Origin of the sequence: Pigmentiphaga sp. YJ18, from assembly GCF_038066655.1 — a bacterium.
Lineage (GTDB): Bacteria > Pseudomonadota > Gammaproteobacteria > Burkholderiales > Burkholderiaceae_B > Pigmentiphaga.
The window spans coordinates 57,018-112,370 of record NZ_JBBUKU010000002.1 but is presented as its reverse complement, the minus strand read 5'-3'; the positions used below and the strand labels follow the sequence as shown (position 1 = coordinate 112,370).

Below are 55,353 nucleotides of genomic sequence, written 5' to 3'. Positions count from 1 at the left end.
ACCGGAAGGGAAGCCCACCCCACGCGGCCATGGCCGCGCCCCTCAAGGGGCGGCGCCGGCGGACCGGCAAAGCCGGATCCGCTGCGCCCTGATCCGATCGCGGATACAAGAGCGGCCTTGCATCATATGCAAGGCCGTTTTCATTGAGCCCAAGCGGCTGCCAGGCAGTATCGCCGTTCTCCGCCAGCCCGTTGTTACCCCAGGATGCGGTGGATCCGGCTCCGCCGGTCCACCCGCATCGCCCCCTGGGGGGCGCGCGTCAGCGCGTAGGGGGGATCAAAAACCCATGGCGAAGTTCAGCTGGACCTGGTTCAGGCCCTGGTTGGGCTTCTTCATGCCGCCATTGGAGAAGTGCGACACGCGCAGGCCCAGCCGCATGTTTTCAGCCAGCTTGAAGCCGGCGCCGATGTGGTCGCCGAACTGGAAGGTGGAGCTGATGTTCTTGTCGTGGAACTTGGTCTCGCTGACGGCCGTGGCGCCGATGCCGCCTTCGATGTAGAAGCGTTCGGTGGGCCACCAGCGGAACATGGGGATGGCGTTGAGCTGCCACATGTGGCGGGCGTAGCCCGGTAGCGCGCTCGAGGTCCACCAGTACGAACCGCCCAGTTCGCCCACCAGTTCCAGGCGGGTCGAGCCGAGCTTCATGTGCCAGAGCGGCGAGGTCTCGTAGTTGAGCGTGGCGCGATGATTGCCGTCGACCACGCCGTACTGGGCGCTCCAGCCGCCATTGGCGAAACCGCCGCTGGGATCGGCGCCGTGGGCCGAGAAGGAAGCAAGGGCGAAAAGCGCGGCGGCTAAGGCGGTTTTTTTCATCTAATCGGCTGCCTATGATGCTTCACGCGGGCGCCGTCAAGATCGTCTGCCCGCAGGGGGCAGGATGCGGTCCCCCGCGGAAAGAGGGAAGGAAACTTCGACTATAACAAACTCGTTACATCTGCATACGTCCGATGACGGCCGCGTTGCAGGCTAGCCGCAGTCCCCTTCCCCTCAGGCCACGGCGTCCGCCGGCTGCTGGGTCAGCAGGGCCAAGAGACGCGCGATCTCCTCGCGCATCTTGCGGCGGTCGACAATCATGTCGATGGCGCCTTTCTCGAGCAGGAACTCGGCACGCTGGAAGCCTTCGGGCAGTTTCTCGCGCACGGTCTGCTCGATCACGCGCGGGCCGGCGAAGCCGACCAGTGCCTTGGGCTCGGCGATCACGACGTCGCCCATGAACGCGAAGCTGGCCGACACGCCGCCCATGGTGGGATCGGACAGCACGCTGATGAACGGCAGCTTGCGCGAGGACAGCAGCGTCAGCGCGGCGGTGGTCTTGGCCATCTGCATCAGCGACAGCAGGCCTTCCTGCATGCGCGCGCCGCCCGAGGCGGTCACGCAGATGAACGGCACTTTCTGTTCGATGGCGGCCTGGGCGCCGCGCACGAAGCGCTCGCCCACGACCGAGCCCATGGAGCCCGCCATGAATTCGAACTCGAAGCAGGCCACCACCACCGGCAGGGTATGCATGGCACCGCCCATGACCACCAGCGCATCGGTCTCGCCGGTTTGCGCCATGGCGTCCTGCAGGCGGTCGGGATATTTCTTGGTGTCCTTGAACTTCAGGCTGTCCACCGGCAGCGTGCCGATGCCGATCTCGTAGCGGCCCTCGGCGTCCAGCAGCGCGTCGATGCGCTGGCGCGCGCCGATACGCATGTGGTGCTCGCATTTGGGACACACGTTCAGGTTCTTGACGAGATCGTCGCGGTACAGCACCGACTCGCACGATGGGCACTTGACCCACAGGCCCTCCGGCACGCGGCGGACGGAGCCGTCGGTGGTCTTGATACGGGGAGGGAGCAGTTTTTCTATCCAGCTCATGCGGATTTCCTTGATTCTTGGGAGGCCCCGTCCGGAGGCGGGGCATCTAGCGCCCCCCGGATTGTACGCAACCATGCCCCGGCTGCGCGAGCGCAGATTTCGGGCAGTTGTTCCTGCGGGATGCCTTGCGAGGCGGCGTCGATTTCCTGGATCAGCCGGGTGCCGATGACCACGGCGTCGGCCTCGGCGCCCAGCGCGCGGGCGCTCTGGCCATCGCGAATGCCGAAGCCCACGCCCACCGGCAGCGAGACGAACTGCCGGATGTGCGCCAGCCGGCGCGAGACGTCCTGGACGTCCAGGTGGCCGGCGCCGGTCACGCCCTTGAGCGAGACGTAGTAGACATAGCCGCGCGCAACCCGGGCCACGGCCTGGATGCGCTCGTCGGTGGTGGTCGGCGCCAGCAGGAAGATGGGGTCGACGCCATGCCCTTCGAGCAGGGCGCCGAACTCGCCGGCCTCCTCGGGCGGATAATCCACCACCAGGCAGCCGTCCACGCCCGCTTCCTGCGCGGCGGCGGCGAAGGCGGCCTGCCCCATGCGCTCGACGGGGTTGGCATAGCCCATCAGCACCACCGGCGTCTGGCTGTCGGTGCGGCGGAATTCCTTGACCATGGCCAGCACGTCGCGCAGGCCCACACCCTGCTCCAGCGCATGCTGGCTGGAGCGCTGGATGACCGGACCGTCGGCCATGGGATCGGAGAACGGCACGCCCAGCTCCAGCACGTCGGCGCCGGCGGCCACCAGCGCGTGCATGATGGGAACCGTGCTGGCCGGCGTGGGATAGCCGGCGGTGACGTAGGGGATCAGGGCGCAGGCGCCCGGGGCGGCGGCGCGGCGCGCGAACGCGGCCGCGATACGGGAGGATGACGACATGGAGACCGCCCTCAGAGCGCGATGCCCGAACGTTCGGCGACGGTATGCATGTCCTTGTCGCCACGTCCGGAAAGGTTGACCAGCAGGATCTTGTCCTTGGGCAGCGTGGGCGCCAGCCGGACCGCATGCGCGATGGCATGGGACGACTCCAGCGCCGGGATGATGCCCTCGATCCGGCAGCAGTGATGGAAGGCCGCCAGGGCCTCCTCGTCCGTGACGCCCACATAGGTCGCCCGGCCGCTGTCCATCAGCCACGCATGCTCGGGCCCCACGCCCGGATAGTCCAGGCCGGCCGAGATCGAATGGGTGTCGATCACCTGCCCGTTCGCGTCCTGCAGCACGTAGGTGCGGTTGCCGTGCAGCACGCCCGGCGCGCCGCCGGCCAGCGAGGCCGCGTGGCGGCCCGTGTCCATGCCTTCCCCGGCGGCCTCCACGCCCACCAGCGCCACGTCGTCGTACGGCAGATAGGGATGGAAGATGCCCATGGCGTTCGAGCCCCCGCCCACCGCCGCGATCACGACGTCGGGCTGGCGCCCCGCGGCCTTGGGCATCTGCTCCAGGCACTCGTTGCCGATGACGGTCTGGAAATCGCGCACCATCATCGGATACGGATGCGGGCCGGCCACGGTGCCGATGATGTAGAAGGTGTCCTCGACGTTGGTCACCCAGTCGCGCATGGCTTCGTTCAGCGCGTCCTTCAGCGTGCGCGAACCCGAATCCACAGGCACGACGGTCGCGCCCAGCAGCTTCATCCGGTAGACGTTGGCGGCCTGCCGCTTGACGTCCTCGCTGCCCATGTAGACCACACACTCCATGCCGTAGCGGGCCGCGACGGTGGCGGTCGCCACGCCGTGCTGGCCGGCGCCGGTCTCGGCGATCACGCGGCGCTTGCCCATGCGGCGGGCCAGCAGCGCCTGCCCGATGCAATTGTTCACCTTGTGCGCGCCGGTGTGGTTCAGGTCTTCCCGCTTGAACCAGATCTGCGCGCCGCCCAGCTCCTCGGACCAGCGCCTGGCGTGGTAGACGGGGCTGGGGCGGCCCACGAAGTGCTCGAGTTCGTAGTTGAATTCGGCGATGAAATCGGGATCGTGCTGGTAGCGCGCATAGGTCTGGCGCAGCTCGTCCAGCGCGTGCATGAGCGTCTCGGCGACGAACACGCCGCCATATGGGCCGAAATGGCCCCTCGCGTCGGGGAAATCGTAGGTTTTCACTGGGATGGTCCCGGCTATGAAGCCCGGCCCGCGCGCCTGGCGCGCGCCGGAAGGATTGCGGAATGCGGCGTCAGTTGCCGTCGGCCTGCCGTACCTGCGCCACGAACTGGGCGATCTTGTCGGCGGATTTGATGCCTGGCGACTCTTCCACGCCGCTGCTTACGTCAACAGCGAACGGGCGCACGGACTCAATGGCTGCCGCCACATTTGCGGCATGCAACCCACCAGACAAAACGACCGGACGCGCGCTTTCGCTGCTGACCAGAGACCAATCGAACACTCTCCCGCTGCCGCCGTAGCCATCGGAATGGCTGTCGAACAGCCAGCCTGCGGCGGAACCGTACTGTAGGCAGGATTTTAGCAAAGCCTGCGACGTTTCCATTCCCGGCCCGCCGACCCGGAAGGCGCGCAGGTAGCGCTGGCCGTGGCGTTCGCATTGCTGCGGCGTTTCGTCGCCATGGAACTGGAGCAGGTCGGGCCGGACCACCTCCAGCACCTCCTGGATCTGCGCGTCGGACGCATTGACGAACAGGGCCACCACGTCGACGAACGGCGGGACGAGGCGCCGCAGCTCGGCCGCGCGCGCCGGGGCCAGCGCGCGCCTGCTGGGGGGATAGAAGACCAGGCCGATGGCATCGGCGCCCGCGCCGACGGCGGCGGCGACGTCTTCTTCGCGGGTCAGGCCGCAGATCTTGATACGGGTACGGGACATCCCGCCATCATACCGCCCCGCGATTTTCCTTCTCCCACGCCTTGCCGGGCGGGCTAGGTACAAGCCCTAGATTGAGGAACCATGCATCAATATGCATGATTGCCGCACAAAAACAAGAACTATCCTGCATGAAAGCGTTTGTCGGCCTGCGGTTCCATCCACAAGAACAACGGCAGCCCGCCTGCCTACCGAGGAGATCACCATGGCACGCCCGAAGCAGCATCCCTTCCCCCGCCGTCACCCCCTTTCCAGCCTGCCGCCACGCGCCTGGGCCGCGGGCCTGCTGGCCGCCCTGGGCGCCTGTGGCGGCAGCGACGATCCCGCGCCGCCCGCCCCGCCGCCGCCGGCAGCCACGCTCAGCTGCGACGACAGCATGAAGGCCGCCTTCAAGCCGGACGCGAACACCCAGGTGGTCCTGGCCAAGGCCTTCAAGCAGGGCGACGCCCTGGCCCTGGCGGGTACGCCGGCATCGCCCGCGCCCGCCAAGGCCGGCCAGGACATGTGTCTGGTCAAGATGGTGGTCGGTCCGGGCAATCCGGGCACGGCGGATGCGCCGTCCACCTCGCCCGGCATCGGCATCGAGGTCTGGCTGCCCACGCCGGCCAATTGGAACCAGCGCATCCGCAACCTGGGCGGTGGCGGCTGGGCAGGCGGCAGCCAGGCCTCGGCCACGCTGGTCGGCAACGCCGGCGCCGCGGCCACCGCGGCATTGGGCTATGCCGTCGGCAGCACCGACACCGGCCACGCCATCGCGGGCAACGGGTCGTTCGCGATGAAGGAAGACGGCACGATCAACAGCGCGCTGTGGGGCGATTTTGCCGAACGCAGCCTGCACGAACTCGCGGTCAAGACCAAGGCGCTGGTCGAGGCCTACTACGGCAAGCCGCAGCAATACGCCTACTGGGAAGGCTGCTCCACCGGCGGCCGCCAGGGCTACAAGATCGCCCAGGAGCACCCCGACGACTACGACGGCTACCTGAACGGCGCCCCCGCCTTCAACTGGACCCGCTTCATCACCAACGAGCTGTATCCACAGGTGGCCATGCGGCGCGACCTGGGCGGCCCGATCGCCGCCGACAAGCTGCGCCGCGTCAGCGCGGCCGCGGTCAGCGCCTGCGACACCGTGGGCGGCCAGCACCTGGGCTTCATCGCCGATCCCGGCCAATGCCGCTACGACCCGACGCGCGACGCCTCGGCGCTGTGCGCGGGCGTGGCCGGCAACGGCGTGGTCGGCACCAGCACCGATGCCGCCTGTGTCTCGCTGGCCGAGGCCCGGACCATCAACAAGATCTGGTACGGCCAGACCGCCGACGGCAGCGCCCCCGACCCGCAAGCCGACAACGCCAGCGGCACCACGCTGGCCAGCAAGCAGCTCTGGTGGGGCCTGACGCGCGGCACCGACCTCGGCGGCCTGGCCGGATCGTCGGGCACGCCTCCGGTTGCCCGCCCGTTCACCATCGCCACCGACATGGTCGCCCTGGAGTTGCAGAACCCCTCGTACGCGACCCCGTCCTTCACCAACGCGACCGGCAACGGCGCGGACAAGTGGCAGGACATGAGCTACGCCGACCTGGCCAACGCCTATGACCGCGGCGTCGCGCTGCAGGCCGCCTTCGGCCACATCAACACCGACAACCCCGACCTGACCCGGCTGCGCGACGGCGGCGGCAAGGTCATCAGCTACCACGGGCTGGCCGACCAGTTGATCACGCCCGCCGGCTCGCTGAACTACCTGGCCCGCGTCGCCGACGAGATGGGCGGCATGGATGCGGTCCAGGCCTTCAACCGGCTGTACCTGGTCCCGGGCATGGGCCACTGCGCCGGCGTGGGCACCGTCAGCGGCAGCGCGGGGCCGGCCGCCACGGCCAACACCGTGCCGCTGCCCGCGGCCAACCAGTTCTTCGACGCGCTGGTAGCCTGGGTCGAGAAAGGCACGCAGCCCGGCCCGCTGATGTTGAAATCGGCCGACGCCAGCGTCAGCATGCCGATCTGTGTCCATCCGCAGAAGGCTACCTACAAGGGCGGCGGATCCATCTCCGACGGCGCGAACTACAGCTGCCGCTAGGACGCCGGCCGGACGGCCGACGGATCAGCGCCCCAGCCTGATCTCGTCGGTCGCGTCGGTGGACGGCAAGCCGTAGTCGCCGGGATAGCCCACGGCCGTCAGGTAGAGGCCATCGGGCGAGAACGTGGGCGCGGCCTTGGTCCGGTTGCGTTCGGCCAGCAGCGCGGGCATCCAGCCGGCGGGCTGCCTGCCCTGCCCCACGTACACCAGCGCCCCCACGATGTTGCGGACCATGTGGTGCAGGAAGGCATTGGCGCGCAGGGTGAAGACCACCAGCCGGCCGCGCCGTTCGATGCCGAGTTCGTGCATCGTGCGCACGGGCGAGGCCGCCTGGCACTCGGACGAACGGAAGCTGCTGAAGTCGTGCTCGCCCAACAGATGGGCCGCCCCCGTGCGCATCGCCTCCAGGTCCAGGGGCCGGAAACTCCAGCCCGCGCGGCCCGTCCACAGCGGCGAGCGAACGGGGTCGTCCAGCAGCAGGTAGACATAGGAGCGCGAACGCGCGGAGAAACGGGCGTGGAAGTCGGCGGGCACTTCGCGCGCCCAGCGCACCGCGATGCTGGGCGGCAGATGCGCGTTCACGCCGCGCACCCAGGCCTGCTCGGGACGCAAGACCTCGGTCTCCAGATGCACGATCTGCTGCGCGGCATGCACCCCGGTATCGGTGCGGCCGGCGCAGATGGTGGCCACCGGCTGGCCGACGAAGGCGGCCAGGGCCGATTCCAGCCGGTCCTGCACGGTTCGCCGGTGCGGCTGGGTCTGCCAGCCCAGCCAGGGGGCGCCGTCGTAGCTCAGCCCCAGGGCGATGCGTGGCATGCCGGGCGGTCCTACCAGGAAGCGAGCAGCGCCCGCGCCCGTTCGCGCTGGTCCGCGTCGCCGTCGCGCAGGACCTCTTCCAGCAGTTCGCGCGCGCCGGCGCGGTCGCCCAAGTCGGCATAGGCCTTGGCCAGGTCCAGCTTGGCGGCCATGCCGGCCGGCGCGTCCAGGTCCGTATCCAGGTCGATGCCCGGCGCGGCGGTGGGCCTGGGTTTGTCCTGGGCCGGCGCGGGAGCGTCCAGGCTCAGGTCCAGTCCGAAGGCCGCCACGGCGGCGGCCGGCGCAACGGCCGCGGGACGGCCGCTATCCTCGGGCTCGTCGTCGTCCGGATAGTCGTCGGGTTCGCCTTCCGCGCGCGGCGGCAGGGTATCGGGAATGGGGAACGGCGGGATGTCGTCCCAGTCGCGCAGGTGATTGACCGGAGCGCCCTCGGCCGGCGGCAGTGCGTCGGCCTCCTCATTGGCGTTCTCGTCCTCGACGCGGGCCGCCTCGCGCGCTTCTTCCCGCTCGGCGCGGACCGAGCGGCGGCGCAGCGCAAAGGCGCCGAGCAGGGCCGCCAGCACGGCAACGATGGCGCCCAGCACGGCCACGCTGTGCTCGCGGACCTTGCCGGCCACCGAGGCGGCCAGGGAAGGCCGTGCCTCGGGCTCACCGGCGGGCGCGGCCTCGGCGGTGGCCGGGGCGGCGGCGTTCGCGGACGGTTCGCCCGCCGTCGCCGGCGCTTGCGCCGGGGCCGCGGGCGCGGCGGCCTCCGGCTTGGCGGCCGCGTCACCAGCCGGCGTGGCCGGCTGGCCAGCCGCGGTATCGGCCGCGCGCTCGCGGGCCTGCTGCTCCATCTTCGCCAGCGTCTCGTTCTGCGCCTCGAGCAGGCCGCGCATGGCTTCGACGTTGCCCTGCAAAGCCTCGACCCGCTCCTGCGCCTCGTGCATGGCCTTCGCGGTGGCGTCCCGCTCTTCCTCCAGGCGGTCGCGCGTGGTCTGCTCGCCGCCGGCGGCCGTTTCCTTGCCGCCGCTGGAAAGCTTGAGGGCATCGCCCTCTTGCGCACCGGATTCCGCCTGCGATCCGGCCGAGGACGCGATGTCGCCCCGCGACTCGGCCCCGCCGGCCGCGCCGGCCGCGCCGGCCGGCACCTGCCTCGCGCCGCCCGCCACGCGCTGGCGGTAGGCCTCGAAAGCTTCGGCCTGGCTGGCGAACAAGGCCGCGGCCTGCGCTGAGTCGATCGCGCCCACGTCGTCCGCGCCGGGCACGGACAGCGACGCGCCGGCGCGCAGCCGGTTCATGTTGCCGTCGACAAAGGCCTGGGGGTTGGCGCGCAGCAGCGCAGCCAGGGTCTGGTAGATCGAAGCGCCTTCGGGCTTGAGGCGGCCCGCGATGCCGAACAGGGTATCGCCAGGCTTGACCTCCAGGGCGGCCGGCGTGGACTGCGTCTCGGCGGCCTGCGCCTTGGGCGTCGGCACATCCAGGATGAAGGTGTACTGGCGGATGAAGCGGCCCATGTTCCAGGTCAGCTCCACCAGCAGGTCCAGGACGTGGACGTCCAGCGGCGCCGCCGACGCGATGCTGACCACCTTGCGCCCGTCCGGACGGTCTTCGATGCGCAGCGTCAGGTTGGCCAGGGCTTCGCTGTATTCGAGCTGGGTCTGGCGGTAGACGTCCCGCGGCGCGATGGCCGCTTGGAGCGTGCCGGCTTCCTGGGGCGTCGCGGCATTGACGGTGATCTCGGCACGCAGGGGCTCGCCGGATGCGGACAGGACTTTCAGCGACCCCAGGTCGGCGGCCTGCGCCGCCGATACGGCCCCGGCCGCCAATCCCAGCGCCAGCAGCCCCGCCGATGGACCGCCCGCGCGCGGACGCTTGTGTATCAAGGCCGGACGGCCTGCCTCTCGATCGGAAAGTCCGTTCATCCTAATCCCATGCGCAAAAGCCCCCGCGAATAGCCTGGCGGTTGATCATCCCGGCAGGTCGGCACCTGCCGGGACTCCTTTTAGCATCAGAGACTTACCGTCGCAAGCTCAGGTACGTTCTGATGCAAGCCCGAGGATCAGAGCTCGCCCAGTGCGATGCGCAGCATGCGGCGCAGCGGCTCGGCCGCGCCCCACAGCAGCTGGTCGCCCACGGTGAAGGCGCTCAGGTACTCGGGGCCCATCGCCAGCTTGCGCATGCGGCCGACCGGGATGTCCAGCGTGCCGGTCACGGCCACCGGCGTGAGCGACTGCATCGACGCCTCGCGCGTGTTCGGGACGACCTTGGCCCACGGGTTGTTCTCGCGCAGCATGCCCTCGATCTCGTCCAGCGGCACGTCCTTCTTGAGCTTGATGGTCAGCGCCTGGCTGTGGCAGCGCATCGCGCCGATGCGCACGCACAGGCCGTCGATGGGGATGGGAGACACGCTGAAGCCCTCGCCGCGGCCCAGGATCTTGTTGGTCTCGGCGCCGCCCTTCCATTCCTCGCGCGAGGTGCCGTTGCCCAGGTCCTTGTCGATCCAGGGGATCAGGTTGCCGGCCAGCGGCACGCCGAAGTGTTCCTGCGGCAGCGACCCGTCCTGCTGCTTGGCCAGCACCGTGCGGTCGATTTCCAGGATGGCCGAGGCCGGGTCCGCCAACAGGCCGGACACCGTGGCGTTGAGCAGGCCGAACTGGGTCAGCAGCTCGCGCATGTGCTGCGCGCCGCCGCCGGAGGCGGCCTGGTAGGTCATGCTGGTCATCCAGTCGATCAGGTCGTGCTCGAACAGGCCGCCCAGGCCCATCAGCATGCAGCTGACCGTGCAGTTGCCGCCGATGTAGTTCCTGACGCCCTTCTTCAGCGCCTCGTCGATCACGTTGCGGTTGACCGGGTCGAGCACGATGATGGCATCGTCCTTCATCCGCAGCGTGCTGGCCGCGTCGATCCAGATGCCGTCCCAGCCGGCGGCGCGCAGCTTGGGATAGACCTCGGTGGTGTAGTCGCCGCCCTGCGCCGTGACGATGATGGGCAGCTTCTTCAGCGCCTCGATGTCGAACGCGTTCTGCAACGGGCCCGCGCCCTGCGCCCACGAGGGCGCCGCGCCGCCGGCGTTGCTGGTCGAGAAGAACACCGGCTCGATCAGCGAGAAATCGTTTTCGTCGCGCATGCGCTGCATGAGCACGGAACCGACCATGCCGCGCCAGCCGACCAGACCAACTGCTTTCATTTACACACCCCTAACAAGTAGTCCAGATTGAAACTGTTTGCCGGGCGCATCACACCCGGGGGGCGCGACACGCAGGCTGGTTACAGAGCTTTGATCACGGCACTGCCCATCTCGGCAGTGCCGACCTTAGTCGTGCCCGCTTCGTAGATGTCGGCCGTGCGCAAGCCCTGCTCCAGCACTTTCTTGACGGCTGCCTCGATCCGGTCGGCCTGGGCCGCCTTGTCGAGCGAATAGCGCAGCATCATCGCCGCCGAGAGAATGGTCGCCAGCGGGTTGGCGATGTCCTTGCCCGCGATGTCGGGCGCCGAGCCGTGGCTGGGTTCGTACAGGCCCTTGCCGGTCTCGTTCAGCGAGGCGGACGGCAGCATGCCGATGGAGCCCGTCAGCATCGAAGCCTGGTCGGAAAGGATGTCGCCGAACATGTTGCCGGTCACGATCACGTCGAATTGCTTGGGCGCGCGCACCAGTTGCATGGCGGCGTTGTCCACGTACATGTGGCTGAGCTCCACATCAGGATACTCCTTGCCGACCTCGGTGACGATGTCCTTCCAGAACTGGAAGGTCTCGAGCACGTTGGATTTGTCGACGCTGCACAACTTTCCGCGGCGCTTGCGGGCGGTCTGGAAGGCCACGTGCGCGATGCGGCGGATTTCCGGCTCGGCGTAGCGCATCGTGTCGAAGCCCTCGCGCTGGCCCGCGAAGGCGCCGTCCGGGGCCGTGCGCACGCCGCGCGGCTGGCCGAAATAGATGTCGCCGGTCAGCTCGCGGATGATCAGGATGTCCAGGCCCGACACCACCTCGGGCTTGAGCGACGAAGCATTGGCCAGTTCGGGATACAGGATGGCCGGGCGCAGGTTGGCGAACAGGCCCAGGTTCTTGCGCAGCCCCAGGATGGCCTGTTCGGGACGCAGCGCGCGCTCGAGCTTGTCGTACTTCCAGTCGCCCACCGAGCCGAACAGCACCGCATCGGCCTTCTTGGCCAGGTCCAGCGTGGCCGGAGGCAGCGGATGGCCCGCGGCCTCGTACGCAGCACCGCCCACCGGCTGGGTGTCGAGCGTGAACGACTCGCCCAGCGCGGTCAGCACGCGCACGGCTTGTTCGACGATTTCGGGACCGATGCCGTCTCCCGGCAGCACTGCGATATGTTGTGTCATTGTGGCTCTTGATTCAGGGTCGGGACCGGCCCGCAGGGGCCGGCGGATTACGGTGTCAGCGACTGGCCTGGGTACCGCGCAGCGCCTCCACGTCCAGCCAGGGCTGGGTGGCGAGCCGCTTCTGTTCGAAGGCCTTGATCTTGTCCGCATGGCGCAGCGTCAGGCCGATCTCGTCCAGGCCGTTCAGCATGCAGTATTTGCGGAAGCTGTCGACGCTGAACGACAGCTCGCGGCCGGACGGCGTCGCGACGACCTGGCGGTCCAGGTCGATGGTCAGCCGGTAGCCTTGCTTGCCTTCCACTTCCTGGAACAGGCTGTCCACGTCGACTTCCGACAGCACGATGGGCAGCACGCCGTTCTTGAAGCAGTTGTTGAAGAAGATGTCGGCGAACGACGGCGCGATCACCGCGCGGAAACCGTACTGGTCCAGCGCCCACGGCGCATGCTCGCGGCTCGAACCGCAGCCGAAGTTCTTGCGTGCCAGCAGGATGGAAGCGCCCTGGTAGCGCGGCTGGTTCAGCACGAAGTCCGGGTTCAGCGGCCGCTTGCTGTTGTCCATGCCGGGCTGGCCTTCGTCCAGGTAGCGCCAGGCGTCGAACAGGTTGGGGCCGAAGCCGCTGCGATGGATGGACTTCAGGAATTGCTTGGGGATGATCTGGTCCGTATCGACGTTCTCGCGGTCCAGCGGCGCCACCAGGCCTTCATGAGTGGTGAATGCTTGCATGATGCTCTACCTTAGTTGACCTTGCGGACATCGACGAAATGACCGGCCACGGCGGCGGCCGCCGCCATCGCGGGGCTCACCAGGTGGGTGCGGCCGCCCGCGCCCTGCCGGCCCTCGAAATTGCGGTTCGAGGTCGAGGCACAGCGTTCGCCCGGTTCCAGGCGGTCGTCGTTCATGGCCAGGCACATCGAGCAGCCGGGATCGCGCCACTCGAAGCCGGCCTCGATGAAGACCTTGTCCAGGCCTTCCTGCTCGGCCTGCGCCTTGACCAGGCCCGAACCGGGCACGGCCAGCGCCAGCTTGACGTTGGAGGCCACGCGCTTGCCGCGCAGTACCGCCGCGGCGGCACGGAAATCCTCGATGCGCGAATTGGTGCACGAACCGATGAAGACCTTGTCGATCTTGATGTCGGTGATCGGCATGTTCGCCGTCAGGCCCATGTACTCCAGCGCGCGCGCCACGCCCGAACGGCGGGTCTCGTCCTTCTCGCTGGCCGGATCCGGCACGTTGGCGCCCACCGGCAGCACCATCTCGGGCGAAGTGCCCCAGGTGACCTGCGGCTGGATCTCGGCCGCGTCGACCTCGACCACGCGGTCGAAATGCGCGCCTTCGTCCGAGTGCAGGGTGTTCCAGTACGCCACCGCCTGGTCCCAGGCCTGGCCCTTGGGCGCGTAGGGACGGCCGCGGAAATACTCGATGGTCTTCTCGTCCACCGCCACCAGCCCGACGCGCGCGCCGGCCTCGATGGCCATGTTGCAGATGGTCATGCGGCCTTCGACCGACAGGTCGCGGATCGTGCTGCCGGCGAACTCGATGGCATGCCCCGTCCCGCCCGCCGTGCCGATCTTGCCGATCACGTGCAGGACCAGGTCCTTGGCGGTGCAGCCGGCGGGCAGCTTGCCCTCGACCCGCACCTGCATGTTCTTGTTCTTCTTGACCAGCAGCGTCTGCGTGGCCAGCGCGTGCTCGACCTCGGAGGTACCGATGCCGAAGGCCATCGCGGCCACGGCACCGTGCGTGCTGGTGTGCGAATCGCCGCAAACCACGGTCATGCCCGGCAGCGTCGCGCCCTGCTCGGGCCCGATCACGTGCACGATGCCCTGGCGGCGATCGCCCATGTCGAACTCGACGATGCCGTAGTCCTGGCAGTTGGCATCCAGCGTATCAACCTGCAGGCGCGAGATCGGATCGGCAATGCCCTGGTCGCGGTTGTGCGTGGGCACGTTATGGTCGGCCACCGCCAGGTTGGCGCTGATGCGCCACACCGGGCGGCCGGCCAGCTTCAGCCCTTCGAACGCCTGCGGGCTGGTCACTTCGTGGACCAGATGGCGATCGATGTAGATCAGACAGGTACCGTCTTCTTCCTGATGGACGACGTGGGCGTCCCACAGCTTGTCGTAAAGGGTCTGAGGCATGAGATTCCGGCCAAAAAGTGAACGGGCTCATGAACAGCCGCACGGCTCGGCGCCTCTCGGCGTCGCTCAGGCGCGAGGACCAGCCTCGACGGACCCGCTCAGGGATAGGGAACTCTTGATTGTATATTAAGCCCCCCCTACGCGCTTGCGCGCGCCCAGCATGATGAGCCCCCAGCCGCTACGCGGCAGCCCCCCAAGGGGGCCGGGACCCACCTTGGGACGGCCCGGCGGCGGGCCCCCGGGGGCGATGCGCGTGGACCGGCGGAGCCGGATCCTCCGCATCCTGGGTAACAACTGGCTGGCGGCGATGGGGGGTTTTTACTCCCCGCCACGGCCGCTTTAAGGACTCTAGCGTCGAGCCTGCTGGTACAGCGGCAACACCTTCTCGGAAGCCTGCCGCAGGTCCGCGATACGGGACTCGGCCGACGGGTGGGTGGACAGGATCTCGGGCGGCGCGGAACCGCCGACCTGTCCCATCTTGGTCCACAACGTCACCGCCGCCCGCGGGTCATAGCCCGCCCGGGCTGCCAGTTCCACCCCCATCCGGTCGGCCTCCGTCTCATGCAAGCGGCTGTTCGGCAGCCCGAACATCACGTTGGCCAGCGCCCCGCCCAGGTCCGAACTCGCCTGCGACCCCGTGATCGCCGCCAGCACGCTCAAGCCCATGCTCGTCGCCATCTGTTCGGACGCCCGCTCGCGCGCGTGTTCGCGCAGCGCGTGCGCGATCTCGTGGCCCAGTACCGCCGCCAGCTCGTCGTCGGACGGCTTCACGGTATTGATCAACCCGGTATAGACCGCGATCTTGCCGCCCGGCATGCACCAGGCGTTCACTTCCTTGTCGTCGATGACGTTGACTTCCCACTTCCACTTCGTCGCATCGGGCCGGAACACCCCCACCTGCCCGATCAAGCGCTGGGAAATCGTCCGCACACGGGCGAGCTGGGAGGCGTTCGTGTTGAGCTGGCCCTTGCTGCGGGCCCCCGACAGCGTCTGCTGGTAGAGCTGGACCGCCTGCTGGTCGAGCTGCTGCTCGGATACCAGGCTGGACATGCGCTGCGTGCGGTCGATGCCTATCGTGCCGCCCTGGGTGGTATTGACCGACTCGCAGCCGGCCGCGGCCACCAGCGCCAGGGCCGCCGCGGCCATCGCGGCGCGGCGCAAGATAGGAGAACGTTTGGTCTTTTTCATGCTGCCCCCAAGACAAGAACGCCAAGGCGGCAATTTTGCCCCAAAACCCCTGTTACTTTCTTTATCCGCGCGCCAGACCCAGGCGCGGGGTCTCGACCGACACGTCGGCGCATTGCGCGCGATGGCGCAACGCGTGGTCCGCCAGCACCAGGGCCAGCAGGGCCTCGGCGATGGGCGTGGCGCGGATGCCCACGCAGGGATCGTGGCGCCCGTGGGTCTCGACCACCGTCGGGGCGCCCTGCTTGTCGATGGACCGGCGCGGGCTGCGGATGCTGGAGGTGGGCTTGATGCCCAGCGACACCGTGATCGGCTGTCCGGTGGCGATTCCGCCCAGGATGCCGCCGGCATTGTTCGACAGAAAGCCCTCCGGCGTGAGTTCGTCGCCATGCTCGGTGCCGCGCTGCTCGACGCTGTGGAAACCGGCCCCGATCTCCACCGCCTTCACCGCGTTCAGGCCCATCATGGCGTAGGCGATGTCGGCGTCCAGGCGTCCGTACACCGGCTCGCCCAGGCCCACCGGCACGTTCTCGGCCACCACCTCGATGCGCGCGCCCACCGAGTCGCCGTCGCGGCGCAACTGGTCCATGTAGGCCTCGAGTTCGGCCACGCGGCTGTTGCCGGCCGCGTAGAACGGGTTGGTATGGACAGCGTCCCAGTCCTCGAACGGAATGTCGATGTCGCCCAGCTGGCTCATATAGCCGCGCACGCGCACGCCGTAGCGCTCGGCCAGCCACTTCTTGGCCACCGCGCCGGCTGCCACCGTGGGTGCCGTCAGGCGGGCCGACGAACGGCCGCCGCCGCGCGGATCGCGAATGCCGAACTTGTGCCAGTAGGTGTAGTCGGCGTGGCCGGGGCGGAAGGTTTCCGCGATGTTGCTGTAATCCTTGCTGCGCGCGTCCTGGTTGCGGATCAGCAACGCGATCGGCGTACCGGTGGTCTTGCCCTCGTAGACGCCGGACAGGATCTCGACCTGATCGGGTTCCTGCCGCTGGGTGACGTGGCGCGACGTACCGGGACGCCGGCGGTCCAGCTCGACCTGGATATCGGCCTCGGTCAGCGACATCCCAGGCGGGCAGCCGTCGATCACACAGCCGACGGCGGGTCCGTGGGATTCACCGAAATTGGTGACGCAGAAGAGTTCTCCGAGGGTGCTGCCTGGCATGGAATCTGGGCTCCGGTAGGGATGAGCCATTGTAGCCGTAGTATCGAGCCCCCCTACGCGCTGACGCGCGCCCCCCAGGGGGCGAAACCGGCGGACCGGCAAAGCCGGATCCGCGGTTTCCTGGGTCTAGGGAAACCATCTTGGGTCGTGGCACGGTTGCTATCGCTGGCTGCCAGCGATAGCAACGCTGCCACAATCCAAGAAACCGGTATTAGGCCCAGGATGCGGTGGATCCGGCTTTGCCGGTCCACCCGCATCGCCCCCTTGAGGGGGAGCGGCCAAAGGCCGCCTGGGGGTGGGCTTCCCTTCCGGTCCACCCGCATCGCCCCCTGGGGGGCGCGCGTAAGCGCGTAGGGGGGGGAATCCCCCCCCCCCTACAGCGTCCCTTCGGTCTCGCGCTGTTCGCCGGGCCAGTCGCGGATGTAGGCCTTGAGCATGCGGTTCTCGAAACCCTGGGCCTCGAGCACGGCCCTGGCGACGTCGTAGAACGAGATCACCCCCAGCAGCATGCGGCCGTCCATGACGGGGATGTAGCGGGCGTGCTTGTCGAGCATCAGGCGCCGCACCTCGTTGACTTCGGTGTTGGGCGATACCGTGACCGGCGCGTCGTCCATGATCGACCGGATGGTGGTGGTACCCAGGGAGCCGCCGTTGGCCTGCAGGTGCCGGATGATTTCGCGGAAGGTGAGCATGCCCACCAGCTCGCCGAACTCCATGATGACCAGCGAGCCGATGTCTTGCAGGGCCATCGTATCGACGACCTGCCCGACCGGGGTATCGGGGCTGGCGGTATAAAGCGCGTCGCCCTTGACGCGCAGGATTTCACTGACTTTGATCATGACGGCCTCCTCAGCCACGCACGCCGGTTCTGTTTATGGGGTCGGATCTGGGGAATATATCGGCTCGTGCATGGCCATGTAGCTATCCTAGCGCGCCTCGAAACACGCTTCAACTCGCCGCCGCCACACCGCCCGCATCCAGCGCCGCCAGGATGTTTCGAGCTGTTCGCTCGATGTGCTCGGCCAGGATCTCCGCGGCCAGGTCTTCCTTGCGGTCCAGCGTCGCATCCACCAGCGAACGGTGTTCCTGGGCGACGTCGCGATCGAAGGGCTTGTAGGCCAGGAACAGGCGCCGGTAGCGCGCGCTGAAATGCTGGAGCGAATCGCACACCATCAGCGCCAGCGGCATGCGGCAGGCCGCCAGCAGCGCCAGGTGGAACTCGCGGTGATGCGCTTCCCACTCGTCGACGACGCCGCCGTCCTTCTGTTCCGGACGCTCGTAGCGCGACAGCCGGTGGTGGGTCAGGACGATGCCGTCCTCCCAGTCGCGGTTGCCGTGCCGGATGGACTCGCGCAGGGCCATGGGCTCGAGCGTGGACTGCAGTTTCGCGACCTCGAGCAGGTTCTCGCGCGATACCGGCGCGACCTTGAACCCTTTCTTGTCTTCGTTGACCACGAAGCCCTCGGTGGCCAGCCTGGCCAGGGCCTCGCGCAGCGGGGAAAGGCTGACGCCGAAGTCCCCCTTGAGTTCTTCGATGGAAAGCCTGGCACCTGGGGGACGCCTGCCGGAAACGATGTCGTTGCGTAACCGGGTCGCAATCGTGCTCGCGAAATTCTGTCCCGTGCTCGGAGCCGGCTGTCCAGCCGGCAACACCGATGCCAGTTTCATCATGCCCCTCGTCTTTTCATTCATCGTAACACGCAGCCCAAATCATCTTTCTATTGACAGATAATCGATTATTCCTAAAAATCACCTAAAAATCGAAAATAAAAAAATCATCGATTATGGAGAAGGAATTGAAAGCCGACGCCTATCGCGACTTATCGGATGCGCAGCCCCTCCTTTCCCTGGCCGCCCGAGTGGACGTTGCCCACACGGCCGTGCTGGTGATCGACATGCAGAACGATTTCTGCGCCCCCGGCGGCTATGTCGAGCGCGTCATCGGCAAGGACACCGCGGCGTGCTGCGCCATCGTGCCCCCGCTCCAGGCCCTGATCGACGCCGCGCGCGAACATGGCATCCCGGTCTTCTGGCTGCGCGCCTGCTACCGGCCCGACCTGCTGCCCGCGTCCATGCGCACCAAGCTGGCCGAGCAAGGCATCACCGACGTCTGCTGCGATCGCGATACGTGGGGCTACGACTGGTACGGCGTCCAGCCGCTGTCCGGCGAACCGGTGCTGGAGAAAAACAGCTACGACGGCTTCGTCGGCACGACCCTCGAACACGAACTGCGCGCCCGCGGCATCCGTACACTGGTTTTCGCGGGCGTCCAGACCAACATCTGCGTCGAAGCCACGCTGCGTCATGCGAACGCGCTGGGCTTCCACTGCGTCGTGCCCGAGGATTGCGTGGCATCGCACACGCAACCCGCGCACGAGGCCACGCTGAACAACGTCCGCTTCCTGCTGGGCGACGTCACCCGCCTGGACGCGCTCGCGTCCCACTGGCGGGCCTCGCCGCCGCGCGTCTACCTGAACTACACGCAGGAGGAGCTGGATCGCGCCTACGACCAGCGAGCCTGGGCCGACAACCGGGACGCCATGCTGGCCTGGTACGCGCAGGCCAGCGCCAGCGCCCGCGAGCAATACCCGCACCACCGGCACGTTCCCTATGGCCCGGGCCCCCACGAGACGCTGGACATCTTTCCGGCGCAGCGGCAAGGCGCGCCCATCCACGTCCACGTGCACGGCGGCGGCTGGCGCAATCTGAGCAAGGACGACGAGTCCTTCCTGGCGCGCACGCTCGTCCCCGCGGGCGGCGTGCTGGTGGTGCTGGATTTTTCGCTGATTCCCGAGGTGCGCCTGCCCGACATGATCGCCCAGACCCGCCGTGCGCTGGCCTGGGTCCACGCCAAGGCGTCGCGCTTCGGCGGCGACCCCGGACGCATCCACCTGTCGGGCCACTCGTCCGGCGCTCATATGGCCGCGGTCCTGGCGACCACGGACTGGGAATCCCTGCACCTGCCCGCCGACCTGATCAAGAGCGCGCTGCTGATCAGCGGCATGTACGACCTGCATCCCGTGATGCTCAGCGCCCGCAGCGGCTACGTCGAACTCCAGCCGGACGAGATCGAGCGCTACAGCCCGATCCGGCACCTGTCACGCCTGCGCTGTCCGGCCGTGGTCGCGATCGGCGACCGGGAAAGCCCGGAATTCCAGCGGCAGGCGCGGGACTTCGTCCGCGCCGCGCAGGAACAGGACAGGCAGGTGGAGCTGATGCTGCTGCCCGCCACCAACCACTACGAAATCGTGACCCGGTTGAACGACCCCGGCTCTGCCCTTTCCCAGGCCGCGCTGCGGCTCATGGGCCTGCCGGGTTGATTGTCGCCATCGCCAAAGGAGGATCTTGCCCGCCCCACTGATTCAGTAGCCCCTGCTGCTTTCCCCATCATTACGTGAAAGGACTGAACATGCTTGAAGGATTCAAGATTTATGACGCAGATGCCCACGTTCTAATGACCCCGGAAATGTGGGAAACCCTTCCCAAACAGTATTGGCTGCGGCGTCCGCGGCCGGTCAAATTCGGCGACGGCCATGAACTCGGCAATTGGGGTACGGCGTGGCTGGTCGACGGCCGCATCGAACCGCATCCGTTCGGACCCGGCACCCATGCCGCCAATACCCCTGGCATGGTGCTGGAGGAATACGGCGCCAACCGCGCGCGCGCCGGCGACTTCACCGCATTCTCCCTGCCCGTCGGCTGTGTCACGCTGGGCGACGTCGCCGACCGCCTCACCGCGATGGACAAGCTGGGCATCGACGTCCAGGTCCTGTTCCCCAGCACGGTCTACGCGACCATCGCCGCGGACGCCACGCTGGAAGGCGAACTCTTCCGCGCCTACAACCGCTACATCGGCACGCGCTGCCGGGACGCCGCCAAGCGCCTGCGCTGGGTAGGCCTGCTGCCCATGCGGGACGCCGAGCAGGCCCGGCTGGCCATGAAAGAAATGATCGCCATGGGCGCGGCCGCCGCCGTGGTGTTCGGGACCGTGGGCGACCGTATGCTGTCGCACCCGAGCTTCGAGCCGATCTGGAACGAGTTCTCGCGCACCGGGCTGCCGCTGTGCGTGCACATGGCCATGAGCTTCCCGCCGCTGGCGCAATTGTGCGAGTCGATCCAGGACGCCAACATGATCGGCAAGGCCATGCCCGCGCAACTGGCCTTCATGGCCATGGCCGGCCACGGCATGCTGGACAAGTACCCCAGCCTGAAGGTCGCGTTCCTGGAGTTCGGCGGCGAATGGATCTTCTATTCGGTGGGGCGCATGAAGCAATACGCCGAAGTCAACAAGGGCCGGATGGCCGATCCCAGCATGCTGCCCAAGAGTGAAGTGGACGACCTGGTGAAATCGGGACGCATCTACCTGGGCCCCGAATCCAGCGACGCCATGCTGGCGCACGAACTCAAGCTGCTGGGCGATGGCCAGCTTCTTTATTCCTCGGACTTTCCCCATGGCGAAGGGCGGGACAACGCCGCGATGGAGATCATCGAACGCCAGGATCTCACCAAGGAGCAGAAGCGCAAGTTCCTTTACGACAACGCGGCCAACTTCTACGGCGAACCCTGATACACGAAGCGACAAGCGGCGGCGCGCCGTCAGGCATGGGGCCTGCGGCGCGCCCACCGGTAAGGAGAAACGTCACTCCAGGAGAGATTCCATGAAGCCGTTCCACCATCGCCTTGCCCGATATTCCCTGCTACTGCTGCCCCTGGCCGCCCATGGCGCAGCCTGGGCCCAGAGCAATGCCTACCCTTCCCGGCCCATACGCATCGTGAATCCCTATGGGGCGGGCGGGCTGGGAGACGTCAGCTTCCGCCTGATCGCGCCGCTGATGGAGAAACAGCTCGGTCAACCGCTCGTCATCGAGAACAAGCCCGGGGCCTCCGGCAACCTGGGCGCCGCGGACGTGGCGCGCGCCGCCCCGGACGGCTACACGCTGCTGCTGGGGGCAGTGAACAACTTCGCGACCAACCAGTACCTCTATCGCGACATGGGTTTCGATCCGCTGACCGCGTTCGACCCCATCGCGCTGATCAGCAATGCGCCCACGATCGTCGTCGTCAATCCCGCCATACCGGCCCGCAGCCTGCGCGAACTGGCCGCCTATGCGAAAGAGCGGCCGGGCAAGGTGAACTTCGGTTCGCCCGGCATCGGCACCCCGCCTCATCTCGCGGCCGAATACTTCGCCAACCTGGCCAACGTCTCGATGACCCACGTGCCGTTCAACGGCTCGCCCCCCGTCGTGCTGGCCTTGCTGCGCAACGACGTGAACGTGGCCTTCTACACCGCGGGTCCCATCGCAGGTCCGCTCAAGGCCGGCACCATCCAGCCCATCGCGGTCGCGGCCAACGAGCGGCTCGACATCCTGCCCAACGTGCCGACCACCACGGAAGCGGGCTACGGCGCCCTGCAGACGGGCAGCTGGATAGGCCTGGCGGCGCCCAAGGGAACGGACCCGGCCATACTGGACAAGCTCAACGCCGCCGTACGGCAGGCGCTGGCCGATCCGGAGGTGCGCAGGCGCTATGCGGACATGGGCATGCTGACCGGCAACACCAGCCGCGCGCAGTTCTCGTCGCTGATCGACGCCGAGGCCACCCGGTGGAAGAAGGTGATCGCCGACGCGGGGATCGCGAAATGATCCTGGCCGCGCCCCGACCATGCTGACGCTGACGCTTGCCTGCGCCGCCTATGACCGGACGCGGCCGCTGATCGACGGACGGGTCGCCATCGAGGGCGTCGTCCTTCAGGCGACGACGCTGCACCCCGAGGCCGCCTTCGCGCGCGCGAAGGCGGCCGAGTTCGACCTGACCGAGCTGTCCTTGAGCGGCTACCTGCGGTCGCTGGAGGCCGGGAACCCGGCCTATGTCGCGCTGCCGGTCTTTCCTTCTCGCGCCTTCCGGCACGGCGGCATCTACGTGCACGCGGGCAAGGGCATCCGGTCCCCTTCCGACCTGCGCGGCAGGATCATCGGAACGCCGGACTACAAGACGACGGCCAATGTCTGGATCCGGGCCTTCCTGGCCCACGACCACGGCGTCCAGCCTCACGAGATGCAGTGGGTGGAAGCCCCCATGGAGGCCGGCGAACCCGGCCCGGCCGCCGCCACCGCCCTACCGGGAGTCTCCATCCTCGCCCCGCCGGACCACGACTTGGCCGGCATGCTGGCGCGCGGGGAGATCGATGCGGTCATCGGCGCCAAGGTGCCATCCAGCTTCGGCGCCGGACAGGACGCCGTGGTCCGGTTGTTCCCGGACCATCAACGGGTCGAGCAGGCGTACTACCGGCGCACCGGCTTCTTTCCCATCATGCATCTGCTGGGCCTGCGGCGCGAGCTGCACGAGCGCCATCCGTGGCTGGCCCAGGCGGTCTGCCACGGCTTCGAGGCCGCCCGGCGCATGGCGCTGCAGGACATCCGGGACGTCTGCCAGCTGGCCGCCACCCTGCCCTGGGTCACGGCGGAATACCAGCGCACCGTGGACCTGATGGGCGAGGACTACTGGCCCTACGGCCTGGACGCCAACCAGGAGGTGCTCCAGGCCTTCGCGCTCTACCACTTCCAGCAAGGCTTGTCCGGCCGGCTGCACGCCCCCCGCGATTGGCTTGCGCCCACGGATTTTTCTTCGAACCGCATCACCACGAGATCCGCATGAACGAACGCCCCGCACCCTACGACATCGAGGCCACGGTCCCCGATTTCCGCACCCACCTGCAACGCTACGCCGAGGCCAGCCGGCTCACGCGCGAGCAACGGCCGACCCGGCTCGACCTCGCCTACGGCGAGGGGGCCGCGCAAACGCTGGACGTCTATCTGGCGGACGCGCCCCACGCCCCCGTGGTGATCTACCTGCACGGCGGCGCCTGGAAAGGCTCGAGCAAGTCGGACCGCGGCTTTCCCGCCCATACCTTCGGGCCGGCGGGCGCCATCTGGCTCTCCATGGAATACCCCCTGGCGCCCGCGGCCAGCGTGGACGACATGGTCGCGTCCGTACGCCAGGGCGTGGCGTGGGTCCATCGCCATGCGGCCTCGTTCGGCGGCGACCCCGACCGCATCTTTCTTTGCGGCAACTCCGCGGGCGGCCACCTGGCCGGCATGGCTGCCGCCACCGATTGGGCCGGACAGGGTCTGCCGGCCGATCTCGTCAAGGGCGTCACGACGGTCAGCGGGATCTTCGACATGCGGCCCATGGCGCAGTCGCTGATGAACGAATGGCTGCGCCTGGACGCGGAAAGCGCCGCGCGCAACAGTCCCCTGCTGCACCTGCCCCGCGCCGCCTGCCCCCTGGTCTGCGCGGTGGGTGAAAAGGAGTTGCCCGAATTCGTCGAGCAGTCCGCCGGCTATGCGCGCGCATGGGCCGCCGCGGGCGCCCCCTCGCGCTTCCTGCCCATGAAAGGCCACGACCACTTTTCCATCATCGACGAACTGAACCGGCCCGACGGCCCGCTGGTGGCGGCGATGTTCGAGCAGATCGGCCTTCGCAACCGCGGCGCCACGGCCCGCGCCCACACATGAAAGGAGTAGCCCGAATCATGAAACCGCGTCTTCGCTCTTGCCTTGCATCGTGCGCCCTGGCCGTCGCGGCCGCGCATACGCCCACGCATGCCGACGAAAAGCCCTTGAAGATCGGCGTCGTCACCGAGTTCTCCGGCACCTATGCCTCCGCCGGGCAGTCCATCGAAAGCGCGATGCGCGCCTACATGAAGCTCAACGGCGACACCGTGGCCGGCCGCAAGGTCGAACTCATCCTGCGCGACACCGGCGGCATCTCGCCCGAGAACGCGCGCCGCTACGCGCAGGAGCTCGTCACGCGCGACAAGGTCGATGCGCTGGTGGGCTTCAACTTCACCCCCAATGCCCTGGCCGCGGCGCCCATCGCCACCGCGGCCAAGACGCCGATGATCGCGCTCGCGGCCACCGCCATCGTCACCGAGAAGTCGCCCTATATCGTGCGCACGGCGTTCACGCTCGGACAGACCTCCGCGCCCATGGCCACGTGGGCGGCCAAGAACGGCATCAAGCGCGTGTTCTCGCTCGTGTCCGACTACGGCCCCGGCCACGACGCGGCCCAGGCCTTCAAGGACGCGTTCACCGCAGCCGGCGGCCAGATGGCGGGCGAGATACGCATGCCCGTCAGCGGCATGGAGTTCGCACCGTTCCTGCAGCGGGCGCGCGATGCGCGCGCCGACGCCATCTTCGTGTTCGTACCGGGCAGCGAAGCCGCCATTGCCTTCATGAAGGCCTACAACGAACGCGGCTTCAAGCAGGCCGGCATTCGCCTGATCGGCACCGGCGACCTGGTCGACGACGATTCGCTGCCGGCCATCGGCGACGTCGCGCTGGACACCGTCACCGCGCACCACTACTCGGCCGCGCACGACTCCGACCTGAACCGCGCCTTCGTCAAGGCGGTCCAGGCCCAGGGACGCAAGCGGCCCAATTTCATCGGGGTGGGCGCGTATGACGCCATGGCCGTCATCTACGCCGCGGCCAAGAAAACGGGCGGCGATACCGACGGCGACAAGCTCATCGCGGCGATGAAGGGGCTCAAGCTCGACAGTCCGCGCGGCCCGATCTCGATCGACCCCGCCACGCGCGACATCGTGCAGGACATCTACATCCGCAAGGTCCAGAAGGTCGGAGGCGAGCTCTACAACGTCGAGTTCGACAAAATCGAGGCCGTCAAGGCCCGCTAACCAAAGGAGTCTGCATGCTGACCGATTTCGTCGGCGTGATCATCGATGGGACGTCGTACGGCGCCATGCTGTTCGTGATCGCGCTCGGCTTGTCCATCACGCTGGGATTGATGGGTTTCGTCAATCTCGCGCACACCGCCGTCGCCATGTTCGGCGGCTATTTCCTCGTCACGCTGGTCAATCAGCTTGCCTGGCCGTTCTTCGTGTCGGTGGCCGTGGTCGTCGTGGTGATCGCCCTGGCCAGCCTCGTGCTGGAACGCGTGGTCTATGCGCCCTTCTATCGCGCGACGGCGCTCGACCAGAGCCTCCTGACCTTCGGGCTCATGCTGATGGCCGGCGGCATCGTCCACTATTTCTGGGGGTCGTCGCAGCAAGCGGTGCGGGTGCCCGAGTACCTCGAGGGCCGCTGGTACCTGGGCGACCTGAGCATCTCCAAGTATCGGTTGATGCTGCTCGGCACGGGCATGGCCCTGCTTGCCCTGCTGAACTGGGGGCTCGACTCGACGCGCCTGGGCGCGATGATCCGCGCCTCGGTCGACAACCAGCGCATCGCGGCCTCGATGGGCATCCCGGTCAAGCGCGTATTCATGATCGCCTTCGCGATCGGCAGCGGGCTCGCCGCGCTGGGGGGCGCGCTCGGGGCCGAGGTGCTGGGCCTGGATCCGGCCTTCGCCACGCGCACGCTGGTGCTGTGCCTGCTGGTGGTGGTGCTGGGCGGCGCCGGCTCGGTCAACGGCACCTTCTTCGCCGCCATGCTGCTGGGCATCTGCGACATCGGCAGCAAATACTACGTTCCCGAGTTCGGTGCCTTCATGATCTACGTGCTGATGGCGGTGGTCCTGCTGTACCGGCCGCAAGGCCTCTACAGCCTCGTCGCGCGCAGGAGGGCCGCATGAACGGCAACCCGCTGCGTCCATTGCTGGACCGCTCGCGCTGGCGCGCGCCCGAACTCTTATTCTGGGCGCTCATCATCGCCGCGTTCTTCGCCTTTCCCGATCACCGCAGCCTGGGCGCGCAGGTGCTGGTAACCGGCATCTTCGCGCTGTCGCTCGACATGCTGCTCGGCTACGCGGGCATCGTCACGCTGGGGCATGCCGCGTTCTTCGGCGTGGGCGCGTTCACTGCCGGCTGGCTCGGCAAGTACGGCTGGCACGAACCGGTCTCGGCGCTGGCCATCGCCGCCGCCGTCGCGGCCTGCGCGGGCGCGCTCGGCAGCCGGCTGGTCGTGCGGGGCACCGATCTGAGCCGGCTCATGGTGACGCTGGCCATCGGCCTCGTGCTGTACGAGGCCGCCAACAAGGCCACGGCGGTCACCGGCGGCATCGACGGCCTGCAGGGCATCGAGTTCACGCCGCTGCTCGGCCTCTTCCCGTTCGACCTCATGGGATCGACCGCCTATGTGTATGCGGCCATAGTGGCCTTCGTCACGCTGTACCTCGTGCGCAGGCTGGTCCATTCGCCCTACGGCTTGTCGCTGCATGCCACGCGCATGAACCGCCGCCGCGCGCTGGCGGTGGGCATCGACGACGGCCGCACGCTGGCGATCTCCTACATCGCCTCGGCGGCGGTGGCGGGCATCGCGGGCGCGTTGACGACGCAGATCACGCAATTCATCACCATCGACGCACTGGGTTTCGGCAGGTCGGCCGATATCCTGATCATCGCCGCGCTGGGCGGCGTGGGCTACCTTTACGGGGGCTTCATCGGCGCGCTGGTATTCGTCGTGGGCCGCGACCTGCTGTCCGGCATCAGTCCCGCGTACTGGCATTTCTGGCTCGGCCTGCTGCTGGTGCTGACGATATTCTTCGCGCGTGGCGGCATCATGGGCACCGCCGCGCGGCTCGCCCGGCGCCTGGCGCAAAGGGAGACGCAACGATGATCCAGACCGTCGACCTGTGCAAGCGCTTCGGCGCGCTGGTGGCGACCGACAACGTGAACCTGTCGCTCGCTCCCGGCGACCGGCATGCGCTGATCGGCCCGAACGGCGCCGGCAAGACGACCTTCATCAACCTGTTGACCGGCATGCTGCGCCCGACCTCGGGCCGCGTCCTGCTCGACGGCGCGGACGTGACCGCGGCGGCGCCCGACAAGCGGGTGGATCTGGGACTGGTGCGTACCTTCCAGATCAATACGCTGTTCCTGGACATGACGGTGCTGGAGGCCGTCACGCTGGTCGTGCTGGCGCGCACCGGCGCCGTTCGCTCGCTGTTCGGTTCGCTGCGCGAGCATGAACCGGCGGCCAGCGAAGCCTGGGAACTGCTCGAGCGCATCGGCCTGGCGCCGGATGCGCACCGTCCCGCCCGCCAGCTCGCCTATGGCAGGCAGCGGCTGGTGGAAATCGCGCTCGCCCTGGCGCGCAAGCCCAAGGTGCTGCTGCTGGACGAACCGGCGGCCGGCGTCTCGGCCGCCGACAGCCGCCATGTCTTCACGGTCCTGGATCGCCTGCCCCCGGACATCGCCATTCTTTTGATCGAACACGACATGAACCTCGTCTTCCGCTTCGCGCAGCGCATCTCGGTGCTCGTGGCCGGCCGCCTCATCGCCACGGGGCTACCCGGCGACATCGCTCGCGACCCCCGCGTGCGCGAGGCCTACCTCGGCCAGGCAACGCCCCTGGAGGCGGCATGCCCATGAGCGCACCCCCTCCTGCGGCCGAAAACCACGCGTCCGGCAGCCTGCTGCAACTGGAGCACGTACGCGCCGGCTATGGCGACGCGATGGTGCTGGACGATCTTTCGTTCTCCCTTGGCGCTGGCGACAGCCTGGCGGTGCTCGGCCGCAATGGCGTGGGCAAGACCACCCTGCTCGAAACCTTGATGGGCAACACGCGCATGACGGCCGGACGCCTGCTCTGGCAGGGCCGCGACATCGCCAGGCTGGACGCCTGCCAGCGATCGCGGGCGGGCCTGGGCTGGGTGCCGCAAGAACGCGAGGTGTTCGCATCGCTGACCGTCGAGGAGAACCTGACCGTGGTCGCATGCCGGGGCCCGTGGACCCTGGACCGGGTCTATGGCCTGTTCCCGCGGCTGCGCGAGCGGCGCAACAACCTGGGCAACGAACTGTCCGGCGGCGAACAGCAGATGCTGGCCGTCGGCCGCGCGCTCATGACCAACCCGCGCCTGCTCCTGCTGGACGAACCCATGGAGGGCCTGGCCCCCATCGTCGTCGAAGAACTGGGCGCCGCCATCATCGCCCTGCACACGCGGGAAGGCATGACCACCATCGTGGTCGAACAGCATCCGGTCATCGCCCTGGCCATGGCCTCGACCGCCATCATCCTGGACCGCGGCCGCATCGTGCATCGGTCCTCGAGCGCGGAACTGCGGGCCTCGCCCGAGACGCTCGACCGCTGGCTCAATGTTGCCGCGGCCGAGTGAACGACTTATCGTTTTCAACGAACAAGGAGCCGACATGGGAATCCAAGACACCGACAAGACCCTGCCATCGAACCGCATGGTGTTCGAACTGCGGCGCGACGAACAGAAGTACCTCGCCTTCAAGCAGGACATCGAAGCATCCATGGCCGCGTACGGCCTGTCGGACGAAGAAAAGCGCGCGTGGCGGGACATGAACATCGAGGCGCTGGGCGCCATGGGCGTGCACCCCTACTTCCTGCCGCAGATATCGCGGCTCTTCAAGGGCGGCTCGCGCAACCACAACGACAGCGACGCGGCGCGCCTGTACGCAGAAAAAATGGGCATCGCATCGCAGGACTGATCCGGAGAAAGACATGGCAAAAATCGTCGCAACCCTGGGCGTGGCCCACGCACCCGGCGTCACGGGCTGGATAGACAAGGCGCCCCAGCACGAGCAGGACGGCGTGCTGGACGGCTACGCGCAGTTCCAGAAGCTGATGGACGAAGTGCGGCCCGACGTGGTCATCGGCATCGCCAACGACCACCTGCTGAACTTCCCGCTGGACAACATTCCGGACTTCTGCGTGGGCATAGGCGAACAATGGGCCGGTCCGGCGCCGTGGTTCCGCGACTGGCTGAACGTGCCGGACTACACGGTGCGCGGCCACCGCGACCTGGGCCGCGCGCTGGTGCGCGAATCGGCCAAGGCGGGCATCAACCACGCGTTCGCCGACAAGCTGCTGTTCGACGACAACTGGTCGGTGCCGCTCAAGTTCCTGTTCCCGCGCTACGACGTGCGCTTCGTTCCCATCCACATGAACCCCATCGTGCCGCCGGTGCCCTCCGCGGCGCACTGCTATGCGGTGGGCGAGACGATCGCGCGCATCGTCCAGGCCTTCCCGTCCGACGAACGGGTGGTCATCATGGGCACGGGCGGCCTGTCGCACGACCCCGGCGGCAAGGACTACTTCACCGTGCACGAGGAATTCGACCGCTGGTTCCTGGCCTTGATGGAAGAAGGCAACGCCGGGCGGGTCAAGCGCGAATTGACCTTCGAGAAACTGCTGACCGGCGGGGATGGCGGCGCGGCGGAGCTCCTGGCCTGGGTAGTGGCCATGGGCGCGGCCGAGGTGGCCGGCAACGCGCGGGCGGAAACGGTGTTCTACGTGCCCTCGGTGCCCATGCGCTGCGGCATGGGCGGGGTGTACTGGCGGCTGGAATAACGGCGGGAATGACGGCGCGGCAGGTGCGGGCCGCGCCAGGTCACGAGGCGCGCAGGCGGCGCAGCCGCTCGTCCTCCACGCCCTCGGCCGCCTCTTCCTCGGCCTCGGCTTCCTCTTCCTCCCGGTCCGGCTCCAGCTCCAGCTCGCGGTCCAGCGCCAGTTCCGCCTCGACGTCCTCGGGCCGCTGTTTCAGGGCCTCGGCGATGGTGACCGAGCCGCTTTCCCAGGCGGCGTTCACCGCGTGCAGCAGCATGGGGTCGTCGGCCAGCGGCGCCCGGTCCAGCAGCAGCCGGTCCACCACGGGAGCCAGGGTGGCCACCGTGGGATCGCACACCATGGCCCAGCGCTCGCGGGCGGCACCGGCATCGCCGATGCGGGCGATATAGCCGATGCTGGACAGGGTGTCGAGCACCACCATCAACTCGTCGTGGTGCAGGTTCAGCCGGCTGCGCAGCGACAGCGTGCTCAGGCCCGGCGGATTGCGGTCGCGCACCGACGACAGCGCGCGCAGGATGGACAAGGCATCGACGAACGGCCGCCCCGGCCGCCGCACGGTTTCCCAGCGCCCCATGCGGATCAGCGGCAGGCTGGCCGCCAGCGTGGCGCCGAACAGCGTCACGAGCCACGACATGTAGATCCACATCAGGAAGATCGGCAGCGTGGCGAAGGCGCCGTACAACACGGTGTAGGTGGGAAAGCGCGTCAGGTAGAACGCGAAGGCCGACTTCATGATTTCCAGCACGATGGCCGCCGCGAAGCCGCCCGTCATCGCGTCGCGCGCCTCGACGTGCCGGTTGGGCACCACCATGAACAGCGCACCGAAGGCCAGGCCCGTCAGGATCAGCGGAATGAAGGACAGCAGCACGCCGATGGGCGCGGGAACGTCGCCCACCAGCCCCATGGATTCGCGGGCCAGGAAGGACGTGGCCCACAGGCTGGCGCCGATCAGCACCGGCCCCAGCGTGAGCGTGGCCCAGTAGATCAGCACCCGCTGCGGCAGCGGCCGGCCCTTGCGCACGTGCCAGATCTCGTTCAGGGCCTTGTCGATGGTCAGCATCAGCGACACGGCCGTGATCATCAGGAAGATGCCGCCCACCGCGGTCAACCGGCTCGCCTTTTGCGCGAACTGGTTCAGGTACTCCATGATGTTGTCCGCCACCGAAGGCGGCATCAGGTTGGTGATCAGGAATTGCTCCAGCGCTCCCTGGAACTCGCGGAACAGCGGAAAGGCGGTGAACAGCGCCAGCGCCACCGCCAGCAGCGGCACCATCGACAGCACCGAGGTGAAGGTCAGGCTGGAGGCGACCTGGGTGATGCGCTCGTCGGCCGCGCGCTGCAGCGCGAACCGCAGCAGCCGTCCCACGCGCACGGGCCACGACTCGTTGGCGAGCAGGCTGCGGCGCAGCGCGATGGCGCGCGCCTGGATGGAAGCGGCGCCCGAAGGGGGTGGCGGCGTGAAGGAAGTATCGGGCTCGGGAGCTTTCTGGACCATGTCGAGGGATAATACGGGCCTATGGATATTCTGATCTTGTACTACAGCCGGCACGGCGCGACACGCCAGTTGGCCGAGCACATCGCGCTGGGCGTGGAACGCGTGCCCGGCGCGCGGGCGCGCCTGCGCACGGTTCCGCCGGTCTCGGCCGTGTGCGAGGCCACGGCCCCCGCCATTCCCGACAGCGGCCCGCCCTACGTCGAACCGGCGGACCTGGAAGAATGCGCGGGCCTGGCGCTGGGATCGCCCACCCGCTTCGGCAACATGGCCGCGCCCATGAAGCACTTCATCGACCATACCACCCAGCAGTGGCTGGCGGGAAGCCTGGCGGGCAAGCCGGCGGCCGTCTTCACGTCCACCGGGTCCATGCACGGCGGACAGGAAAGCACGCTGCTCAGCATGATGCTGCCGCTGCTCCATCACGGCATGCTGCTGCTGGGCCTGCCCTTCACCGAACCCGCGCTGATGGCCACGCGCCACGGCGGCACGCCGTATGGCGCCTCGCACGTGGCCGGCGTCGACAACAGCCTGCCCATGCAGCGCGACGAAACCCAGTTGGCCGAAGCGCTCGGCATGCGCCTGGCCCGCACCGCCCTCGAACTCCGCACCGGCCGGCAGGCCCCCGCACGATGAACGCTCCCTCCGTCGACCTCAACCCGCGACTGCGCCTGGTCGCCTCGATCTCGCTGCTGGCCCTGATCGTGCTGTGCATCGCCTGGGAAACCGTGCTGGCGCCGCTGCGGCCCGGCTCGATGCTGGCGCTCAAGGCGCTGCCGCTGCTGCTGCCGCTGCGCGGCGTGCTGCGCGGCAACCTGTACACCTACCAGTGGGCGTCGATGCTGATCCTGCTCTATTTCATGGAAGGCGTGGTGCGCGCGACCACCGACCCCGCGCCGTCCTCGTACGTAGCCTGGGCCGAGGTCGCGCTGACCACGGTCTTCTTCTGGTGCGCCATCCTGTACGTGCGGCCGGCCAAGCGCGCCGCGCAGGCCGCCCGCAAGGCCGCCAAGGCGGCGGACAAACAGGCGGGCTGACCGCCGCCAGGGAGCAACCGGCATGGAACTGCTGACCGAACTCGCGAACCTGCTGGGAGCCGGCCAGGTGCTGACCGGCCAGGACGCCGCGCCCTACCTGACCGACTGGCGCGGCCGCTACACCGGGGCGGCACAGGCGGTGGTCCGGCCCGGCACGGCCGACGAGGTCGCGGGCGTCGTGCGCCTGTGCCGTCGGCACGGCGTCCCCATCGTGCCGCAGGGCGGCAACACCGGACTGGCGGGCGGCGCCACGCCCGACGCCGAAGGCCGCGCGGTGGTGGTGTCGACGCGGCGCCTGGACCGGCTGCGCGCTCTCGACACCGACGACGACACCATCACCGTCGAAGCCGGCTGTGTGCTCCAGGCCGCGCAGGATTGGGCGCGCGAGGCCGGACGGCTCTTTCCGCTCAGCCTGGCCTCGGAAGGCAGTTGCACCGTGGGCGGCAACCTTGCCACCAATGCCGGCGGCACCCAGGTCCTGCGCTATGGCAACGCGCGCGAACTGGCGCTGGGGCTGGAAGTCGTCACGGCCGACGGCGAAATCTGGGACGGCCTGCGCGGCCTGCGCAAGGACAACACCGGCTACGACCTGCGCGACTTGTACATAGGCAGCGAAGGCACGCTGGGCATCATCACCGCCGCCACGCTGCGGCTCTATCCGCTGCCCGTGGCGCAATGCACGGCCCTCGTGGCCCTGCCCTCGCTGGAAGCCGCCGTCGCGCTGCTGGGCCTGGCCCGCTCGGGCTTCGGCGCGGCGCTGACCGGCTTCGAGGCCATGTCCCAGGCCAGCCTGGACGTGGTCACCCGCGCCTTCCCCGACCAGAAGCTGCCGCTCGGCCCCACGCCCTGGTACGCGCTGCTGGAAGTGTCCGACAGCGAAAGCGCGGCGCATGCCCAGGAACGCTTCCACGCGGTCCTGCAGCAGGCGCTGGAACAGGGCCTGGCGCAGGACGCCGCGGTGGCCGCCAGCCTGGCGCAAAGCCGCGCGCTGTGGCACTTGCGCGAAAGCATCTCCGCCGCCCAGTCCTGGGAAGGCAAGAACATCAAGCACGACATCTCGGTCCCCGCCTCGCGCATCCCCGCCTTCGTCGCCACGACGGACGCGCTGCTACAGGCGGCCATTCCCGGCGTGCGCCACGTCACCTTCGGCCACCTGGGCGACGGCAACCTGCACTACAACGTCAGCCGGCCGCCGGCCATCCCGGAAGCCGATTTCCTGCTGCGCCAGGACGAGGTCTACCGCCTGGTGCACGACAGCGTGCACGCGCACGGCGGGTCGATCAGCGCGGAACACGGCATCGGCCAGCTCAAGCGTGGCGAGCTGGCCCGCTACAAGAGCGCGGTGGCCCTGGATCTCATGCACCGGATCAAGCAGGCGCTGGATCCGGACGGCCTGATGAACCCGGGCAAGGTCCTGCCCTAGGGTCCGGTCCGCCGGGCGCCGCCGCCCCGCTGGCGCTGCGAGGTCTGGTTGCCGCCGGTGCCGATCTGGTCGGTATGGCCGTCCTTCTTGGTGCGGTTCTGCGTGTCGCCGTGGCTGCGCTGCTGCTCGCGCGGCTGATCGTCCGCCTGGCGGGGACTGGGCGGGGAAGCGGGATGGTTCGGCATGGCGCGCTCCTTCAGGAAGAGACCGGCATGCCGCAACTTTCGTGCCGCGCCCACGGCGGCAGCGGCGTGAACTCATCCCTGAGCCAGGACAGCAGCGCCTGTACCCGGCCCAGGTGGGTCCGGCTGTGAGGCACCAGGGCGCGTATCCAGTATTCGGGAATGGCGAAGTCCTCCAGCACGCGGACCAGTTCGCCCCGGCCCAGCGCGCCATCGACGATATAGGCCGACAGGATCGCGATGCCATTGCCCCGCAACGCCGAATTCAGCAGCACGTGTCCATCGTTGGTGCTCAGGCGCGGCGCCACGTCGACCGCGATCGGCCCGTTCGGCCCCTGGAAGGTCCAGACCGGCCCCGTGGGCTGGAAATTCAACAGCGCGTGCCGCGCCAGATCCGTGGGATGGGCGGGACGGCCGCGCGCGGCAAGATAGGACGGCGCCGCCACCGCCATGCGCGGCAGCGGGCACAGCCCGGCCTCGAGCACGCCGTCGTACGAAGCCGGCAGCATCCCGACCACGATGTCGAACCCTTCCTGGATGGGATTCACGGGCCGGTCGATCACCACCACGTCCATGCTGACCTTGGGATGGACCTCCAGGAAGCGCCCCAGCGCATCGCCCAGGCACATCGCGGTCAGCGACGTCGGCACCTTGATGCGCAGATGCCCCTCCAGTTCGTGCGCCTGGCCCAGCGCGCTGCCGAACGCGTCCTCGACGTCGTGGACGATGCGCCGGGCCGCGGGCAGCAGGCGCTGGCCTTCGTCGGTCAGGGCCAGGCGGCGGGTGCTGCGTTCGAACAGCCGGGCGCGGGCGCGCCATTCGAGCTGGTCGATGCGCTTGGTCACGACGGACGCGGCGATGCCCAGCTGGCGGGCCGCCTTGGAAAAGCTGCCGGCCTGCGCCACGGCGATGAAGGTCCGGAAATTGACGATGGTGTCCATGACCTCTCTGTTTTCGCGAATAATGATCGCGCTTTTTGGTGGATTCTATATAAATAGCATGAGGATTAATGTGGCGGAACGTCAAGAACTTTCCGGAGAACCCCGCCATGCCGCTTGCTTTGCGTCCCCTCCATCCCGACGTGGGAGTGGAAGTCCTGGGTTGCGACCTCGGCCAGCCCCTGGGCGACGAGCAGTTCCAGTCGCTGCTGGACGCCTATCACCGCCATTCCGTCGTCGTCGTGCGCGGACAATCGCTGGCCGCGCCCGCGCAGGCCGCGCTGCTGCGCCGCTTCGGCACGCCCAAGATCTCGCAGCGCAAGGAGTTCCACGTCCCGGGCACGCCCGAGATCGGCCGCGTGGGCAACACCCGCCACCCCGACGGCACGCCGTCGGCCTTCCTGGACCGCTACGGCAACCTGTGGCACAGCGACACGGCCAGCGACCAGCACGTCGACGGGGTCACGATGCTGTACTGCGTGATGACGCCGCAGGTCGGCGGCGACACGCTGTTCGCCAGCATGGGCAGGGCCTACGAAACCCTGCCGGCGGCGCTGAAGGCCCGCATCGACGGCAGGACCGTGGTCCATAACTTCAACCAGCACAACGACTACCTGCTGGCCCGCAACCCCGGCTCGGCCCAGCCCCTGTCGGCAGCCGACCGCGCCAGGTGGCCGGACCGGGAACACGAGCTGGTGCAGCGCCATCCGGTAACCGGCCGCCCGTTGTATTTCATCAGCCCGACCCTGGTCCGGGGCATCAGCGGCTATTCCGACGAGGAAGCGCAGCGGCTGTCCGCGGAGCTGGTCGCCCACGCCACCCGCCCCGAGGCGATCTACCGCCACAAGTGGCAGGTCGGCGACCTGGTCTTCTGGGACAACCGCGCCTCGCTGCATTCGGCCTCGCCCGCGGACTACCAGGGCGGCCAGCGGTTGATGCATCGCGGCTATGCCTATGTCCACTATGCGTGAGGGCGGGCTGCGCGTCGGGCATTTCCAATCGGTGCCCTGGATTCCGTTCTACGTCGGCAGCGAGGACTGGCCGATGCGGCGCGTTCCCTGCATGTCCAGCACGGTCCTGGCCATGGCCGACGCCGGCCTGCTGGACGCGACGCCCATGGCCACGGTGGACTGGCTGGCGCGCGGCGAACCATGGCCGCGCCTGGGCGGGCTGGGCCTGGCCTACCGCCAGCGCGCGGGCAGCGTACTGCTGTTCTCGCCGCGCCCCATCCACGAACTGGACGGCGCGGACATCGCGATCTGCGACGAGACCGCCACGTCGCTGCGAGTGCTGCATGCCATCCTGGCGGGCAAGTACGGGCTGCGCATCGGCCGCTGGCGGCGCGGCCTGACCGCCGACCCGTCCATGCCTCGGCTCCTGATCCAGGACCAGGCGGTCGAGGAAGCGGCGCGGGGACGCTTCCCGCATGTCCACGACCTGGGGCGGGAATGGTGGGAGTGGCAAGGCACCCCGGTGGTCTCGGCGGTATGGGTCCATCGCCGGGGCCTGGCGGACGACGCACTGGAACCGCTGCGCGCCGGCCTGGCGGCCTCCCTGTCCCGGTACGCCGCCCAGCCGGACCTGGCCATCGAACGCCATTGCGCGCGCCACGGCGTAGCCTCGCCGCCCGCGGCGCTGCGCGCGCTGCTCGGCAATTTCGAGTTCGAGCTGGGCGAGGCCGCCGAGGCGGGCATACGGCGCATGGCCCAGGTCCTGCCCACCACCGTGCCCCTGCAAGCGTGACACCCCCTCCCGTCCTTCATCCATCCAAGAAAAGGAGACATCCATGCCCTGCATTTCGCACCGTTCCGCGCCACGCCGGCGCAGGCTGGTCGCCTTCACCGTCCTGTCGGGCGGCCTGCTTGCCACGGGAATGGCGCACGGCGCCGACGCCCCCTGGCCCACCCAGCCGATCAAGCTCATCGTCGGCTTTCCCGCCGGCACCTCGCCCGACACGGTGGCCCGGCTGATCGCCGAGCCGCTGTCGCAGAAGCTGGGCAAGCCGGTCATCGTCGAGAACAAGCCCGGCGCCGCCGGCAACATCGGCGTCGACCTGGTGGCGCGCGCCACCGACGGCCATACCTTCGGCGTCACCGCCCACGGCCCGCTGACCACCTCGGCCCTGCTCTATCCCAACCTGCCCTACGACGTCGCCCGGGACCTGCAACCCTTGTCATTGGCCGCGGTCAGTCCGCAGATTCTGGTCATCGATCCCAAGCTGCCCTATGCCACGCTGCACGACCTGCTGACCGACGCGCGCGCCCGCCACAAGGAGATCTCGTACGGGTCGGTGGGCGTGGGATCGGGCTCGCACCTGACGGGCGAGCTGTTCGCGCAGGAAGCGGGCATCCGGATGATGCACGTGCCCTACCAAGGCTTCCCCCAGGTCACCATGGCCGTGATGAGCGGGCAGATCCAGGCGGGTTTCATGGCGCCCTCGGGGGCCATCGAACAGGCCAAGGCGGGCAAGGTGCGCGTACTGGGCGTCACGTCGGCGCAGCCTTCGCCGCTGGCGCCGGGCGTGCCGACCGTCGCCCAGGCCGCGAGCCTGCCGGGCTTTGCCGCGGAACTCTGGATAGGCGCCTACGCGCCGCGCGCCACGCCGGCGCCGGTGGCCGCCATGCTGGCGAAAGAGATCAACGCCATCCTGCGGTCGGCCCCGGTTCGGGCCAAGCTGGCGGCGCAAGGCTGGGAGGCAACGGGCGGCTCGCCGGCCGACATGGCGGCGCGCATCGAAACCGATACGCGCCGCTGGGGCGAGGTGATCAAGCGGCTGGGAATCAAGCTGGAATAGCGGCGCGCGGACGCCGCGGCAGTCGCGTGGCGGCTACATCGCGCTCGCGCGCCAGGCGCCGTTCTCCTGCTTGCAGAACCAGAAGCCCCAGTTCTCCTTGGCCGTGCCCTGGGCCACGTCTGCCGCCAGGAAGCGGCAAGTCTGGCCCTTGCTGGTACGGGTGGTGTTCTTCGGCGCGAACGTGACATTGACCGGCACCTGGCGCGCCCGCGCGGGCTTGCTGGCCCAGCTGGATTTCTGGCCGTCGGCCACGTCGTTCAGCACGCGTCCGACCTCGGCCGAGAACTCGGTGGCCTGGGCCTTGGGAATGCGCAACAGGATGGACTCGTTCAGGAAGCTGAGATTGGCGGCATAGGCCGTGCCCAGCGAGCCGGCCAGCAATAGCGTGGCGGCAAGGAATTGCTTGCGCATGAAGAGGATCTCCGGGGTCTAGACGTGACGGCAATGATATCGGTTAACCACGCGGCAGGTTATGATTGCGGCATTATGCTTTCAAATCAAAGACTTGGCGGCTGGGAGCTGTGTGTCGCGCCCATGATCGACTGGACCGACCGCCATTGCCGCTACTTCCACCGGCTACTGTCCCCGCATGCCCGCCTGTACACCGAGATGATCGCCACCGGCGCCATCATCTACGGCGATGCCGCCCGGCACCTCGATTTCGATCGCGCCGAGCACCCGGTCGCACTGCAACTGGGCGGCAACGAACCCGAGGCCCTGGCGCGCGCGGCTCGCGCCGGCCAGGAATGGGGCTACGACGAGATCAACCTGAACTGCGGCTGCCCGTCGGACCGGGTACAGAAAGGCGCGTTCGGCGCCTGCCTGATGTCCACGCCGACCCTGGTGGCCGACTGCGTGAAGGCCATGCGCGACGCGGTCGGCATCCCGGTCACGGTCAAGCACCGCATCGGCCTGGACTATGACGAGTCCTACGCCTTCGTGCGCGATTTCGTCGGCACGGTGCACGAAGCGGGCTGCGAGGTTTTCATCGTCCACGCCCGCAACGCCGTGCTCAAGGGCCTGTCGCCCAAGGAAAACCGCGAGATCCCGCCGCTGCGCTACGACGTGGCGCGCCAGCTCAAGCGCGACTTCCCTCACGTCCTGATCGTGCTCAACGGTGGGCTGACCGAGCCGGCCGCGCTGGCCCACATCGGCCACGGCGGGGGCGAACTGGACGGCGTCATGCTCGGGCGCGAGGCCTATCACCGGCCCCGCGTGCTGTCCGAGCTGTCCCGCCTGCTGTGGCCGCAGGCCCCCATCACCGACGACGAGACCGTGGTGCGGGCCATGATGGACTACGCCGGCCGACAGGTGGCCCGCGGCGTGCCGCTGCGCTCGATCGTCCGCCACATGCTGGGCCTGTTCAACACGCAGGGCGGCGCCCGCCGCTGGCGCCAGATGCTGTCCGACAGCCGCCTGCTGGCCGCCAACGATCCCGCCCTGATCGACGCCGCCTGGCAGGTCGTGGCCGGCGCCGCCGAGCGCCGCGCCGCCTGAGATTCCGGCGCCGCCCCCCGCGGCGCCGAACAACCGGCGCTATTCACCGCTATTCGCGCTTTCGACCTGGCCGCGCGCCGGCCATACTAGCGGACAGGTACGGCCCGCGCCCGTGCCCGCCCAGGGGAGGTCATGGCCCAGATCGTATGCGTGCTGGGAAACAAGGGAGGTACCGGCAAGACCACGTTGTCGCACATGATCTCGCATGGCATGGCGCTGCTGGGCAAGCGCGTGGTATGCGTGCTGACAGACCTCGAGCGTGAGCGCCTTTCCAAGGAAAACCGCCTCTACCTGCCTTTCGACGCCCGCGATGCCGGCAACCTGGCCAAGGTCGTCGCCACGCTGAACGAGGTCGGCGACTGGTTCGGCGTCATCGACGGCGGTGGCAACCGCTCGGATACCGACAGCCATCTCGCCAACCTGGCGGACCTGGTCCTGCTGCCCTTTCGCGATTCCCACGAAGACATGCGCACCGTGCTGCGCGACCTGGAATGGATGCCGCGCGCCTGGGGCCTGCCCTCGCAGTGGCCAGCGGACGCGCCGGCGCAGCGCCTGGCGCAAACCGCCACGGACGAGCTGCTGGGCGCCTTCGGCCACCGCTTGCTGGACCCCAGCCCCCATCTCGCTGCAACCAAGCTGCTGTTGCAGGACCGCGTCCCCGCTTCGCTTCCCTGGCAGCTCACGAACGCCTGCGTGGCGCTGGCCATGCAGGTATTCGAGCTGCTGGACGTCCAGTACGAAAGTTCCGAGGCATTCGTGGCGCCACGCTAGCAAGCCGGGGCACGCAAGTTGCTGGAAACGCCGGCCACCCGTTTCTTTTCATGGGAGACCGACGATGCCAGGCAAATCCAATCCGCAGACCCTGCCCCCCCAGCAACAACCCAGGCAACCCGGCATGCAGACAGACATGCATCCCGAGCCCAGGACGACGCGCCCGGATTACCGGGGGTCGGACAAGCTCGAGGGCCGCTGCGCCATCGTCACCGGCGGCGACAGCGGCATCGGCCGCGCGGTGGCGGTGGCCTTCGCCAAGGAAGGCGCGGACATCCTTTTCACCTACCTGGACGAGACCGCCGACGCCGAGGAAACCCGCCGGCTGGTGACCCAGGCGGGACGCCGCTGCGTGGGCATGGCCGGCGACCTCGGCAGCGAATCGCATTGCCGCGAGATCGTGCGGCGCGCCATGGAAGAGTTCGGCCGCATCGATGTCCTCGTCAACAATGCCGCCGAGCAGCATCCGCGCAAGGCGCTGGAGGACATCGACAGCGCCCAGCTGGAGCGGACTTTCCGCACGAACTTCTTCGGCATGTTCAACCTGAGCCGCGAAGCCCTGCCGCACATGGGGTCCGGCGGCGCCATCATCAACACGACGTCGGTCACCGCCTATCGGGGCAGCTCGCACCTGATCGACTACGCCGCCACCAAGGGCGCGATCGTCGCCTTCACCCGTTCACTGTCGTCGGCGGTGGTCGAGCGCGGCATACGCGTGAACGCGGTGGCGCCGGGGCCGATCTGGACCCCCCTTATCCCCGCTTCGTTCAGCGCCGAGGAGGTCTCCACCTTCGGCTCGAAGGTGCCGATGAAGCGCCCCGGCCAACCGGAGGAAGTGGCCCCCTGCTACGTCTTCCTGGCGTCGGACGACGCCAGCTACATGACCGGCCAGGTCCTGCACCCCAACGGCGGCGAAATCATCAACGGCTAGGCCGGGCCGGCGCGCTGCCGAACATGTTCATCAGCGCATCGAAGCTGCTGGCGCCGCGCATGGAGAAGACGAAGCATTCGCCGTCCTGGTAGTCGGCGGCGCGCATGCTTTCGGCCAGGCGCTCGGCGTCCTCGATGGCTTCGTTCCAGGTGCCGCGTATCAGCGGGCAGTACCTGAGCCGGCTGTCCAGCATGTCCTTGCCCGAGCGGGCCTTGACCTCGACATAGCCTCGGAACTGTCCCTCCGGCAGATCGTGCACGCGGGATTTCAGGAAGTATTGAACGGCGGCGTGTTCGACGACTTGGTTCATGACTGGCCTCCAGGAGTCCGTCTCTTGATCCTAGTCCATTGGAGTGCAAGATTTACGAAGAGGTCCGCCGCGCTAGCAAAAGTTTACATTCGTGCCAGGCTTGTGGCGGTCGGCGCCACACGGCAACAATTTCGCGGCTGGCCGCATGCGGCTGCCGGTATGATGGTCGTTTCGTCGCCGCGCTGTTTCCGTACGTTCCATGAGGTCCCGCCACGCCGTTCTCGCCCTGCTGCTCGCAGCGGGCAACGCCTGCGCGGCCGACCCGGCAAGCAGCGCGCCGGCCGCTGCCGACACGCAATGGGCGGCCAGCTTCGCCGCGTTCGACCAGGCCGACCGCCTGCATGCGCCGGCCCCCGGCGGCATCCTGTTCATAGGCAGTTCATCCATACGCCTGTGGAACGACCTCGAAACCCGGTTCAAGAACCTGCCCGTCCTCAAGCGCGGCTTCGGCGGTTCGCGCATGATCGACTGCGCGCGCCACCTGACCCGGCTGGTCGTTCCCTACAAGCCCCGCATCGTTCTGGTCTATGCCGGCGACAACGACCTGGCCGAAGGCCGCTCGCCCCGCGAGATCCTGGACAGCTTCACCGTGTTCGTCGAAGGCGTGCGCCGGGCGCTGCCTGAAACACGGATCGCCTACATCTCGATCAAGCCGAGCCCGGCGCGCTATTCGCTGATCCCGCAGGCGCGCGTCACCAATACGCTGATCAAGGCCTACACGGAAAGCGTCCCCAACGCCGACTACATCGACGTCTTCACTCCCATGCTGACCGCCGACGGCATGCCTCGTGCCGAGTTGTTCCGCAGCGATGCGCTGCATCTGAACGACGCGGGCTACGCGCTCTGGACGTCGGTCATTTCGCGCCACGTGCGCTAGGCCCGCTTTCCCCTTAGCCCGGCCCCGTTCCCACGCTCAGCGTCGGCCCGGCTCCGCCGGCGCGAGCGGTCGGGGCCGCCCGCCGGCCCCGGCCCGCGCCCGGCCCGGAACCGAACATGCGCACCAGCCGGGCCACGGCGTACATCGCGGCGATGCTCAGGCCGAACATCAGCGGATCGAACCAGGGCGGCCGGCCCGGATGGCTTTCGCCCACCACGGCCAGCGCGACCAGGACGATCACCAGATGGGCGCAGAACACCGGCAGCGACGCGGCGCCCAGCGTTTCCAGCAGCCGCATGCGGGGTAGATGGCGGGTCAGCCAGCCGCCGCCATGCAGCAGCACCACGACCAGCGCCAGGAAATCGAGCAATCGCAGCGGCCCGATGTGCCACTTGTCGAACCACAGGTTGAGCGGATCGCCCTGCGCAAAGGGCTCCAGCCCGGTCATGTGGCGCCAGACGAAGAAGACGATCGCGGTCCCGACCGCGGCCTTGACCAGCCACGGCGGGAAGACGGCGCGGCGCTCGGACGGCACCCGCGCGTGGTAGGCGCCCAGGCACAGGCCGAGCACCCACAGCAACTGCCAGGCGAAAGTCTCGAACGACCCGGTCTCGCGAAACGGCACCGGCAGGCCGGTGGCCGCCACCAGGCCGTCGTACAGCGCGCGCGACAGGCCGAACTGGGCCGCGCCCCACAGCGCGATGCTGGCCCCTATCACCGTTTTCCATCCCCCTTGCAGGACATGGCTGAGGATCCACGGGCTGGCCAGCATGAAGACGATGTAGACCGGCAGGATGTCCAGCAGCGGCGGGTTGTAGATCATCAGCAGCCCTGTCCACAGGCCGGTCAGCGGCGCATGCAGGTAGAACGACATGAGGTTGTTGGCGGCGGGCTGGTGAAACTTCATGCCCAGCGCGGCGATGACCGTGAACAGGAAGAGCAGGCACGCCGCCTGGCAGGCATAGATGACCAGAGCGCGCCGCAGGAACGCGCGGCGCATCGCGGGAATGCCGTCGCGCACGGCGCGCTGGGTGTACACCAGCCCCGCCATGTAGGCCGACAGGAAGACGAAGCCTTCCGCCGCCGAGACGAAACCGAAAGGCTGGCCCGCCGGTATCGAGAACCAGGTCGGCAGGTGCGTGGACGTCATCAGCACCAGCATCAATCCGCGCAGCGCGTCCAGTTCCCAGCGGCGGGACGAGGCGGGCGGCGGAGCGGGAGCGAAAGTGGAAGCGGTGGACACGGGCGTGGCGGGCGCAATGTAGGGGGAGTCTGCATGGACAGCATGGAATGCGAACAATTCGTGGTTGTTGCAATCCGATACGGGTAAGCCCCTAATTACTTAACAAAATTAATATTTATCATTGTTAAACAAATCAACCCAAGAACCAGGGGACGGAGACACATGAAACGCATCCTGCTGGCCAGCGCCCTCGCGCTGGCCGCCACCGGCGCGCACGCGCAGAACGTGACGCTGTACGGCATACTCGATACGGGCATCGAATACGTGAACCATGCCAACGCGCAAGGCGACGCGACCTGGCGCATGCCCAGCAACACCGGCGGGCTCATGCCCTCGCGCTGGGGCCTGCGCGGCACGGAAGACCTGGGCAACGGCCTGAAGGCCCTCTTCACCCTGGAAAGCGGCTTCGGCGTGGATACCGGCGTGTCGGGCCAGGGCGGCCGCCTGTTCGGCCGCGCCGCCTGGCTCGGGCTGTCGGGCAACTGGGGCACGGTCACGCTGGGCCGCCAGTCCAACATGACGTTCTTCGCCCTGCTCGATTCCGACGTCATGGGGCCGGCGGTGTACGGCCTGGGATCGCTGGACAACTACATTCCCAATACGCGCTCGGACAACGCCATCGGCTATCGCGGCACCTTCTCGGGCCTGACCGTGGGCGCCACCTACAGCTTCGGCCGTGATGCCGCGGCCACCGGAGGCCCCGCCGCCACCAATTGCGCGGGCGAGGTTCCCGGCGACCGCAAGGCCTGCCGCCAGGTCACCGCGCTGCTCAAGTACGACCTGGGCCCGGGCGGCATCGCCGCCGCCTACGACCAGCTGCGCGGCGGCACCGGCGCCGCCGGCGGCCTGTCCAGCAGCGACACCTCCGACACCCGCACCGTGCTCAACGGCTACTACCGCTTCGGCGACCTGAAGATAGGCGGCGGCTGGATCGGCCGCATCACGCGGGCGGCCACCCGCTCGGAAGCCAACCTGTACTACCTGGGCGCCTCGTACGCGCTGTCGCCGGCCTGGACCCTGGACGGCCAGGTGGCGCGCCTGAAGAACAAGACCACCGACGCCCGCTCCACGCTGGCCACGGTGCGCGCGACCTATTCGCTCTCCAAGCGCACGGCGGTCTATGGCCTGGTGGGCTACATGGACAACAACAAAAACGCCAACCTCTCGGTCAGCGGCGGCCAGGCCTTGGCCGGTCTTCCCAACGGCCTGAACCAGACCGGCGTCATGCTGGGCATGCGGCACAGCTTCTGAAGTCCGGGCGGCGCGCGGCCGCCCCGCGTGGTATGTTGTGGCACTGGACTGGGCCGCCCTCGCGGCGGCCCTTTTTTTGCCACCGGGCCGCCCCAAGAAAAGCATCCAAGCGCCCGCGCATCGACTCGCACCCGCCACCACATGCCCAAGACTCCGCCGCGCACCACCCCTTCGCCGCGACCGGCCAAATCCGAACTGGACCCCTCCCGCCTTTCCCACCTGCTGGGCTTCCAGACCTCGCTCGCGCACGTCAAGCTGCAGAAGGCCTTCTTCTCGAGCATGAAGGACCTGGACCTGCGGCCCGTGGAGTTCGCCATCCTGGTGCTGCTGGCCTACAACGACAAGGCCAACCAGCAGAACCTGTGCCGCAGCCTGTCGCTGTCCGCGCCGCGCCTGGCGCTGGTCCTGGACCGCTTGCAGGAGCGCGGGCTGCTGTCGCGCCAGCGCAGCGACACCGACAGGCGCGCCCATCACGTGGTGCTGACCACCGAAGGCCGCCGGCTCGCGCTCGAGGCCGAGCGCCTGTCGCACGGCATGGAGGAAGACGTGCTCGCGCCGCTGTCCCAGGGCGAGCGGCAGATCCTGGGAGAACTGCTGGCCAAGATCGTGCGGGGCGCGCGCGGCTAGCGACGCGCCCTGGCCTCGAGCACGGCGTACGCCGCCACCGCCGGCACCAGCGGACACAGGTAGTAGATCGCGCGATAGGCCAGCAGCGCGGCCAGGATCTCGTAGGCGGGCAGCTTGCCCGCCAGCAGCGTCAGGAATACGGCCTCCAGCACGCCCAGCCCCGCCGGCACGTGCGTCAGCGCCCCGGCCACCGCGCTCAGCAGCATCACCCCCAGGACCGTGGGATAGTCGACCCGCCCGCCCATGAACAGGTGGATGATCAGCCCCATGATCAGCCAGTTGGCGATCGACATCGCGCCCTGCACCAGCGCCATCCGCCATCCCGGCCATTCGATGGCCACGCCCTTCAGCACGAAGCGGCGGCGCCCCACCCCGGCGCACATCGCCCCATACCCGGCCACCAGCGCCCAGCACGCCACGCCCAGCACGGGCAAGAAGCCGGCCGGTATGCCCCATCTTGGCGGCACGTGCACCGCGCCCGCAAGCAGCAGCGTCCCCAGCAGGATCAGATAGCCCAGCCAGTTGCTGAGCACGCTCAGAGCATAGACCTTGGTGATATCCGGTGCCGCCAGGCCCAGGCGGGAATACAGCCGGTAGCGAAAGGCGATGCCGCCGATCAGCGCCCCCATGTTCAGCGTGAACGCATAACAGATGCCCGCCACCACCGCGACTTGCGACGGGCGCAGGGCGTGGCCCACGTAGCGCCGGCCCAGCTGGTCGAAGCCGCCGAACAGCAGGTGGCTGAACACCGTCAGCGCCGCCGCCGCGGCCAGAGTCCAGGCCGTGTATTCCCTGAGCGATTGCAGGACCTTGCCCCAGTCGATCTTGCTGACCTGCTCGGCCAGCAGCAGCACCACCACGGCGACGAAGGCCAGCGTGAGCGCGTGCCGGCCCCACCACCACCATGAACGGCGGCGGCCCTGGGCATTCGCGGGCACGCCGCGCCTATCCGGTTTGGCGAGTGTGGGCATCGGGGGGCTCGGCCAGGCGCTGCCGGGGCGCCTCGACCTTCTCCAGTTTGGGGGTGTGCGCGGGCAGCCAGCCCGCCCAGGCGGGGAAGCGCCGCAGGAAGTGGAAGGCCACGAACGAGGCCGCCGCGCGCCATATCGGCCGCCGGTGCGACGCAACGGCCGTCACTTCGCGGCAGTGGCTGCCGACCAGCGTGTCCAGCCGTTCACGCAACACCCGGTTGAACCGCGGATCGCGGATGACGAGATTGGCCTCCAGGTTCAGCGACAGGCTGAGCGGATCGAGATTGCTCGACCCCACCGTGGACCAGTCGTCGTCGGCCACGGCCACCTTGCCGTGCAGCGGCCGCTCGCAATATTCGTAGATCCGCACGCCGGCATCCAGCAAGTAGTCGTGCAGCATGCGGGCGCCCACCTTGACGATGGGCATGTCGGGCTCTCCCTGCAGGATCAGGCGTACGCGCACCCCACGGCGGGCCGCGTGGCGCAGGTCGCGCAGCACGCGATAGCCGGGAAAGAAATACGCGTTGGCGATCGTCAGGTCATGGCGGGCGGCGCGGATGGCGATGCGGTAATGCTGCTCGATGTCCGTCCGGTGCGCGTCGTTGTCGCGCACCGCGAACAGACACTCCGCGTCGCCAGCACGCGCGGCGTCCGTGCCCGGCCCGGCGCCACCCTCGCCGCGCCTGAACTCTCCGGTACGGACGAAGGCGCGCAGGCGCGCGACGATGGGACCCCGCACCTCGATGGCATAGTCCTGCTTGGCACCCGGGCCGAAATCCGCGAGATGATCGGCCGAGAAATTGATGCCGCCGACGAAGGCGGTCTCGCCATCGACGATCAGCAGCTTGCGATGCATGCGCCGGAAGACGTTGGTGCGCATGCCCAGCAGCTTGGGACGCGGGTCGAAAACCCGGAAGTGCGCGCCCGCGGCGATCAGGTCCGCCAGGAACGCTTCCGACAGGTCCACCGAACCGTAGCCGTCCACCAGCACCGACACGAAAACGCCGCGCCGGGCGGCCGCCAGCAGCGCGTCGCGCAGTTCGGTCCCGACCTTGTCCTCGAACAGGATGAAGGTCTCGAGCAGCACCTCGCGGCGGGCCTGCCTTATCACCTCGAACACGCGGGGAAAGAAGGCCTCGCCGTTCTCCAGCAGCGACACCGCGTTGCCGGGCATCCATTGCGAACTGGCCGGAGGCCGGCGCGGGCCGCGCGCGCGGCCGACAGTGCCTCGGGTCGGCCCGCTCACAGCGCGATCTCCGCCGCCAGCGGCGCATGGTCCGACAGCGAAGTCCAGGGCCGGCGTCCCAAGTGCATGGGCCAGTGATCGCGCGCGCCGCGCACGTAGATGCGATCGAGCGGCAGGACCGGATACCATGCCGGAAAAGTACGGACCAGCCGTCCGCTCGCATGGGCATGCACTTCGCGCAGCCCGGCGCAGCCGTCCAGGACCCGGCCGGCGCGGCGGCGCCAGTCGTTGAAATCGCCGGCCACCACCAGCGGCGCATCGGCGGGTATCTCCTTTTCGACCAGATGGCACAGCAGTTGTAGCTGGCGGACGCGATGGCGCTCCTGCAATCCGAGGTGAACGCATATCGCATGGATGTCGCCGCCGGTTCCCGGCGCCCGGACCACGCAATGCAAGAGGCCGCGCCGCTCCGGCCCGCTGATGGAAACGTCGCGGTTCTCGTAGCGCACGATGGGAAACTTGGACAGCACCGCGTTGCCATGGTGGCCGTCCGGGTAGACGGCGTTGCGCCCATAGGCGAAGTCCGTCCAGATGGTGTCCGCCAGGAACTCGTACTGCGGCGTTGCGGGCCAGTCGGCGAACCGCAGCGAATGCCGGGCATGCGTGCCCAGCACTTCCTGCAGGAACACCATGTCGGCCGCCACGCTGCGCACCGCCTCCCGCAGGTCATGCAGGATGAAGCGGCGATTGAAAAAATTGAATCCCTTGTGGACATTCACGGTCAGGACGCGGAACGTCAGCCCGCCCGGGCCGCCTTGCCTCTTGCCTTCGATCTCGGTGTTCATGCGGGCTGTGCCGCAAGAAGCGTTCCCGGCTAGTCCAGCGGCAGCCACTGCCGCCCATCGCGGGCCAGCAGCACATCCGCCGGCACCGGCCCCTGGCTGCCGGCGCGGTAGGGATGGATCTCGCCGCCCTCCTCCCAGGCTTGCAGGAACGGCATCACCGCCTCCCAGCCCAGCTCGATGTCGGCCGCCCGCTGGAACAGCGTCGCGTCGCCCACCATGCAGTCGTAGATCAGCGTCTCGTAGCCCGAGCTGTGCCCGGTCATGAAATGATCGGCGTAGCGGAAATCCATGCTGACCGGCGCGATGCGGATCTTGGACCCCGGCACCTTGGCCTTCATGTGGAAGAACAGCCCCTCGTCGGGCTGAATCTGCAACACCAGGGAATTGGCCGGCGGCTTCTCCTGCGCGTTCTGGCGGAACAACGCGTGGCCAGCGTCCTTGAAGGCGATGACGATCTGCGTCTGGCGCCGTGCCAGCGCCTTGCCGGTGCGCAGGTAGAACGGCACGCCGCCCCAGCGCCAGTTATCGATGCCCAGCTTGAGCGCCACGTAGGTCTCGGTCCGGCTGTCCGGCGCCACGCCTTCTTCCTCGCGGTAGCCGCGCATGGGCTGGCCGCCCACCAGGCCCGCGCGGTACTGGCCGCGCACGCTGTTCTGCAACGCCTCGGCCGGCGTCTGGATGCGAATGGCGTCCAGCAGCTTTTCCTTCTCGGTGCGCACGGCATCGGCGTCGAAGGAATTGGGCGGCTCCATCGCCACCATGGCCAGCAGCTGGAACAAGTGGTTGGGCACCATGTCGCGCAGCGCTCCGGTCTGCTCGTAGAACTGCGAGCGGCGCTCCACCCCGATCGCCTCGGCCGCGGTGATCTGGACATGGTCGATGTACAGCCGGTTCCAGTTGCTTTCGAACACGCTGTTGGCGAAGCGGGACACCATGATGTTCTGCACCGTTTCCTTGCCCAGGAAATGGTCGATGCGGAAAATCTGGTTCTCGTGCACGACCCGCGTCAGCTGCTTGTTCAGTTCGCGCGCGGAGGGCAGGTCGCGGCCGAACGGCTTCTCGATCACCACGCGGCGCCAGCGGCCATGGCCTTGCTTCAACAACCCGGCATCGTGCAGGTGGCGCGCGATGGACTGGAAGAACGTGGGCGCGGTGGCGAAATAAAAGATGACCCCGCCCGGCTCGGGCGCCAGCAGGGTGGCCAGTTGGGCGTAGGTCTGCTCGCCCTCGAAATCGCCCATCAGGAAGGACGTGCGGCCCATCAGCCAGTCCCAGGCCTGGGCGTCGAAGCTGGCCGTGGCCTGCCCGCCGCGCGAGGCGACGACCTGCTCCATGGAATGCTTCAGCCCACGCCGGAACTCGTCGTCGTCCAGCTTGCGGTGGCCGACGCCGATGACGTGGAAGTCGGCGTGCAGCAGGTTGAAGCGGGCCAGGTTGTACAGCGCCGGCATCAGCAGGCGGCCGGTCATGTCGCCGGTCGCGCCGAAGATGACCAGGGTACAACGCGGGGCAGGCTGCAGCGCCGCCGCGGGCGCCTGCCTGTTCATCGGGGAATCCATCGCTTGCCGCCTCCAGGACATGGCCTGATTATGGCGGCGGCGATGCGGCGTCGCAACACGGCCGCGCCGCCCGTTCACATCTGGTCACGCCCTGCCCCGGGACGCATCGCGCTGCCCGTCGCCGGCCAGGATGCCGCCCTGGATACGCTTGCGGATCAGGTCGATGGTGGACTGGGCCAGCCGCGTCAGCGGCCGCTGCGATACCGTCGCGATCACCAGTTGGCTGGTCAGCGACGGCGAGACGATGCGGGACGCGTGCAGGTTCGGGCGATGGGCACGGCCGTAGATGGCATTGCGCGACAGGACCGCGTAGCCCATGCCCCGATCCACCAGGTCCAGCAGGGACTCGATCGCGTCCACTTCCAGCGCGACCGACAAGGGCACGCCCAGGCGCGCGCACTGCACGTCCAGCAGGTTGCGGATGGCGTTGGGCTGCCCCGGCGTGATCAACGGATAGTTCGCCAGTTCGCGCATCTTGACGCTGGCCGGCATGGGCTTGCCGTCCAGCCCCCGGCTGCCGATCAAATACAGATCCTCGGACCAGACATGCTCGTAGGCCGCCTGCTGCGTGACGGGCGGGTTGTACAGCAGCGCGAAATCCAGGCGCCCCAGCAGCAGCCATTCGTACATGGACACCGTCAGGGCCTCGACCACGCCCAGCGAGGCGCGCGGGAATTCGGTACGGAAATCGCTGACCAGGTCCACCGTTAGCGATTTGCCGACACTGGGCGGCATGCCCACGACGACCTTGCCGGCCGGCGAACCGCGCAGATCCTCGATTTCCTGCCTGGCCAGGCGCACCTGGTGCAGGATGCCGCGCCCGCGCTCCAGCAGCCGCTTGCCGGCATCGGTGGGTATGACGCCCCGGCCATTGCGTTCGAGCAGGTGTTCCTTGAGTTCGACCTCGAGCTGCCGCACGTGGCGGCTGACCACGGGTTGCGATAGATTGAGGGTGATCGCGGCCCGGGTGACACTGCCGAACTCGACGACTCGCACGAAGCATTCGAGTTGTTTCAAGTCCATGGAAAGCCCCGATTCATGTTTTTTAAGCATAACAGCTAGTTCTGATTTGTGGTTTCCAATGGGGGTTTCCGGGTCAAAATGGCAAGCTGACTGCATGGCGCCCATGGGCGTCCTGTATGACCAGAAGGCGGGCAGGCGACCCGTCGCCACCCCCTCCAACGATTTGAGGACGACAATGATCCGTACCCTGCTTGCGCGCCTGTGTCTCGGCGCCACCGCCACCCTGGTCGCCGCCGGCGCCCAGGCCCAGGAATTCCCCACCAAGCCGCTGCGCCTGATCGTTCCCTTCGGGCCCGGCGGCGTTGCCGACGTCACCGCCCGCATCGTCGCCCAGGGCCTGGCCGAGAAATTCGGCAAGCCGGTCGTGGTCGAGAACATGCCCAGCGCCGGCGGCATCACCGGCGCCGTCACCGTGACGCGCGCGACGCCCGACGGCCACACGCTCTTCCTGGTCAGCAACCAGCAGGCCGTCAGCCCGTCGCTGTTCAAGTCGCTGCCCTATGATCCGGTCAAGCAGCTCGCCATGGTTTCCATGGTCGGTTCGTTCGACATCGTCATGGCCGTGGACCAGAGCAGCCCGCTGCGCACCGTCGCCGATGCCATCGCCGCGGCCAAGAAAGATCCGCAGCACTTCAACCTCGGCACCATCGGCGTCGGCAGCACCCAGCACCTGTCGGCCGAGATGTTCCGCTCCATGGCCGGCCTGGACGTGCCCACCATTCCGTTCAAGTCCAGCGGCGAGGTCCTGAGCGCGGTCAAGGGCAAGAGCGTGCAGGTCATGTTCGAGACCGTGCCCGCCGTGATCGGCAACATCAAGGGCGGCAGCCTGCGCGTGCTGGGCGTGGGCTCGGTCAAGCGCGGCCAGTTGTTCCCCGACACCCCGACCATCGCCGAAACCGTGCCGGGCTATACCGCCGTCTCGTGGAACGGCTTCGCCGCTCCCGCCGGCACACCGCCCGCCATCGTCGACAAGCTGAACGCCGCCGTCCGCGAAGTGGTCAAGGATCCGGCCATCAACAAGAAGCTGGTCGAAGTCGGCATGATTCCGCAGACGAACACGCCCAAGGAATTCCAGGAATTCCTGGTGACCGAGATCGCGAAGTGGAGCAAGGTGATCGACGCGGCAAAAATCGAAAAACAGTAAAGGGATAGTCCCCCCCTACGCGCTTACGCGCGCCCCCCAGGGGGCGAAACTGGCGGACCGGCGGAGCCGGATCCGCGGTTTCCTGGGGTACCAATGGGCTGGCGATGACAGGCGTCTTGTTGGCAGGGCTGGCTGGTAGTGGTGGACACGATGCGACGTGTTGCTTAACGGTTGGAGAAAAGAATGCTGGGTGTAGTCGTACGAAAGAAGCCGGCGCTGCCCGAGGGCGCGGCCGAGAAGCTGGCTGCGCAGGGCGTGGCCACGGTGCATGAGGCCCAGGGGCGCAGCGTCGGCCTGATGCGGCCTTATATGCGTCCGATCTACGCGGGCGCGTCGATCGCCGGGCCGGCGGTGACGGTGCTGGCGCAGCCGGGCGACAACTGGATGCTGCACGTCGCGGTCGAGCAGTGCTCGCCGGGCGACATCCTGGTCGTGGCCTGCACCACCGAGAATGCCGACGGCATGTTCGGCGACCTGCTCGCCACCTCGCTCAAGGCACGCGGCGTGCGCGGCCTGGTGATCGACGCCGGCGTGCGCGACGTGGCCACCCTGACCGCGATGGGCTTCCCCGTCTGGTCCAAGGCCATCAACGCCCGCGGCACGGTCAAGGCCACCATCGGCTCGGTCAACGTGCCCATCGTCTGCGGCGGCGCGCTGGTTAACCCCGGCGATGCCATCGTGGCCGACGACGACGGCGTGGCCATCGTGCCCAATGCCCAGGTCGCCACCGTCATCCAGAAGGCCGACAAGCGCGTGCAGGAAGAGGAAGGCAAGCGTGCCCGCCTGGCTTCCGGCGACCTCGGCCTGGACATCTACAACATGCGCCCCAAGCTGGCCGAGGCCGGCCTGCGCTACGTCGACTCGCTGGACGAACTGAACGGCTAAGGCCGTCCACCCCCGGGGGAAGACCCGTCTCCACCGGACGCCGCGGCTAGCCGCGGCAGTCCCCGAACCTGAAGCTGAACCATGAAAACCTGCGCCGCACCCGATCCGAATCCCGTCAAACCGCGCGAGGCCCTGCCGGCCGGCGCGTGCGATGCCCACTGCCACGTCTTCGGCCCCGCCGACAAGTTCCCGTACGCGCCCGACCGCAGCTACACGCCGCCCGACGCCCCCTTCGAGCGCCTGCGCCAGCTGCATGACTTCCTGGGCCTGGACCGCGCGGTGATCGTGCAGGCCAGTTGCCACGGCGACGACAACACCGCCATGCTCGACGCCATCGCCCGCAGCGAAGGCCGCTATCTGGGCGTGGCCATCGTCAACGGTTCCGAGACCGACGAGCAACTGGCCGACATGGACGCCGGCGGCGTGCGCGCGGTGCGTTTCAATTTCGTCCAGCACCTGGGCGGCGCACCCGACCTGGAAGTCTTCGACAAGACCATCGAGCGCCTGGACGGCCTGGGCTGGCACGTCGTGCTGCACCTGGACGCGCAGGACATCCTGACCTACAGCGACCGCATCAACCGCATCAACGTGCCCTTCGTGATCGATCACATGGGCCGCGTGCAAGCCGCCAAGGGCCTGGACCAGGAACCCTTCCGCGCCCTGCTGGAACTGATGAAGAACCCCCTGGCCTGGGTCAAGGTGTGCGGCGGCGAGCGCGTGTCCGTGGGCAAGCGCCCCTTCGCCGACGCCGCGCCCTTCGCCGCCAGGCTGATCGAGGCCGCGCCGGACCGCGTGCTGTGGGGTACCGACTGGCCGCACCCGAACATCTCGAAGGACATGCCCAACGACGGCGAACTGGTCGACCTGATGCTGGACTTCTGCCCGGACCCCGCCCTGCGCCGCAAGCTGCTGGTCGAGAACCCTGAGAAGCTGTACCGCTTCAAGCCGCTGGCCTGAACCCCGCGCGCTGACTGACAACGCTTTACCCTCGGCCCCGGACGTGCGGATATCGCGCCCCGGGGCCATTCATTTGGGCCTGCCGCCCCGAGGGCCGGTCCTTCAGGCCGCCGCGCGGATCCGCTCCACCACCGCGGCCAGGTCCGCGCGGACCTTCTCGCTCAAGCCGGCGATGGGTGGACGCGCCGGACCGGCATCGCGGCCGGCCAGCGCCATGGCCTCCTTGATGACCACCGGGAACGATCCCCAGGCCCAGGCCGCGCGCAGCGGCGCGAACACGTTGGAGATGCGCAGCGCCTCGTCGTGGTTGCCGGCCTTCAGCGCGTCGTACATGCTGACCATCAGTTCGGGAAAGACGTTGGCCGCCGGCGAGATCGTGCCCTGCCCGCCATGGAACATCATGGCCAACGCCACCGTGTCGCGTCCGGAGAACAGCAGCGCGGGACGCGGCGCGGTCAACAGATACTCCACCGACTGGGTCAGGTCGCCGCTGGAGTCCTTCATCCCCACGATGTTGTCCGCGGCGCGCATGCAGCGCGCCAGCGTGGCCGGCTGCACGTTCACGCTGGTGCGTGGCGGGTTGTTGTACAGCATGACCGGCAGCCGGGTGGCGCGCGCGACCGCCGTGTAGTGCTCGACCAGCTCGTCCTGCGACGGCTGCGCGAAATACGGCGTGATGACCAGCGCCAGGTCCACGCCGAGGGCTTCGGCGGCCTTGGTCAGTTCGATGGACTTGCGCGTGGTCGCGCCGCCGGTGCCGGCATACAGCGGCACCCGGCCGTCGATGGCCCGCATCGACAACTCCAGCAGCCGGATGTGTTCGTCGGTGTCCAGCGCGAAGAACTCGCCCTGGCTGCCCGCCACCGAGATGCCGTGCACCCCGGCGCGGATGTAGCCCTCGATCAGTTCGCCCACCCTGGCCTCGTCCAGGCGGTGGTCGCGGGTGAAAGGCGTGGCCATGGCCGGCACGACGCCGTGGAACTTCGAAATCTGCATGTGAACTCCCGTGTAGGACGATCTCAGTCGCCGACGCCCATCAGGCGGCCCAGGCGGCCGACGTATTGCCCGAAGGCGGCTTGTTCCTTGGTGGTGCGCGGGTCGCGCGGACGCGGCAGGTCTATCCGCATGTCCTCGACGATGCGCCCCGGGCTTTCGCTCATGACCAGCACCCGGTCGGACAGGAAGACGGCTTCGGCGATGCTGTGCGTGATCAGCAGCACCGTCTGCCGCATCTCCTGCCAGAGCCGCAGCAGCTCGACGTTCAATTGGTCGCGCGTAAGCGCGTCCAGCGCGCCGAAGGGCTCGTCCAGCAGCAGCACCTTGGGATGCGTGATCAGGATCTGCCCCAGCGCCGCGCGCTGGCGCATGCCGCCCGACAGCTCATGCGGATGGTTGCGGCGGAACCGCTCCAGCTTGAGCACCGGCAGGATCTGCTCGACCCGGCGGTCGATTTCGGCGGGCGCCACGCCCGCCACCTCGGCCGCCAGCCGGATGTTGGCCTCCACCGTTTCCCAGGGCAGCATGTTGTGGGTCTGGAACACCACCCCCACATCGCTGGACATGCGCGTCTGGGAATGTCCGAACACCCGGATCTCGCCCCCCGCGTCGGGCTGGATCAGGCCGGCGACGATGCGCAGCAGCGTGCTCTTGCCGCAGCCGCTCGGCCCCAGTATGGATACGAATTCCCCTCGTGCGATGGAGAAATCGACCTGGTCGAGCGCCCGCACGCCGTTGCGCGAACGGAAGGTCTTGGCAGTCCGCTCGACCTGGACGGCGGTCTCGGTCCGCACGGCG

At 68.3% G+C, this 55,353-nt stretch carries 56 protein-coding genes; 28 read left to right on the top strand and 28 right to left on the bottom strand.

From position 1 onward, the window contains the following. Window positions 1–276: 276 nt before the first annotated feature. From WKR98_RS14360 to WKR98_RS14340, 5 genes are all read right to left on the bottom strand, one after another. The gene (locus WKR98_RS14360) at window positions 277–813 is read right to left on the bottom strand and encodes an acyloxyacyl hydrolase (RefSeq protein WP_341433916.1); all 537 of its coding nucleotides are present in this window, start codon (window positions 811–813) and stop codon (window positions 277–279) included. 174 nt (window positions 814–987) lie between these two features. Further along, window positions 988–1,857, bottom strand: coding sequence for an acetyl-CoA carboxylase, carboxyltransferase subunit beta (gene accD, locus WKR98_RS14355; protein WP_124689912.1), 870 nt, complete (start codon window positions 1,855–1,857; stop codon window positions 988–990). Beyond that, on the bottom strand, window positions 1,854–2,729 hold the full coding sequence (gene trpA, locus WKR98_RS14350; protein WP_124689913.1) for a tryptophan synthase subunit alpha: 876 nt from the start codon (window positions 2,727–2,729) through the stop codon (window positions 1,854–1,856). The genes accD and trpA overlap by 4 nt, the downstream gene beginning before the upstream one ends. Window positions 2,730–2,740: 11 nt before the next feature. Continuing rightward, complete coding sequence (gene trpB / locus WKR98_RS14345) at window positions 2,741–3,940, bottom strand: tryptophan synthase subunit beta (protein ID WP_124689914.1); 1,200 nt, start codon at window positions 3,938–3,940, stop codon at window positions 2,741–2,743. 70 nt (window positions 3,941–4,010) lie between these two features. Further along, the gene (locus WKR98_RS14340) at window positions 4,011–4,652 is read right to left on the bottom strand and encodes a phosphoribosylanthranilate isomerase (RefSeq protein WP_124689915.1); all 642 of its coding nucleotides are present in this window, start codon (window positions 4,650–4,652) and stop codon (window positions 4,011–4,013) included. Between the two features lie 202 nt (window positions 4,653–4,854). Between WKR98_RS14340 and WKR98_RS14335 the strand changes: the two genes are divergently transcribed. After that, entirely contained in the window at window positions 4,855–6,717 is a 1,863-nt protein-coding gene (locus tag WKR98_RS14335; protein ID WP_341433915.1) for a tannase/feruloyl esterase family alpha/beta hydrolase, read from the top strand. Window positions 6,718–6,741: 24 nt separating this feature from the next. Here WKR98_RS14335 and truA read toward each other — a convergent pair whose 3' ends face one another. The 10 genes from truA to WKR98_RS14285 all read right to left on the bottom strand — a co-directional run bounded on the left by truA (window position 6,742) and on the right by WKR98_RS14285 (window position 18,016). Next, window positions 6,742–7,533, bottom strand: coding sequence for a tRNA pseudouridine(38-40) synthase TruA (truA, locus tag WKR98_RS14330; RefSeq protein WP_341433914.1), 792 nt, complete (start codon window positions 7,531–7,533; stop codon window positions 6,742–6,744). 11 nt (window positions 7,534–7,544) lie between these two features. After that, window positions 7,545–9,437 carry a FimV/HubP family polar landmark protein gene (locus WKR98_RS14325; RefSeq protein WP_341433913.1) on the bottom strand — a complete coding sequence of 631 codons (1,893 nt, stop codon included), beginning with the start codon at window positions 9,435–9,437 and terminating at the stop codon, window positions 7,545–7,547. 137 nt (window positions 9,438–9,574) lie between these two features. Then, the gene (gene asd / locus WKR98_RS14320; RefSeq protein ID WP_124689919.1) at window positions 9,575–10,702 is read right to left on the bottom strand and encodes an aspartate-semialdehyde dehydrogenase; all 1,128 of its coding nucleotides are present in this window, start codon (window positions 10,700–10,702) and stop codon (window positions 9,575–9,577) included. Window positions 10,703–10,782: 80 nt separating this feature from the next. Continuing rightward, window positions 10,783–11,856 (bottom strand): 3-isopropylmalate dehydrogenase, encoded by a 1,074-nt coding sequence (gene leuB, locus WKR98_RS14315; protein ID WP_124689920.1) that lies wholly within the window; start codon window positions 11,854–11,856, stop codon window positions 10,783–10,785. Window positions 11,857–11,911: 55 nt separating this feature from the next. Next, entirely contained in the window at window positions 11,912–12,580 is a 669-nt protein-coding gene (gene leuD / locus WKR98_RS14310) for a 3-isopropylmalate dehydratase small subunit (RefSeq protein WP_124689921.1), read from the bottom strand. Between the two features lie 11 nt (window positions 12,581–12,591). Then, window positions 12,592–13,995 carry a 3-isopropylmalate dehydratase large subunit gene (gene leuC, locus WKR98_RS14305; protein ID WP_124689922.1) on the bottom strand — a complete coding sequence of 468 codons (1,404 nt, stop codon included), beginning with the start codon at window positions 13,993–13,995 and terminating at the stop codon, window positions 12,592–12,594. 348 nt (window positions 13,996–14,343) lie between these two features. Beyond that, window positions 14,344–15,183: a M48 family metallopeptidase gene (locus WKR98_RS14300; protein ID WP_445936098.1), complete on the bottom strand. Its 840-nt coding sequence runs from the start codon at window positions 15,181–15,183 to the stop codon at window positions 14,344–14,346. 61 nt (window positions 15,184–15,244) lie between these two features. Continuing rightward, window positions 15,245–16,345, bottom strand: a complete 1,101-nt coding sequence (aroC, locus tag WKR98_RS14295; protein ID WP_341433912.1) for a chorismate synthase — start codon at window positions 16,343–16,345, stop codon at window positions 15,245–15,247. Between the two features lie 374 nt (window positions 16,346–16,719). Beyond that, window positions 16,720–17,184 (bottom strand): CBS domain-containing protein, encoded by a 465-nt coding sequence (locus WKR98_RS14290; RefSeq protein WP_192901757.1) that lies wholly within the window; start codon window positions 17,182–17,184, stop codon window positions 16,720–16,722. Between the two features lie 109 nt (window positions 17,185–17,293). Further along, window positions 17,294–18,016, bottom strand: a complete 723-nt coding sequence (locus WKR98_RS14285; protein ID WP_161567833.1) for a GntR family transcriptional regulator — start codon at window positions 18,014–18,016, stop codon at window positions 17,294–17,296. 125 nt (window positions 18,017–18,141) lie between these two features. On the opposite strand from WKR98_RS14285, the gene WKR98_RS14280 reads away from it, so the two are divergent. The 12 genes from WKR98_RS14280 (at window position 18,142) to WKR98_RS14225 (ending at window position 29,619) form a co-directional block, all read left to right on the top strand. Next, window positions 18,142–19,665, top strand: a complete 1,524-nt coding sequence (locus WKR98_RS14280) for an isochorismatase family protein (protein WP_341433911.1) — start codon at window positions 18,142–18,144, stop codon at window positions 19,663–19,665. A 146-nt stretch (window positions 19,666–19,811) separates the two neighbouring features. Continuing rightward, a complete protein-coding gene (locus WKR98_RS14275) occupies window positions 19,812–20,912 on the top strand; it encodes an amidohydrolase family protein (protein ID WP_161567835.1) in 1,101 nt (366 codons plus the stop codon). Window positions 20,913–21,003: 91 nt separating this feature from the next. Continuing rightward, the gene (locus tag WKR98_RS14270; RefSeq protein ID WP_341433910.1) at window positions 21,004–21,987 is read left to right on the top strand and encodes a Bug family tripartite tricarboxylate transporter substrate binding protein; all 984 of its coding nucleotides are present in this window, start codon (window positions 21,004–21,006) and stop codon (window positions 21,985–21,987) included. 19 nt (window positions 21,988–22,006) lie between these two features. Beyond that, window positions 22,007–22,999 (top strand): ABC transporter substrate-binding protein, encoded by a 993-nt coding sequence (locus WKR98_RS14265; protein WP_341433909.1) that lies wholly within the window; start codon window positions 22,007–22,009, stop codon window positions 22,997–22,999. Next, window positions 22,996–23,859: an alpha/beta hydrolase gene (locus tag WKR98_RS14260; RefSeq protein WP_124689929.1), complete on the top strand. Its 864-nt coding sequence runs from the start codon at window positions 22,996–22,998 to the stop codon at window positions 23,857–23,859. The genes WKR98_RS14265 and WKR98_RS14260 overlap by 4 nt, the downstream gene beginning before the upstream one ends. Window positions 23,860–23,876: 17 nt before the next feature. After that, a complete protein-coding gene (locus tag WKR98_RS14255) occupies window positions 23,877–25,040 on the top strand; it encodes an ABC transporter substrate-binding protein (protein ID WP_124689930.1) in 1,164 nt (387 codons plus the stop codon). A gap of 14 nt (window positions 25,041–25,054) precedes the next feature. Next, window positions 25,055–25,936: a branched-chain amino acid ABC transporter permease gene (locus WKR98_RS14250; RefSeq protein WP_124689931.1), complete on the top strand. Its 882-nt coding sequence runs from the start codon at window positions 25,055–25,057 to the stop codon at window positions 25,934–25,936. Further along, window positions 25,933–26,919, top strand: a complete 987-nt coding sequence (locus tag WKR98_RS14245) for a branched-chain amino acid ABC transporter permease (protein ID WP_341433908.1) — start codon at window positions 25,933–25,935, stop codon at window positions 26,917–26,919. Before WKR98_RS14250 ends, WKR98_RS14245 begins: the two co-directional genes overlap by 4 nt. Further along, a complete protein-coding gene (locus WKR98_RS14240) occupies window positions 26,916–27,674 on the top strand; it encodes an ABC transporter ATP-binding protein (RefSeq protein WP_124689933.1) in 759 nt (252 codons plus the stop codon). The genes WKR98_RS14245 and WKR98_RS14240 overlap by 4 nt, the downstream gene beginning before the upstream one ends. Then, on the top strand, window positions 27,671–28,417 hold the full coding sequence (locus tag WKR98_RS14235) for an ABC transporter ATP-binding protein (RefSeq protein ID WP_341433907.1): 747 nt from the start codon (window positions 27,671–27,673) through the stop codon (window positions 28,415–28,417). Before WKR98_RS14240 ends, WKR98_RS14235 begins: the two co-directional genes overlap by 4 nt. A 34-nt stretch (window positions 28,418–28,451) precedes the next feature. Then, entirely contained in the window at window positions 28,452–28,757 is a 306-nt protein-coding gene (locus WKR98_RS14230) for a hypothetical protein (protein WP_341433906.1), read from the top strand. A 13-nt stretch (window positions 28,758–28,770) separates the two neighbouring features. Then, window positions 28,771–29,619 (top strand): DODA-type extradiol aromatic ring-opening family dioxygenase, encoded by an 849-nt coding sequence (locus tag WKR98_RS14225; protein WP_124689936.1) that lies wholly within the window; start codon window positions 28,771–28,773, stop codon window positions 29,617–29,619. 40 nt (window positions 29,620–29,659) lie between these two features. Here the strand turns inward: WKR98_RS14225 and WKR98_RS14220 are convergent, their stop codons facing one another. Next, complete coding sequence (locus WKR98_RS14220) at window positions 29,660–31,111, bottom strand: YihY family inner membrane protein (RefSeq protein WP_341433905.1); 1,452 nt, start codon at window positions 31,109–31,111, stop codon at window positions 29,660–29,662. Window positions 31,112–31,132: 21 nt separating this feature from the next. Between WKR98_RS14220 and wrbA the strand changes: the two genes are divergently transcribed. From wrbA to WKR98_RS14205, 3 genes are read left to right on the top strand one after another with little or no spacing between them, the layout of a single operon-like run. Further along, entirely contained in the window at window positions 31,133–31,744 is a 612-nt protein-coding gene (wrbA, locus tag WKR98_RS14215) for an NAD(P)H:quinone oxidoreductase (RefSeq protein ID WP_124689937.1), read from the top strand. Then, window positions 31,741–32,145 carry a DUF2069 domain-containing protein gene (locus WKR98_RS14210; protein ID WP_124689938.1) on the top strand — a complete coding sequence of 135 codons (405 nt, stop codon included), beginning with the start codon at window positions 31,741–31,743 and terminating at the stop codon, window positions 32,143–32,145. Before wrbA ends, WKR98_RS14210 begins: the two co-directional genes overlap by 4 nt. Before the next feature lie 22 nt (window positions 32,146–32,167). Further along, the gene (locus WKR98_RS14205; protein WP_341433904.1) at window positions 32,168–33,568 is read left to right on the top strand and encodes an FAD-binding oxidoreductase; all 1,401 of its coding nucleotides are present in this window, start codon (window positions 32,168–32,170) and stop codon (window positions 33,566–33,568) included. Here the strand turns inward: WKR98_RS14205 and WKR98_RS14200 are convergent. Beyond that, entirely contained in the window at window positions 33,565–33,753 is a 189-nt protein-coding gene (locus WKR98_RS14200) for a hypothetical protein (RefSeq protein ID WP_087839227.1), read from the bottom strand. The genes WKR98_RS14205 and WKR98_RS14200 overlap by 4 nt on opposite strands. Before the next feature lie 11 nt (window positions 33,754–33,764). Continuing rightward, the gene (locus WKR98_RS14195) at window positions 33,765–34,691 is read right to left on the bottom strand and encodes a LysR family transcriptional regulator (protein ID WP_124689940.1); all 927 of its coding nucleotides are present in this window, start codon (window positions 34,689–34,691) and stop codon (window positions 33,765–33,767) included. Between the two features lie 107 nt (window positions 34,692–34,798). On the opposite strand from WKR98_RS14195, the gene WKR98_RS14190 reads away from it, so the two are divergent. Genes WKR98_RS14190 through WKR98_RS14180 form a run of 3 tightly spaced genes read left to right on the top strand, consistent with a single transcriptional unit; the run spans window position 34,799 to window position 37,482 of the window. Continuing rightward, window positions 34,799–35,659 carry a TauD/TfdA dioxygenase family protein gene (locus WKR98_RS14190; RefSeq protein ID WP_124689941.1) on the top strand — a complete coding sequence of 287 codons (861 nt, stop codon included), beginning with the start codon at window positions 34,799–34,801 and terminating at the stop codon, window positions 35,657–35,659. Then, complete coding sequence (locus tag WKR98_RS14185) at window positions 35,643–36,431, top strand: menaquinone biosynthetic enzyme MqnA/MqnD family protein (RefSeq protein WP_341433903.1); 789 nt, start codon at window positions 35,643–35,645, stop codon at window positions 36,429–36,431. The genes WKR98_RS14190 and WKR98_RS14185 overlap by 17 nt, the downstream gene beginning before the upstream one ends. 43 nt (window positions 36,432–36,474) lie before the next feature. Continuing rightward, on the top strand, window positions 36,475–37,482 hold the full coding sequence (locus WKR98_RS14180) for a Bug family tripartite tricarboxylate transporter substrate binding protein (RefSeq protein WP_341433902.1): 1,008 nt from the start codon (window positions 36,475–36,477) through the stop codon (window positions 37,480–37,482). A gap of 33 nt (window positions 37,483–37,515) precedes the next feature. Here WKR98_RS14180 and WKR98_RS14175 read toward each other — a convergent pair whose 3' ends face one another. After that, window positions 37,516–37,893, bottom strand: a complete 378-nt coding sequence (locus tag WKR98_RS14175; RefSeq protein ID WP_124689944.1) for a hypothetical protein — start codon at window positions 37,891–37,893, stop codon at window positions 37,516–37,518. A 123-nt stretch (window positions 37,894–38,016) separates the two neighbouring features. On the opposite strand from WKR98_RS14175, the gene dusA reads away from it, so the two are divergent. The 3 genes from dusA (at window position 38,017) to WKR98_RS14160 (ending at window position 40,681) form a co-directional block, all read left to right on the top strand. Continuing rightward, window positions 38,017–38,979 (top strand): tRNA dihydrouridine(20/20a) synthase DusA, encoded by a 963-nt coding sequence (dusA, locus tag WKR98_RS14170; protein ID WP_445936097.1) that lies wholly within the window; start codon window positions 38,017–38,019, stop codon window positions 38,977–38,979. Between the two features lie 132 nt (window positions 38,980–39,111). Further along, window positions 39,112–39,750 (top strand): AAA family ATPase, encoded by a 639-nt coding sequence (locus WKR98_RS14165; protein ID WP_124689946.1) that lies wholly within the window; start codon window positions 39,112–39,114, stop codon window positions 39,748–39,750. 64 nt (window positions 39,751–39,814) lie between these two features. Beyond that, window positions 39,815–40,681 (top strand): SDR family oxidoreductase, encoded by an 867-nt coding sequence (locus tag WKR98_RS14160; protein WP_124689947.1) that lies wholly within the window; start codon window positions 39,815–39,817, stop codon window positions 40,679–40,681. Here the strand turns inward: WKR98_RS14160 and WKR98_RS14155 are convergent. Beyond that, window positions 40,671–40,991, bottom strand: a complete 321-nt coding sequence (locus WKR98_RS14155) for a hypothetical protein (protein WP_124689948.1) — start codon at window positions 40,989–40,991, stop codon at window positions 40,671–40,673. The two genes, WKR98_RS14160 and WKR98_RS14155, sit on opposite strands and share 11 nt — an antisense overlap. A gap of 199 nt (window positions 40,992–41,190) precedes the next feature. Here WKR98_RS14155 and WKR98_RS14150 point away from each other — a divergent pair, with 199 nt between their 5' ends. Further along, on the top strand, window positions 41,191–41,868 hold the full coding sequence (locus WKR98_RS14150) for an SGNH/GDSL hydrolase family protein (RefSeq protein WP_124689949.1): 678 nt from the start codon (window positions 41,191–41,193) through the stop codon (window positions 41,866–41,868). A gap of 13 nt (window positions 41,869–41,881) precedes the next feature. Here the strand turns inward: WKR98_RS14150 and opgC are convergent, their stop codons facing one another. Continuing rightward, window positions 41,882–43,111 carry an OpgC domain-containing protein gene (opgC, locus tag WKR98_RS14145; protein ID WP_238160015.1) on the bottom strand — a complete coding sequence of 410 codons (1,230 nt, stop codon included), beginning with the start codon at window positions 43,109–43,111 and terminating at the stop codon, window positions 41,882–41,884. A 162-nt stretch (window positions 43,112–43,273) separates the two neighbouring features. Here opgC and WKR98_RS14140 point away from each other — a divergent pair, with 162 nt between their 5' ends. Together WKR98_RS14140 and WKR98_RS14135 are read left to right on the top strand one after the other, a co-directional pair. Continuing rightward, a complete protein-coding gene (locus tag WKR98_RS14140; protein ID WP_124689950.1) occupies window positions 43,274–44,362 on the top strand; it encodes a porin in 1,089 nt (362 codons plus the stop codon). A 141-nt stretch (window positions 44,363–44,503) separates the two neighbouring features. Further along, window positions 44,504–44,989 (top strand): MarR family winged helix-turn-helix transcriptional regulator, encoded by a 486-nt coding sequence (locus tag WKR98_RS14135; RefSeq protein ID WP_124689951.1) that lies wholly within the window; start codon window positions 44,504–44,506, stop codon window positions 44,987–44,989. Here WKR98_RS14135 and WKR98_RS14130 read toward each other — a convergent pair. From WKR98_RS14130 to WKR98_RS14110, 5 genes are all read right to left on the bottom strand, one after another. Next, window positions 44,986–45,927: a lysylphosphatidylglycerol synthase domain-containing protein gene (locus tag WKR98_RS14130; RefSeq protein ID WP_161567838.1), complete on the bottom strand. Its 942-nt coding sequence runs from the start codon at window positions 45,925–45,927 to the stop codon at window positions 44,986–44,988. The two genes, WKR98_RS14135 and WKR98_RS14130, sit on opposite strands and share 4 nt — an antisense overlap. Window positions 45,928–45,934: 7 nt before the next feature. Continuing rightward, window positions 45,935–47,134: a cardiolipin synthase ClsB gene (gene clsB, locus WKR98_RS14125; RefSeq protein ID WP_124692390.1), complete on the bottom strand. Its 1,200-nt coding sequence runs from the start codon at window positions 47,132–47,134 to the stop codon at window positions 45,935–45,937. 68 nt (window positions 47,135–47,202) lie between these two features. After that, entirely contained in the window at window positions 47,203–47,991 is a 789-nt protein-coding gene (locus WKR98_RS14120) for an endonuclease/exonuclease/phosphatase family protein (RefSeq protein WP_124689953.1), read from the bottom strand. Window positions 47,992–48,020: 29 nt separating this feature from the next. Further along, the gene (gene zwf, locus WKR98_RS14115; protein WP_124689954.1) at window positions 48,021–49,538 is read right to left on the bottom strand and encodes a glucose-6-phosphate dehydrogenase; all 1,518 of its coding nucleotides are present in this window, start codon (window positions 49,536–49,538) and stop codon (window positions 48,021–48,023) included. Window positions 49,539–49,634: 96 nt separating this feature from the next. Further along, complete coding sequence (locus WKR98_RS14110; protein ID WP_124689955.1) at window positions 49,635–50,573, bottom strand: LysR family transcriptional regulator; 939 nt, start codon at window positions 50,571–50,573, stop codon at window positions 49,635–49,637. A 175-nt stretch (window positions 50,574–50,748) separates the two neighbouring features. Between WKR98_RS14110 and WKR98_RS14105 the strand changes: the two genes are divergently transcribed. The 3 genes from WKR98_RS14105 (at window position 50,749) to WKR98_RS14095 (ending at window position 53,559) form a co-directional block, all read left to right on the top strand. After that, entirely contained in the window at window positions 50,749–51,717 is a 969-nt protein-coding gene (locus tag WKR98_RS14105; RefSeq protein ID WP_161567839.1) for a Bug family tripartite tricarboxylate transporter substrate binding protein, read from the top strand. A gap of 183 nt (window positions 51,718–51,900) precedes the next feature. Continuing rightward, window positions 51,901–52,602 carry a 4-carboxy-4-hydroxy-2-oxoadipate aldolase/oxaloacetate decarboxylase gene (locus WKR98_RS14100; RefSeq protein WP_124689957.1) on the top strand — a complete coding sequence of 234 codons (702 nt, stop codon included), beginning with the start codon at window positions 51,901–51,903 and terminating at the stop codon, window positions 52,600–52,602. A gap of 81 nt (window positions 52,603–52,683) precedes the next feature. Then, entirely contained in the window at window positions 52,684–53,559 is an 876-nt protein-coding gene (locus tag WKR98_RS14095) for an amidohydrolase family protein (RefSeq protein WP_152795804.1), read from the top strand. A 102-nt stretch (window positions 53,560–53,661) separates the two neighbouring features. Here the strand turns inward: WKR98_RS14095 and dapA are convergent, their stop codons facing one another. Together dapA and WKR98_RS14085 are read right to left on the bottom strand one after the other, a co-directional pair. Continuing rightward, complete coding sequence (gene dapA, locus WKR98_RS14090) at window positions 53,662–54,555, bottom strand: 4-hydroxy-tetrahydrodipicolinate synthase (protein ID WP_341433900.1); 894 nt, start codon at window positions 54,553–54,555, stop codon at window positions 53,662–53,664. A gap of 23 nt (window positions 54,556–54,578) precedes the next feature. After that, window positions 54,579–55,349, bottom strand: coding sequence for an ABC transporter ATP-binding protein (locus tag WKR98_RS14085; RefSeq protein WP_238160017.1), 771 nt, complete (start codon window positions 55,347–55,349; stop codon window positions 54,579–54,581). Window positions 55,350–55,353: the final 4 nt, after the last annotated feature.

Coding starts and splice junctions, on each gene's coding strand:
- WKR98_RS14360 (WP_341433916.1), bottom strand. CDS start 813: ATGAAAAAAACCGCCTTAGCCGCCGCGCTTTTCGCCCTTGCTTCCTTC.
- accD (WP_124689912.1), bottom strand. CDS start 1,857: ATGAGCTGGATAGAAAAACTGCTCCCTCCCCGTATCAAGACCACCGAC.
- trpA (WP_124689913.1), bottom strand. CDS start 2,729: ATGTCGTCATCCTCCCGTATCGCGGCCGCGTTCGCGCGCCGCGCCGCC.
- WKR98_RS14340 (WP_124689915.1), bottom strand. CDS start 4,652: ATGTCCCGTACCCGTATCAAGATCTGCGGCCTGACCCGCGAAGAAGAC.
- WKR98_RS14335 (WP_341433915.1), top strand. CDS start 4,855: ATGGCACGCCCGAAGCAGCATCCCTTCCCCCGCCGTCACCCCCTTTCC.
- truA (WP_341433914.1), bottom strand. CDS start 7,533: ATGCCACGCATCGCCCTGGGGCTGAGCTACGACGGCGCCCCCTGGCTG.
- WKR98_RS14325 (WP_341433913.1), bottom strand. CDS start 9,437: ATGAACGGACTTTCCGATCGAGAGGCAGGCCGTCCGGCCTTGATACAC.
- asd (WP_124689919.1), bottom strand. CDS start 10,702: ATGAAAGCAGTTGGTCTGGTCGGCTGGCGCGGCATGGTCGGTTCCGTG.
- leuB (WP_124689920.1), bottom strand. CDS start 11,856: ATGACACAACATATCGCAGTGCTGCCGGGAGACGGCATCGGTCCCGAA.
- leuD (WP_124689921.1), bottom strand. CDS start 12,580: ATGCAAGCATTCACCACTCATGAAGGCCTGGTGGCGCCGCTGGACCGC.
- leuC (WP_124689922.1), bottom strand. CDS start 13,995: ATGCCTCAGACCCTTTACGACAAGCTGTGGGACGCCCACGTCGTCCAT.
- WKR98_RS14300 (WP_445936098.1), bottom strand. CDS start 15,183: ATGAAAAAGACCAAACGTTCTCCTATCTTGCGCCGCGCCGCGATGGCC.
- aroC (WP_341433912.1), bottom strand. CDS start 16,345: ATGCCAGGCAGCACCCTCGGAGAACTCTTCTGCGTCACCAATTTCGGT.
- WKR98_RS14290 (WP_192901757.1), bottom strand. CDS start 17,184: ATGATCAAAGTCAGTGAAATCCTGCGCGTCAAGGGCGACGCGCTTTAT.
- WKR98_RS14285 (WP_161567833.1), bottom strand. CDS start 18,016: ATGATGAAACTGGCATCGGTGTTGCCGGCTGGACAGCCGGCTCCGAGC.
- WKR98_RS14275 (WP_161567835.1), top strand. CDS start 19,812: ATGTGGGAAACCCTTCCCAAACAGTATTGGCTGCGGCGTCCGCGGCCG.
- WKR98_RS14270 (WP_341433910.1), top strand. CDS start 21,004: ATGAAGCCGTTCCACCATCGCCTTGCCCGATATTCCCTGCTACTGCTG.
- WKR98_RS14265 (WP_341433909.1), top strand. CDS start 22,007: ATGCTGACGCTGACGCTTGCCTGCGCCGCCTATGACCGGACGCGGCCG.
- WKR98_RS14260 (WP_124689929.1), top strand. CDS start 22,996: ATGAACGAACGCCCCGCACCCTACGACATCGAGGCCACGGTCCCCGAT.
- WKR98_RS14255 (WP_124689930.1), top strand. CDS start 23,877: ATGAAACCGCGTCTTCGCTCTTGCCTTGCATCGTGCGCCCTGGCCGTC.
- WKR98_RS14250 (WP_124689931.1), top strand. CDS start 25,055: ATGCTGACCGATTTCGTCGGCGTGATCATCGATGGGACGTCGTACGGC.
- WKR98_RS14245 (WP_341433908.1), top strand. CDS start 25,933: ATGAACGGCAACCCGCTGCGTCCATTGCTGGACCGCTCGCGCTGGCGC.
- WKR98_RS14240 (WP_124689933.1), top strand. CDS start 26,916: ATGATCCAGACCGTCGACCTGTGCAAGCGCTTCGGCGCGCTGGTGGCG.
- WKR98_RS14235 (WP_341433907.1), top strand. CDS start 27,671: ATGAGCGCACCCCCTCCTGCGGCCGAAAACCACGCGTCCGGCAGCCTG.
- WKR98_RS14230 (WP_341433906.1), top strand. CDS start 28,452: ATGGGAATCCAAGACACCGACAAGACCCTGCCATCGAACCGCATGGTG.
- WKR98_RS14225 (WP_124689936.1), top strand. CDS start 28,771: ATGGCAAAAATCGTCGCAACCCTGGGCGTGGCCCACGCACCCGGCGTC.
- WKR98_RS14220 (WP_341433905.1), bottom strand. CDS start 31,111: ATGGTCCAGAAAGCTCCCGAGCCCGATACTTCCTTCACGCCGCCACCC.
- wrbA (WP_124689937.1), top strand. CDS start 31,133: ATGGATATTCTGATCTTGTACTACAGCCGGCACGGCGCGACACGCCAG.
- WKR98_RS14210 (WP_124689938.1), top strand. CDS start 31,741: ATGAACGCTCCCTCCGTCGACCTCAACCCGCGACTGCGCCTGGTCGCC.
- WKR98_RS14205 (WP_341433904.1), top strand. CDS start 32,168: ATGGAACTGCTGACCGAACTCGCGAACCTGCTGGGAGCCGGCCAGGTG.
- WKR98_RS14200 (WP_087839227.1), bottom strand. CDS start 33,753: ATGCCGAACCATCCCGCTTCCCCGCCCAGTCCCCGCCAGGCGGACGAT.
- WKR98_RS14195 (WP_124689940.1), bottom strand. CDS start 34,691: ATGGACACCATCGTCAATTTCCGGACCTTCATCGCCGTGGCGCAGGCC.
- WKR98_RS14190 (WP_124689941.1), top strand. CDS start 34,799: ATGCCGCTTGCTTTGCGTCCCCTCCATCCCGACGTGGGAGTGGAAGTC.
- WKR98_RS14185 (WP_341433903.1), top strand. CDS start 35,643: ATGTCCACTATGCGTGAGGGCGGGCTGCGCGTCGGGCATTTCCAATCG.
- WKR98_RS14180 (WP_341433902.1), top strand. CDS start 36,475: ATGCCCTGCATTTCGCACCGTTCCGCGCCACGCCGGCGCAGGCTGGTC.
- WKR98_RS14175 (WP_124689944.1), bottom strand. CDS start 37,893: ATGCGCAAGCAATTCCTTGCCGCCACGCTATTGCTGGCCGGCTCGCTG.
- dusA (WP_445936097.1), top strand. CDS start 38,017: ATGATCGACTGGACCGACCGCCATTGCCGCTACTTCCACCGGCTACTG.
- WKR98_RS14165 (WP_124689946.1), top strand. CDS start 39,112: ATGGCCCAGATCGTATGCGTGCTGGGAAACAAGGGAGGTACCGGCAAG.
- WKR98_RS14160 (WP_124689947.1), top strand. CDS start 39,815: ATGCCAGGCAAATCCAATCCGCAGACCCTGCCCCCCCAGCAACAACCC.
- WKR98_RS14155 (WP_124689948.1), bottom strand. CDS start 40,991: ATGAACCAAGTCGTCGAACACGCCGCCGTTCAATACTTCCTGAAATCC.
- WKR98_RS14150 (WP_124689949.1), top strand. CDS start 41,191: ATGAGGTCCCGCCACGCCGTTCTCGCCCTGCTGCTCGCAGCGGGCAAC.
- WKR98_RS14140 (WP_124689950.1), top strand. CDS start 43,274: ATGAAACGCATCCTGCTGGCCAGCGCCCTCGCGCTGGCCGCCACCGGC.
- WKR98_RS14135 (WP_124689951.1), top strand. CDS start 44,504: ATGCCCAAGACTCCGCCGCGCACCACCCCTTCGCCGCGACCGGCCAAA.
- clsB (WP_124692390.1), bottom strand. CDS start 47,134: ATGCCCGGCAACGCGGTGTCGCTGCTGGAGAACGGCGAGGCCTTCTTT.
- WKR98_RS14120 (WP_124689953.1), bottom strand. CDS start 47,991: ATGAACACCGAGATCGAAGGCAAGAGGCAAGGCGGCCCGGGCGGGCTG.
- zwf (WP_124689954.1), bottom strand. CDS start 49,538: ATGAACAGGCAGGCGCCCGCGGCGGCGCTGCAGCCTGCCCCGCGTTGT.
- WKR98_RS14110 (WP_124689955.1), bottom strand. CDS start 50,573: ATGGACTTGAAACAACTCGAATGCTTCGTGCGAGTCGTCGAGTTCGGC.
- WKR98_RS14105 (WP_161567839.1), top strand. CDS start 50,749: ATGATCCGTACCCTGCTTGCGCGCCTGTGTCTCGGCGCCACCGCCACC.
- WKR98_RS14100 (WP_124689957.1), top strand. CDS start 51,901: ATGCTGGGTGTAGTCGTACGAAAGAAGCCGGCGCTGCCCGAGGGCGCG.
- WKR98_RS14095 (WP_152795804.1), top strand. CDS start 52,684: ATGAAAACCTGCGCCGCACCCGATCCGAATCCCGTCAAACCGCGCGAG.
- dapA (WP_341433900.1), bottom strand. CDS start 54,555: ATGCAGATTTCGAAGTTCCACGGCGTCGTGCCGGCCATGGCCACGCCT.